The 56,422-nt window shown below is 62.6% G+C and carries 51 protein-coding genes, 1 tRNA gene, 5 pseudogenes and 1 riboswitch (2 of these 58 only partly in view); of the genes and pseudogenes, 43 read left to right on the top strand and 14 right to left on the bottom strand.

Features of this window, described 5'->3' with window-relative positions; translation table 11 throughout:
* The 7 genes from xylB to NLM33_RS40065 all read left to right on the top strand — a co-directional run.
* Window positions 1–1,395 carry the 3' portion of a xylulokinase gene (xylB, locus tag NLM33_RS40035; RefSeq protein WP_254106118.1) on the top strand. It extends 51 nt beyond the left edge of the window, so 1,395 of the gene's 1,446 nt are visible here — the last part of the coding sequence; its start codon lies off the left edge, out of view; it ends in the stop codon at window positions 1,393–1,395.
* A 140-nt stretch (window positions 1,396–1,535) separates the two neighbouring features.
* A complete protein-coding gene (locus tag NLM33_RS40040; RefSeq protein WP_254103931.1) occupies window positions 1,536–3,059 on the top strand; it encodes a sugar ABC transporter ATP-binding protein in 1,524 nt (507 codons plus the stop codon).
* Window positions 3,052–4,092, top strand: coding sequence for a ribose ABC transporter permease (locus NLM33_RS40045; RefSeq protein ID WP_254103932.1), 1,041 nt, complete (start codon window positions 3,052–3,054; stop codon window positions 4,090–4,092). The genes NLM33_RS40040 and NLM33_RS40045 overlap by 8 nt, the downstream gene beginning before the upstream one ends.
* Window positions 4,093–4,190: 98 nt before the next feature.
* Window positions 4,191–5,138 (top strand): ABC transporter substrate-binding protein, encoded by a 948-nt coding sequence (locus NLM33_RS40050; protein WP_254103934.1) that lies wholly within the window; start codon window positions 4,191–4,193, stop codon window positions 5,136–5,138.
* Window positions 5,139–5,256: 118 nt separating this feature from the next.
* Window positions 5,257–6,087 (top strand): SDR family oxidoreductase, encoded by an 831-nt coding sequence (locus tag NLM33_RS40055; RefSeq protein WP_254103936.1) that lies wholly within the window; start codon window positions 5,257–5,259, stop codon window positions 6,085–6,087.
* Between the two features lie 171 nt (window positions 6,088–6,258).
* Window positions 6,259–7,599 (top strand): solute carrier family 23 protein, encoded by a 1,341-nt coding sequence (locus tag NLM33_RS40060; RefSeq protein ID WP_254103938.1) that lies wholly within the window; start codon window positions 6,259–6,261, stop codon window positions 7,597–7,599.
* 410 nt (window positions 7,600–8,009) lie between these two features.
* Complete coding sequence (locus tag NLM33_RS40065; protein ID WP_254103940.1) at window positions 8,010–9,104, top strand: hypothetical protein; 1,095 nt, start codon at window positions 8,010–8,012, stop codon at window positions 9,102–9,104.
* Between the two features lie 6 nt (window positions 9,105–9,110).
* Here the strand turns inward: NLM33_RS40065 and NLM33_RS40070 are convergent, their stop codons facing one another.
* A complete protein-coding gene (locus NLM33_RS40070) occupies window positions 9,111–9,815 on the bottom strand; it encodes a histidine phosphatase family protein (RefSeq protein ID WP_254103942.1) in 705 nt (234 codons plus the stop codon).
* Window positions 9,816–10,270: 455 nt separating this feature from the next.
* Here NLM33_RS40070 and NLM33_RS40075 point away from each other — a divergent pair, with 455 nt between their 5' ends.
* The 4 genes from NLM33_RS40075 to NLM33_RS40090 all read left to right on the top strand — a co-directional run bounded on the left by NLM33_RS40075 (window position 10,271) and on the right by NLM33_RS40090 (window position 14,101).
* The gene (locus NLM33_RS40075; RefSeq protein WP_254103943.1) at window positions 10,271–11,833 is read left to right on the top strand and encodes a 2-isopropylmalate synthase; all 1,563 of its coding nucleotides are present in this window, start codon (window positions 10,271–10,273) and stop codon (window positions 11,831–11,833) included.
* Window positions 11,834–12,037: 204 nt separating this feature from the next.
* Window positions 12,038–13,039, top strand: coding sequence for a TRAP transporter substrate-binding protein (locus tag NLM33_RS40080; RefSeq protein ID WP_254103945.1), 1,002 nt, complete (start codon window positions 12,038–12,040; stop codon window positions 13,037–13,039).
* A 240-nt stretch (window positions 13,040–13,279) separates the two neighbouring features.
* Window positions 13,280–13,861, top strand: a complete 582-nt coding sequence (locus NLM33_RS40085) for a Spy/CpxP family protein refolding chaperone (RefSeq protein ID WP_254103947.1) — start codon at window positions 13,280–13,282, stop codon at window positions 13,859–13,861.
* Between the two features lie 164 nt (window positions 13,862–14,025).
* Window positions 14,026–14,101, top strand: a tRNA-Lys gene (locus NLM33_RS40090).
* A gap of 349 nt (window positions 14,102–14,450) precedes the next feature.
* On the opposite strand, the gene NLM33_RS40095 is transcribed toward NLM33_RS40090, so the two are convergent.
* Window positions 14,451–16,058 (bottom strand): hypothetical protein, encoded by a 1,608-nt coding sequence (locus tag NLM33_RS40095; protein ID WP_254103949.1) that lies wholly within the window; start codon window positions 16,056–16,058, stop codon window positions 14,451–14,453.
* Window positions 16,039–16,293, bottom strand: coding sequence for a hypothetical protein (locus NLM33_RS40100; protein WP_254103950.1), 255 nt, complete (start codon window positions 16,291–16,293; stop codon window positions 16,039–16,041). Before NLM33_RS40100 ends, NLM33_RS40095 begins: the two co-directional genes overlap by 20 nt.
* Window positions 16,294–16,829: 536 nt before the next feature.
* Between NLM33_RS40100 and NLM33_RS40105 the strand changes: the two genes are divergently transcribed.
* Both NLM33_RS40105 and NLM33_RS40110 read left to right on the top strand, forming a co-directional pair.
* Window positions 16,830–17,132, top strand: coding sequence for a hypothetical protein (locus NLM33_RS40105; protein ID WP_254103951.1), 303 nt, complete (start codon window positions 16,830–16,832; stop codon window positions 17,130–17,132).
* Window positions 17,129–17,563 (top strand): PIN domain-containing protein, encoded by a 435-nt coding sequence (locus NLM33_RS40110; protein ID WP_254103952.1) that lies wholly within the window; start codon window positions 17,129–17,131, stop codon window positions 17,561–17,563. The genes NLM33_RS40105 and NLM33_RS40110 overlap by 4 nt, the downstream gene beginning before the upstream one ends.
* A 225-nt stretch (window positions 17,564–17,788) precedes the next feature.
* On the opposite strand, the pseudogene NLM33_RS49940 reads toward NLM33_RS40110, so the two are convergent.
* Window positions 17,789–18,088: pseudogene (locus NLM33_RS49940) on the bottom strand (N-formylglutamate amidohydrolase); the annotation flags it as partial.
* Window positions 18,087–18,485 carry an N-formylglutamate amidohydrolase gene (locus NLM33_RS49945; protein ID WP_371930166.1) on the bottom strand — a complete coding sequence of 133 codons (399 nt, stop codon included), beginning with the start codon at window positions 18,483–18,485 and terminating at the stop codon, window positions 18,087–18,089. The gene NLM33_RS49945 and the pseudogene NLM33_RS49940, both read right to left, overlap by 2 nt.
* A gap of 54 nt (window positions 18,486–18,539) precedes the next feature.
* Window positions 18,540–18,619: riboswitch (ZMP/ZTP riboswitch) on the bottom strand.
* A gap of 413 nt (window positions 18,620–19,032) precedes the next feature.
* On the opposite strand from NLM33_RS49945, the pseudogene NLM33_RS40115 reads away from it, so the two are divergent.
* Together NLM33_RS40115 and NLM33_RS40120 are read left to right on the top strand one after the other, a co-directional pair.
* Window positions 19,033–19,596, top strand: a pseudogene (locus NLM33_RS40115) (DUF932 domain-containing protein); the annotation flags it as partial.
* A 59-nt stretch (window positions 19,597–19,655) separates the two neighbouring features.
* Window positions 19,656–20,549: an ArdC family protein gene (locus NLM33_RS40120; protein WP_254103100.1), complete on the top strand. Its 894-nt coding sequence runs from the start codon at window positions 19,656–19,658 to the stop codon at window positions 20,547–20,549.
* On the opposite strand, the gene NLM33_RS40125 is transcribed toward NLM33_RS40120, so the two are convergent.
* From NLM33_RS40125 to NLM33_RS40145, 5 genes are read right to left on the bottom strand one after another with little or no spacing between them, the layout of a single operon-like run.
* A complete protein-coding gene (locus tag NLM33_RS40125) occupies window positions 20,550–21,008 on the bottom strand; it encodes a TetR family transcriptional regulator (RefSeq protein ID WP_254103101.1) in 459 nt (152 codons plus the stop codon).
* Window positions 20,995–22,122: a hypothetical protein gene (locus NLM33_RS40130; protein ID WP_254103102.1), complete on the bottom strand. Its 1,128-nt coding sequence runs from the start codon at window positions 22,120–22,122 to the stop codon at window positions 20,995–20,997. The genes NLM33_RS40125 and NLM33_RS40130 overlap by 14 nt, the downstream gene beginning before the upstream one ends.
* The gene (locus NLM33_RS40135) at window positions 22,050–22,859 is read right to left on the bottom strand and encodes a hypothetical protein (RefSeq protein ID WP_254103103.1); all 810 of its coding nucleotides are present in this window, start codon (window positions 22,857–22,859) and stop codon (window positions 22,050–22,052) included. The genes NLM33_RS40130 and NLM33_RS40135 overlap by 73 nt, the downstream gene beginning before the upstream one ends.
* Window positions 22,860–22,863: 4 nt before the next feature.
* Window positions 22,864–24,630 (bottom strand): site-specific integrase, encoded by a 1,767-nt coding sequence (locus NLM33_RS40140; RefSeq protein WP_254103104.1) that lies wholly within the window; start codon window positions 24,628–24,630, stop codon window positions 22,864–22,866.
* A complete protein-coding gene (locus NLM33_RS40145) occupies window positions 24,623–25,765 on the bottom strand; it encodes a tyrosine-type recombinase/integrase (protein ID WP_254103105.1) in 1,143 nt (380 codons plus the stop codon). Before NLM33_RS40145 ends, NLM33_RS40140 begins: the two co-directional genes overlap by 8 nt.
* A gap of 177 nt (window positions 25,766–25,942) precedes the next feature.
* Here NLM33_RS40145 and NLM33_RS40150 point away from each other — a divergent pair.
* The 6 genes and pseudogenes from NLM33_RS40150 to NLM33_RS40175 all read left to right on the top strand — a co-directional run.
* Window positions 25,943–26,584, top strand: a pseudogene (locus NLM33_RS40150) (DUF932 domain-containing protein); the annotation flags it as partial.
* 173 nt (window positions 26,585–26,757) lie between these two features.
* Entirely contained in the window at window positions 26,758–28,848 is a 2,091-nt protein-coding gene (locus NLM33_RS40155) for a ParB/RepB/Spo0J family partition protein (protein WP_254103953.1), read from the top strand.
* 58 nt (window positions 28,849–28,906) lie between these two features.
* A complete protein-coding gene (locus NLM33_RS40160; protein WP_371930048.1) occupies window positions 28,907–29,959 on the top strand; it encodes a toprim domain-containing protein in 1,053 nt (350 codons plus the stop codon).
* Window positions 29,960–30,286: 327 nt separating this feature from the next.
* A complete protein-coding gene (locus tag NLM33_RS40165) occupies window positions 30,287–31,216 on the top strand; it encodes a DUF2493 domain-containing protein (RefSeq protein WP_254103954.1) in 930 nt (309 codons plus the stop codon).
* 575 nt (window positions 31,217–31,791) lie between these two features.
* Window positions 31,792–31,959, top strand: a complete 168-nt coding sequence (locus NLM33_RS40170) for a hypothetical protein (RefSeq protein WP_254103955.1) — start codon at window positions 31,792–31,794, stop codon at window positions 31,957–31,959.
* A gap of 142 nt (window positions 31,960–32,101) precedes the next feature.
* Window positions 32,102–32,542 carry a hypothetical protein gene (locus NLM33_RS40175; RefSeq protein ID WP_254103956.1) on the top strand — a complete coding sequence of 147 codons (441 nt, stop codon included), beginning with the start codon at window positions 32,102–32,104 and terminating at the stop codon, window positions 32,540–32,542.
* A gap of 794 nt (window positions 32,543–33,336) precedes the next feature.
* Here the strand turns inward: NLM33_RS40175 and NLM33_RS49410 are convergent.
* Both NLM33_RS49410 and NLM33_RS40185 read right to left on the bottom strand, forming a co-directional pair.
* Complete coding sequence (locus NLM33_RS49410; RefSeq protein ID WP_256570586.1) at window positions 33,337–33,471, bottom strand: hypothetical protein; 135 nt, start codon at window positions 33,469–33,471, stop codon at window positions 33,337–33,339.
* Between the two features lie 74 nt (window positions 33,472–33,545).
* Entirely contained in the window at window positions 33,546–33,830 is a 285-nt protein-coding gene (locus NLM33_RS40185) for a DNA -binding domain-containing protein (RefSeq protein WP_254103957.1), read from the bottom strand.
* Window positions 33,831–34,929: 1,099 nt separating this feature from the next.
* Here NLM33_RS40185 and NLM33_RS40195 point away from each other — a divergent pair.
* Together NLM33_RS40195 and NLM33_RS40200 are read left to right on the top strand one after the other, a co-directional pair.
* Window positions 34,930–35,259, top strand: coding sequence for a DUF736 domain-containing protein (locus NLM33_RS40195; RefSeq protein WP_254103958.1), 330 nt, complete (start codon window positions 34,930–34,932; stop codon window positions 35,257–35,259).
* A gap of 322 nt (window positions 35,260–35,581) precedes the next feature.
* Complete coding sequence (locus NLM33_RS40200; RefSeq protein ID WP_254106120.1) at window positions 35,582–36,313, top strand: bifunctional 2-polyprenyl-6-hydroxyphenol methylase/3-demethylubiquinol 3-O-methyltransferase UbiG; 732 nt, start codon at window positions 35,582–35,584, stop codon at window positions 36,311–36,313.
* Between the two features lie 320 nt (window positions 36,314–36,633).
* On the opposite strand, the pseudogene NLM33_RS40205 reads toward NLM33_RS40200, so the two are convergent.
* Window positions 36,634–36,864 (bottom strand): annotated as a pseudogene (locus tag NLM33_RS40205) (helix-turn-helix domain-containing protein).
* 215 nt (window positions 36,865–37,079) lie between these two features.
* Here NLM33_RS40205 and NLM33_RS40210 point away from each other — a divergent pair.
* The 15 genes from NLM33_RS40210 (at window position 37,080) to NLM33_RS49950 (ending at window position 47,967) form a co-directional block, all read left to right on the top strand.
* Complete coding sequence (locus NLM33_RS40210) at window positions 37,080–37,343, top strand: DNA -binding domain-containing protein (RefSeq protein ID WP_254103959.1); 264 nt, start codon at window positions 37,080–37,082, stop codon at window positions 37,341–37,343.
* Between the two features lie 127 nt (window positions 37,344–37,470).
* Window positions 37,471–37,680, top strand: coding sequence for a transcriptional regulator domain-containing protein (locus tag NLM33_RS40215; protein ID WP_254103960.1), 210 nt, complete (start codon window positions 37,471–37,473; stop codon window positions 37,678–37,680).
* Window positions 37,631–38,287, top strand: a complete 657-nt coding sequence (locus NLM33_RS40220; protein ID WP_371930049.1) for a DUF2285 domain-containing protein — start codon at window positions 37,631–37,633, stop codon at window positions 38,285–38,287. Before NLM33_RS40215 ends, NLM33_RS40220 begins: the two co-directional genes overlap by 50 nt.
* 170 nt (window positions 38,288–38,457) lie before the next feature.
* A complete protein-coding gene (locus tag NLM33_RS40225; protein ID WP_254103962.1) occupies window positions 38,458–38,709 on the top strand; it encodes an AlpA family transcriptional regulator in 252 nt (83 codons plus the stop codon).
* Between the two features lie 14 nt (window positions 38,710–38,723).
* Window positions 38,724–39,815 (top strand): replication initiator protein A, encoded by a 1,092-nt coding sequence (locus NLM33_RS40230; protein WP_254103963.1) that lies wholly within the window; start codon window positions 38,724–38,726, stop codon window positions 39,813–39,815.
* Window positions 39,812–40,450, top strand: coding sequence for a ParA family partition ATPase (gene parA, locus NLM33_RS40235; protein WP_254103964.1), 639 nt, complete (start codon window positions 39,812–39,814; stop codon window positions 40,448–40,450). The genes NLM33_RS40230 and parA overlap by 4 nt, the downstream gene beginning before the upstream one ends.
* Window positions 40,447–40,713 (top strand): hypothetical protein, encoded by a 267-nt coding sequence (locus tag NLM33_RS40240; RefSeq protein WP_254103965.1) that lies wholly within the window; start codon window positions 40,447–40,449, stop codon window positions 40,711–40,713. Before parA ends, NLM33_RS40240 begins: the two co-directional genes overlap by 4 nt.
* On the top strand, window positions 40,700–41,218 hold the full coding sequence (locus NLM33_RS40245) for a DUF2840 domain-containing protein (protein WP_254103966.1): 519 nt from the start codon (window positions 40,700–40,702) through the stop codon (window positions 41,216–41,218). The genes NLM33_RS40240 and NLM33_RS40245 overlap by 14 nt, the downstream gene beginning before the upstream one ends.
* The gene (locus tag NLM33_RS40250; protein ID WP_254103967.1) at window positions 41,215–41,760 is read left to right on the top strand and encodes a S26 family signal peptidase; all 546 of its coding nucleotides are present in this window, start codon (window positions 41,215–41,217) and stop codon (window positions 41,758–41,760) included. The genes NLM33_RS40245 and NLM33_RS40250 overlap by 4 nt, the downstream gene beginning before the upstream one ends.
* A gap of 35 nt (window positions 41,761–41,795) precedes the next feature.
* Window positions 41,796–42,131, top strand: a complete 336-nt coding sequence (locus tag NLM33_RS40255) for a DUF736 domain-containing protein (RefSeq protein ID WP_254103968.1) — start codon at window positions 41,796–41,798, stop codon at window positions 42,129–42,131.
* 4 nt (window positions 42,132–42,135) lie between these two features.
* Window positions 42,136–43,068, top strand: a complete 933-nt coding sequence (locus NLM33_RS40260) for a lytic transglycosylase domain-containing protein (protein WP_254103969.1) — start codon at window positions 42,136–42,138, stop codon at window positions 43,066–43,068.
* A 318-nt stretch (window positions 43,069–43,386) separates the two neighbouring features.
* Window positions 43,387–45,162: a relaxase/mobilization nuclease domain-containing protein gene (locus NLM33_RS40265; protein WP_371930050.1), complete on the top strand. Its 1,776-nt coding sequence runs from the start codon at window positions 43,387–43,389 to the stop codon at window positions 45,160–45,162.
* 44 nt (window positions 45,163–45,206) lie between these two features.
* Window positions 45,207–47,189, top strand: a complete 1,983-nt coding sequence (locus NLM33_RS40270) for a conjugal transfer protein TraG (protein ID WP_254103971.1) — start codon at window positions 45,207–45,209, stop codon at window positions 47,187–47,189.
* 6 nt (window positions 47,190–47,195) lie between these two features.
* The gene (locus NLM33_RS40275) at window positions 47,196–47,633 is read left to right on the top strand and encodes a CopG family transcriptional regulator (RefSeq protein WP_254103972.1); all 438 of its coding nucleotides are present in this window, start codon (window positions 47,196–47,198) and stop codon (window positions 47,631–47,633) included.
* Window positions 47,634–47,763: 130 nt separating this feature from the next.
* Entirely contained in the window at window positions 47,764–47,967 is a 204-nt protein-coding gene (locus tag NLM33_RS49950) for a DUF2274 domain-containing protein (RefSeq protein ID WP_371930167.1), read from the top strand.
* Here NLM33_RS49950 and NLM33_RS40285 read toward each other — a convergent pair.
* Window positions 47,931–48,848, bottom strand: coding sequence for a LysR family transcriptional regulator (locus NLM33_RS40285; RefSeq protein WP_254103973.1), 918 nt, complete (start codon window positions 48,846–48,848; stop codon window positions 47,931–47,933). The two genes, NLM33_RS49950 and NLM33_RS40285, sit on opposite strands and share 37 nt — an antisense overlap.
* A gap of 420 nt (window positions 48,849–49,268) precedes the next feature.
* Here NLM33_RS40285 and NLM33_RS40290 point away from each other — a divergent pair, with 420 nt between their 5' ends.
* From NLM33_RS40290 to putA, 5 genes and pseudogenes are all read left to right on the top strand, one after another.
* Entirely contained in the window at window positions 49,269–50,039 is a 771-nt protein-coding gene (locus tag NLM33_RS40290; protein WP_254103974.1) for an enoyl-CoA hydratase/isomerase family protein, read from the top strand.
* A 6-nt stretch (window positions 50,040–50,045) separates the two neighbouring features.
* Entirely contained in the window at window positions 50,046–51,587 is a 1,542-nt protein-coding gene (locus tag NLM33_RS40295; RefSeq protein WP_254103975.1) for an AMP-binding protein, read from the top strand.
* A gap of 105 nt (window positions 51,588–51,692) precedes the next feature.
* Complete coding sequence (proC, locus tag NLM33_RS40300; protein ID WP_254103976.1) at window positions 51,693–52,526, top strand: pyrroline-5-carboxylate reductase; 834 nt, start codon at window positions 51,693–51,695, stop codon at window positions 52,524–52,526.
* A gap of 178 nt (window positions 52,527–52,704) precedes the next feature.
* Window positions 52,705–54,144 (top strand): Glu/Leu/Phe/Val dehydrogenase, encoded by a 1,440-nt coding sequence (locus NLM33_RS40305; RefSeq protein WP_254103977.1) that lies wholly within the window; start codon window positions 52,705–52,707, stop codon window positions 54,142–54,144.
* Window positions 54,145–54,164: 20 nt separating this feature from the next.
* Window positions 54,165–56,422 (top strand): annotated as a pseudogene (gene putA / locus NLM33_RS40310) (trifunctional transcriptional regulator/proline dehydrogenase/L-glutamate gamma-semialdehyde dehydrogenase) (it continues 1,434 nt past the right edge of the window).

A 56,422-nucleotide genomic window follows, 5' to 3' on the forward strand; every position in this document is an offset into this window, starting at 1 on the left:
GACGACACCCAGCGCGTGATCGCGAGCGCGAGCCGGTCGCTCGCGACGGCCTCGCCGTGCGCCGGCTATTCCGAGCAGGATCCGCGGCAGTGGGTCGAGGCGGTGTTTGCGACGCTGGATGAGCTGAAGGCGGATCATCCGCACGAGCTGGCCGCCGTCGAGGGTATCGGCCTGTCCGGCCAGATGCACGGCGCCACGCTGCTCGACGCGAATCTCAAGCCGCTCCGTCCCTGCATTCTCTGGAATGATGGCCGCTCTGCGGCCGAGTGCCGTCAACTTGAAGAGCGCTGGCCGGCCTTGCGTGCCACGACCGGCAACAAGGCGATGCCCGGCTTCACCGCGCCGAAGCTTTTGTGGATCGCGGCGAACGAGCCCGAGATCTTTGCGGCGACAAGACTCGTGCTGCTGCCGAAGGCCTATTTGCGCCTGATCTTGTCGGGCGAAGCGATCGAGGATGTCTCCGACGCCTCGGGATCGCTATGGCTCGACGTCGCGCGGCGCGACTGGTCGGATGACGGCCTTGCCGCGACCGGCCTGTCGCGCACGCACATGCCGCGGCTAGTCGAAGGCTGTGCGCCGTCGGCGCGGCTGACGCGCGAGCTCAGCGAACGCTGGGGCATGGTGAAACGGCCGATGATCGCGGGTGGCGCCGGCGACAACCCGGCCGGTGCCGTCGGCATCGGCGCGATCCGTCCGGGAACCGCGTTCATCTCGCTCGGGACATCGGGCGCGCTGTTGACGCCAACCGACAGGATTGCCGCGAACCCGGATCGCGTCGTGCACACCTTCGCGCATGCGATCCCTGCAATGTGGATTCAAGCCGGCGCGATCCTCTCGGCCGCGTCCTGCCTCGCCTGGATCGCGCGGCTGCTTGGCGCCCCGGAAGCCGAATTGCTGGCGCCGCTCGGTGCGCGCCCGCAGGCGCCGTCGCCCATAAGCTTCCTGCCTTATCTTGCCGGTGAGCGGACGCCGCATGACGACCCCAATGTGCGCGGCATGCTCGATGGCCTGAGCCATGGCACCGATCGCACCGCGATTGTGCAGGCCGTGCTCGAAGGCGTTGCGTTTGCGCTGGCCGATTGCCGCGATGCGCTCGCGGCCGCCGGCCTTGCCGTCGCGGAGGCCGACGCGATCGGTGGCGGGTCGCGTTCCGCGTTCTGGCTCACTGTGCTGGCAAACGTGCTGAACGTGCCGATCCACCGCTTTGCAGCCGGCGAGACCGGTGCCGCGTTCGGTGCGGCGAGATTGGGGCGCCTTGCTGTCACGGGCGAGGCGATCGCAGCCGTCTGCACGCCGCCGCGGCGCGTCGAGACTTTTGAGCCCGAGCGCGCGCTCGCCGATGCCTATGCCGCGCGGCTTCCCGCATGGCGCAAACTGTACCGGCCGCGCCATTAGCGTCGTGCGTTCCGCATGTGCACCCCATTGATATTGTCGGTTCGGTATTGCCCTGCGCCGCCGCCTTTTGTTTAATGGTCAAACCGCGCTGACAACGAAAGAGACGCGGGTGGGAAACGCATTGTGCGCCGGGAGGCACGATGAACGATCCGATCCTCGAGATGCGCGGGGTCTCCAAATCCTTCTTCGGCATCAAGGCGCTGCGCGCCGTTGACCTTACCGTCTATGCCGGTGAGGTCCACGCCCTGATGGGCGAGAACGGAGCCGGTAAGTCGACCCTGATGAAAATTTTATCGGGTGCCTACCGGCCCGATCCCGGCGGCGAGATCCGCATCGAGGGCAAGCCGGTACGGATCGAAGGGCCACTCGGCGGCCGCGCCGCCGGCATCTCGATCATCTATCAGGAACTGTCCTTGGCCCCCAACTTGAGCGTCGCGGAGAATATTTATCTCGGCCGCGAGGTCTCACGTTCGGGATTGCTCGCGCGCGGCGACATGCGCGTCGGTGTCGGCCCGATCCTGGAGCGGCTGGGCGCCGACTTCACCCCGTCGACGCTCGTGGCACATCTTTCCATGGGCCAGCGCCAGCTGGTCGAGATCGCCCGTGCGCTGCACGCGCGTTCCAAAATCCTGATCATGGATGAGCCGACCACCGCGCTGTCGGCCGGCGAGAGCGAGCGGCTGTTCGCGCTGGTCCGGCAACTGCGCGCCGAAGGGCTTGCCATCATCTATATCTCGCATCGCATGGACGAGGTCTACGCGCTCGGCGATCGCGTCACGGTGCTGCGTGACGGACGCCTGGTCGGCTCGCTCGACAAGTCCGACATCCGCGCCGACAGCATTGTCCGCATGATGGTCGGGCGCGACGTCTCGTCTTTCTACAAGAAGGACCACGATCCCGAGGCTGGAAAGGGGCATCCGGTGCTCACCGCGACCGATATGTCCGACGGGCAGCGCGTCAAGGGCTGCTCGCTGACCGTGCATGCGGGCGAGGTCGTGGGACTGGCCGGCCTGATCGGCGCGGGCCGTACCGAACTTGCACATCTGATCATCGGCGCCGCGCCGAAGGTTTCCGGCCGTGTCGAGCTCGAGGGCCGCCCAATCGACATCCGCGCGCCCGGCGAGGCGCTCGAGGCCGGCATCGCCTATCTCACCGAGGACCGCAAGGCGCTCGGCCTGTTCCTGGACATGTCGTGCCAGGATAACATCAACCTCGCGGTGCTTGGGCGCGACGCGAAGCTCGGCTGGTTCCTCGATCGCGACAAGGCGCGTGAGCGCGCCGACCGGGCTTTCGCGGGCTTAAGCATCCGCGCCGCAAATGCCGGCGTCCCCGCGGGCGGGCTGTCCGGCGGTAACCAGCAGAAGGTGCTGCTCTCGCGGCTGCTTGCAATCGGACCGAAGGTCCTGATCCTCGACGAGCCGACGCGCGGCGTCGACGTCGGGGCCAAGTCCGAAATCTATTCGATCATCGACAACCTCGCAAAGGCTGGCACAGCGATCCTCATCATCTCGTCCGATCTGCCCGAGATTATCGGCATCTGCGACCGCGTCATCGTGATGCGCCTGGGGCACGTCGAAGGCGAGATCAGGCGAACTGCGACACAGCCGCTGACCGAGGAGGATATCATGGCACTTGCCACGGGGATGGAGCACCTCGATGCCTGATCAGGGATCTTCACCAGCAAAGGCGGCCACGGCAAACGGACTTGCCGCTGCCCAGGAGACGAAACGCCAGCGGGTCAGGCTCCTGATCCAGGCGGCCGGCATGCTGCCGGTGCTGCTGCTCCTGTGCGCCGGCTTTCATTACCTGTCGGACGGCCGTTTCTTCACCGGCCAAAATCTCGGCATCGTTCTGCAACAGGCTGCCGTCAATACCGTGCTCGCCGCGGGCATGACCTTCGTCATCCTTACCGGCGGCATCGACCTGTCGGTCGGCTCGATCCTGGCGGCGTCCGCGATGGCCGGGTTGACGCTGTCAAAGCTGCCCGAGCTCGGGGCGCTGTGGCTACCGGCCGCCGTCCTCACCGGCCTCGGCTTCGGTGTCGTCAATGGTGCGCTGATCGCGTTGCTGCGGCTGCCGCCCTTCATCGTTACGCTCGGCTCGCTCACCGCCGTGCGCGGTCTGGCGCGCTTGCTCGGCGCCGACACCACCGTGTTCAACCCTTCGATTCCCTATGCATTCATCGGCAACGGCTCGCTCACTCTCATTCCCGGCGTGATCTCGATTCCGTGGCTGTCTGTGATCGCGCTGCTCGTGATCCTCGTTTCCTGGCTGGTGCTGCGCCGGACCGTGCTCGGCGTGCACATCTACGCGGTCGGCGGCAATGAAAGCGCTGCGCGGCTTGCCGGCATCAAGGTCTGGGCGGTGCTGATCTTCGTCTATGGCGTGTCAGGACTGTTTGCCGGCCTCGGCGGCGCGATGCAGGCGGCGCGACTCTACGCGGCCAACGGATTACAGCTCGGACAAAGCTACGAGCTCGATGCGATCACCGCCGTGATCCTGGGCGGCACATCCTTCGTCGGCGGCATCGGCTCGATCTGGGGAACGCTGGTCGGCGCGCTGATCATCGCCGCGCTGTCGAATGGCCTGATCCTGGTCGGCGTATCCGATATTTGGCAATACGTCATCAAGGGACTGGTGATCATCGGCGCCGTCGCGCTCGATCGTTACCGCCTGCAAGGCTCGGCGCGCACCTGACGATCGGTGCGCGAAGGTACAGCCACTCGCGCTGTGGAACTCCGTTGCGGCAACTGGTCAGCCGCGCGGGACATCAAATCAGACCAGGGAGGAAGCCAATGTTGAAGACGATCTCGCTTACCAGCGCCGCCGTGGCGCTTGCCCTGAGCTCCGCGCCGCTGCAGGCGAAGGAGCTCAAATCCATCGGCGTCTCGCTCGGTTCACTCGGCAACCCGTTCTTCGTCGCGCTGTCGAAGGGCGCCGAGTTCGAGGCCAAGAAAACCAATCCCAATGTGAAAGTCACGACCGTCGGCTTCGAATACGATCTCGGCAAGCAGGTGACCCAGATCGACAACTTCATCGCCGCCGGCGTCGACCTGATCCTCCTGAACCCCGGCGATCCCAAGGCGATCGGCCCGGCGATCAAGAAGGCGCAGGCCGCCGGCATCATCGTCGTCGCGGTCGACACCGCCGCCGAAGGCGCCGATGCCACGGTGACCACGAACAACGTCCAGGCCGGCGAGATCTCCTGCCAGTACATCGTCGACAAGCTCGGCGGTAAGGGCGAGGTGATCATCGAGAACGGCCCGCAGGTCTCGGCGGTGATCGATCGCGTGAACGGCTGCAAGAGCGTGTTCGGCAAGAACCCCGGCATCAAGGTCCTGTCCAGTGACCAGGACGGCAAGGGCTCGCGCGAAGGTGGCCTCACTGTGGCGCAGGGTTACCTGACCCGCTTCTCGAAGATCGATGCCATCTTCGCCATCAACGATCCGCAGGCGATCGGTACTGATCTGGCGGCGCGCCAGCAAAGCCGCTCCGGCATCGTCATCACCGCCGTCGACGGCGCCCCCGACATCGAGGCCGCGCTGAAAGACCCGCAGTCGCCGCAGATCCAGGCCTCGGCCTCGCAGGACCCGTTCTTCATGGCCCGCCGTGCCGTGCAGGTCGGCGTCGGCATCCTCGGTGGGCAGAAGCCCGCCTCGACCGTCGAGCTGCTGCCGTCGAAGCTCGTGACGCGTGACAACGTCGCCGACTACAAGGGCTGGACCTCGGATCGCACGCAGTAACGGTATTGCGTTTGCCGGCGCCGCCCCTTGCGGGCGGCGCTGGAACGCTGCAAGAGGGGAGGCGTTTGTGATCGACGGCCTGTGCCGTTCGACATATCCCCTGTGAGTGACGCCGCCTATGCAGCAATCCGATCGATCGACCTCGTTCGCATCCCGCCTCGTCGGGCAATACGCACTCGTGACCGGCGCGTCCCAAGGGATCGGGCGCGCGATCGCCGTTCGCTTCGCGCAGGAGGGGGCAACCGTCGCCATCAATTACCTTGAGCACCGTGCGGATGCAGAGCAAACGCTGGCACTGGCGCAAGCCGCCTCGCGCGGGCATGGTGATCGGGACCACCTCGTCGTTCAGGCCAATGTCGGCGTCGAGGCTGACATCGCGCGAATGTTCGATTCAATTCTGTCGCGCTGGCCGCGGCTCGATTGCCTGGTCAACAATGCCGGCTTCCAGAAGGAATCGCCGAGCGAGGCGCTCGACATCGAGGCCTATCGCCGCATCATCGACGTCAATCTCAACGGCGCCGTGCTCTGCGCGCAGAAGGCGCTGGCGCATTTCGTCAGCCGCGAGGGCGGCGGCACCATCGTCAATTGCTCGAGCGTGCACCAGATCGTCCCGAAACCCGGCTATCTCGCCTATTCGATCAGCAAGGGCGGCATGGCGAACCTGACGCGCACGCTGGCGCTCGAATTCGCCGGACGCGGCATTCGCGTCAACGCCGTGGGGCCGGGCGCGATCGACACGCCGATCAACGCAGCCTGGACCGGGGATGTGACGAAACGCGAAGGGGTCGAGAGCCACATTCCGCTCGGCCGGGTCGGAACGGCCGAAGAGATCGCCGCGGTGTTCGCCTTTCTTGCCTCGGACGAGTCGAGCTACATCACCGGTCAGACCATCTATGCCTGCGGAGGTATTACGCTGTTCGGTGAATTCCGCGAGAACTGGGCGAGCTGACCTTCTTATGTCATAACACTCCAACTCCTCATCCCGAGGAGCCCGCCGCAGGCGGGCGTCTCGAAGGATGGCCGCGATATCCGGGCCTTCATGGTTCGAGACGGCGCTGACGCGCCTCCTCACCATGAGGGGCAGGACGCAGCGAGACTGACGCGGGACAAGAGAGGGAACATGGCCACGGGCTCCGATGAGCATGCAAGCGGCTACTTTCCGCGCTGGAAGCTGAAGACGTCGGGCGTGATCCTGCCCGAGGAGCGGCTGCCCTGGGGCCAGACCATCATTGCCAGCCTCCAGCATGGCGTCGCGATGTCCGGGGCGACGATCATCGCGCCGCTGCTGATGGGGTTCGACCCAAATCTGGCGCTGTTCTTTTCCGGCGCCGGTACGCTGATCTTCTTTACGGTCGTTGCCGGACGCGTGCCGAGCTATCTCGGCTCCAGCTTCGCCTTCATTGCCGTCGTTATCGCGGCGACCGGCTATTCCGGGAAGGGACCGAATCCGAATATCGATGTCGCGCTCGGCGGCATCGTCGGTGCCGGCGTGCTCTACGGCATCATTGCGCTGATCGTGATGTGGGCCGGCGTCGGCTGGGTCGAACGCCTGATGCCGCCGGTCGTCACGGGCGCGGTGGTCGCCGCGATCGGTCTCAATCTCGCGCCGGTGGCCGTGAAGGCCGTGAGTGCAGGCGCGTTCGACACCTGGGTCGGACTGTTGACTGTTCTGATCATCGGCCTGACCGCGGTGGCGGCTCCGGGATTGTGGCGCCGGCTGCCGATCATCGTCGGCGCCATCGGCGGCTATCTCCTTTATCTCCTGCTCGCCAATGGTTTCGGTCTGGGCAAGCCGATCGATTTCACCCAGCTTTCGGCCGCGCCATGGATCGGCCTGCCAAAATTCACGACGCCGACCTTCCATGCCGACGCGATCTTCCTGATCGCGCCGGTCGCGATCATCCTGGTCGCCGAGAATCTCGGCCACATTAAAGCCATCGGAGCGATGACCGGCCGAAGTCTGGATGGCTATCTCGGCCGCGCATTCCTCGGCGACAGCCTCGCGACGATCGTTTCGGCCTGCGGCGGCGGCACCGGCGTCACCACCTATGCCGAAAACATTGGCGTCATGGCGGCGACGAAGGTCTATTCGACGCTACTATTCGCGGTGACGTCCGTGGTGTCGATCCTGCTCGGCTTTTCGCCGAAATTCGGCGCGCTGATCCTGTCGATCCCGGGTCCCGTGATTGGCGGCCTGTCGATCGTGCTGTTCGGCCTGATCGCGGCGATGGCTGGGCGAATCTGGGTCGAGAACAAGGTCGACTTCTCCGCCCCCCGCAACCTGATCACGGTCGCCGTTGCGCTCACCGCCGGCGCTGGCGATCTCACGCTCAAGTTCGGCGCCTTCACGATGGGCGGTATCGGCACCGCGACCTTCGGCGCGATCGTGCTCTATCAGGTGCTAGCCACGAAGAACGAAGGTAACGGTTCCGTCACGCCGCCGGCAGCTCAAGCGCGATGACGCCGTCGCCGCTGTCTGCGGCCCTGACACTGTCGCGTGCCACCGATTCAATGGCGGGCCATCGCTCGCGGAACAGCGCCGATGCGTCGTGAAAATTCGAAGCGTCAACCCTGACGCAGCAGGCCCGCCGTCGGCCACCATCCGCTATCTGAAAGGAGAAAGTAAAGCCGACGCGCTCTCCATCGCCATCGACCGCCCGCTGTCTTTGCATCAGTGTCCCCTGATGTTGCATTCACCGGCGCACCTTTCGTTTTCGATTTGGAAATTCCTGCGGCGCTATTGTGGCGTTGTTCAAATAGGTTTGCAGTGTTGCAAACATCTGACACTTATCGTGAGGTAGCGCTTCCAAGCCCTGTTCCCGATGACTACGATTGAGGCAGTCGGCCGAATACATGAGCTCGAAGACGGGCATGAGAGCGAGACGTTACATCCTCACAAGCGCGGCGCTTGCGCTCGCAATCGCGCTGACGGCACCGATCGATGTCGGCTCGCCGGCGCGCGCACAGCCGGCCGCGCTCACGGCCGAGCAATCGAAGGCACTCGAGACCTACGATCGCGCCTTGAATGAATTCAAGACGATCCTGAACCAGCGGCGTCGCCAGATCGATGCGCATGAGCCGCTTCCGGACCGCCCCGGCCAGGCCCTCTACCTTGCACGCGTCGATGTCATGAGCTCCTACAAGGATCTTACCGATGCGCTTCCGTCGCGGATCGGGCGGCCCAACAAATACGAGGTTCCGCCGACCTATTTCGACGCCGATATCGAACCGCTGATCGACGAATACCGGGCCCTCTTCGACGTCATGGAGGCGCCGCCCGCGAATGCGCAGGCTTCGCCGACGCCGTTCAAGGACGTCGTCGATCTCGGCACCGCGATCGCGCGCGCCAAGGGACTTGACGCGAAAGGCGCCGATGCGGCCGGCCGCATCAGCCTGGGGCTATTCTTTGCCGAGACCAACGGCAAGCAGAATGTCGGCAACGGCCGCGCCAAGGCCTATATCGGCAGCTTTCAGACAGGGCCGTCGGAGGACCGCAACGGCCGCAAGCAATGGCAATCGATCAAGGCCTCGATCGCCGCCTTCGATCCGCAAATGATCGCGCGCGACGACAAGGAGGAGGCCCGTGCCGCCGGCCTCGACCATCGGCTCAACCACTGGACCGCGGTGCGTGACGGCCTCATGAACGCGCACGCCGATCTCTTCGCGCAGATCCCCGGCATCGCCAGGACGCTGCCGGATCCGATCGACCAGATGAAATTCTTCGAGCTCATCCAGATCATCCCGACCGCGACCCGAGCCGCGCTGAAGTCGGGCAATTTACTTCAGAGCCGAGTCTCCGACCCGACCGTGATGAAATATCTGCGCAACAACAGCATCTTTGCCTATGGTCGCGCCGACAGGGCAAGAACGTCGGCGAGCTTCCGCGAAATCCTCGATGCGATGTGGCTGTTCAATCAGAAGTTCGCGCGGGCGCAGGCGGAGTTCGAACGCGTGCGGACGCGGTGAGGGCATTCACCGCATCGTCTCCGCCAGCTTGCTCCATTCGCCTGCACCGATGCGAACGATCAGCTTCGCTCCGCCGGCGCCATCGGGCTTGAACACCGAAGCCTCGCCCTCGCGCACGTCGAACCAGTCCTTGCCGAAAGCGTCCATGAGGTTCGGCTTGTGCGAGACGATGACGAGATTGCCGCCTGCGGGCGGCGGCGTGGCCGCGAGCTTGCGCAGCGCCTGGGCGCGGCGGTTGTTCTCATCGGGCGACACCACGAGACCGCCCTCGGTAACGTCTACGGATGCCGTGACAGTGCCGAAGCCGAGCAGCGTGCCGGTGTCGACCGCGCGCTGGAACGTGCTCGTGATGACCGCGCTGACGGGAATGCCGAGCCTGTGCATCGCAGCTCCGACCGCCGTGGCCTGCACACGCCCTTCCTCGGTGAGTTGCCGCTGGGCCGCGACGTTTTTCATGTTGAGCGGATCGGTGTCGGCCTGGTTCGCATAGGTCGGACCGTGTCGGAACACGATGACGTGGCCGCCCTGGCGCACCCCCTCCAGCCATTCGGGCTGCGCTGCCGTCACCGGATTGGCGGCGAGACCAACCCACAAGATGAGCCACGCAATACGGATGCCAAGCATGATGCCGCCTCCCATCGGCCGGCGCGGCCCGGCCATGCCGCGCCCCGATGTAGCGCGAGCGCGCGACGCAGGCTTTGCCGTCTTCATGAGCTTTTCGTGACGGGCGCTTTGCGTTTGATGGAGGCGGCGGCGAGGGGAAAGACCGGGTTGGGTCGGCCGATGCGCACCTCAATCAGGTCAGTTACCCTGACCATCTTTTGGCGTTGCAGTTTCAGCCATTTCTCGTCTAGAAACGCCTCAACGAGCCTCCCGGCAACGAACCGTCAACGGTTTTGGCCGAGGATTTTGTGGCTCAAAGGGTCTGGCAATGCTGATTCGCGGCCAAAATGACGGGATTTCGGGGGAGGCGGCTCTGGCCGTCTGCACCGCCGCGTCCCGGCCCGCGATCCTGCCCACCCTCCTTCTTGGCGAGCTCCTTCTTACCTGCCCCTGAGGGCCGGCTGGGCGAACGCGCCTGGGCACTCAGGGGTTGTACGAGATCACCGGACACCTCAAGCGCTCGAGCCAACTGAAGGGCGCACCAGCTTAAAGGAAATTTCGAAATGGCCACCGTGAACAAGTCCGAGAAGGACCGCGTCATCATTTTCGACACCACCCTGCGCGACGGCGAGCAGTGCCCCGGCGCCACCATGACGTTCGAGGAGAAGCTCGAGGTTGCCGAACTGCTCGACGATATGGGCGTCGACGTGATCGAAGCCGGCTTCCCCATCACCTCCGAAGGCGACTTCCAGGCGGTGAGCGAGATCGCGCGCCGCTCCAAGAATGCCGTCATCGCCGGCCTGTCGCGCGCGCATCCGGCCGACATCGACCGTTGCGCCGAAGCGGTGAAATTCGCCAAGCGTGGCCGCGTCCACACCGTGATCGCGACCTCGCCGCTGCATATGCGGGTGAAGTTGAACAAGGCCCCGGAGCAAGTGATCGAGACCTCGGTTGCCATGGTCGCGCGCGCCCGCAATCTGATCGACGACGTCGAATGGTCGGCTGAGGACGGCACCCGCAGCGAGATGGACTTTCTCTGCCGCATCGTCGAGGCCGTCATCAAGGCCGGCGCCACCACGGTGAACATCCCCGACACCGTCGGCTACACTACGCCGGACGAGTACACCCACTTCATGAAGACGCTCATCGAGCGGGTGCCGAATTCAGACAAGGCGGTGTTCTCCGTGCACTGCCATAACGACCTCGGCATGGCCGTTGCGAACTCGCTGGCCGGCATCGTCGGCGGCGCGCGTCAGGTCGAGTGCACCATCAACGGCATCGGCGAGCGTGCGGGCAATGCCGCCCTCGAAGAGATCGTGATGGCGATCAACGTGCGCAACGACAAATTCCCGTACTGGAACAAGATCGACACCACGCAGCTCACCCGCGCCTCGAAGGTGGTGTCGGCGGCGACTTCGTTCCCGGTGCAGTACAACAAGGCGATCGTCGGCCGTAATGCCTTCGCGCATGAGAGCGGCATCCATCAGGACGGCGTGCTGAAGGACGCTTCGACCTACGAGATCATGCGGCCCGAGATGGTCGGCCTGAAGCAGTCGTCGCTGGTGCTCGGCAAACATTCCGGCCGCCATGCCTTCATCCACAAGCTGGAGGAGATGGGCTACAAGCTCGGCCCCAACCAGCTGGAAGATGCGTTCGCGCGGATGAAGGCGCTGGCCGACCGCAAGAAGGACATCTACGACGAGGACATCGAGGCGCTGGTCGACGAGGAAATGGCGGCCTCGCACGATCGCATCAAGCTGACCTCGCTGACCGTGATCGCCGGCACCCATGGCCCGCAGCGCGCGACCATGAAGCTCGACGTCGACGGCCAGACCAGGATCGAGGAAGCCGAGGGCAATGGTCCGGTCGATGCCGTCTTCAACTGCATCAAGGCGCTGGTGCCGCACGAGGCCAAGCTCGAGCTGTACCAGGTTCACGCCGTGACCGAAGGCACGGACGCGCAGGCCGAAGTGTCGGTCCGTCTGTCCCATGACGGCCGTTCGATGACGGCGCGCGCGGCGGATCCGGACACGCTGGTGGCCTCCGCCAAGGCCTATCTCGGCGCGCTCAACAAGATCGTCATGAAGCGCCAGCGCGATACGGTGACGACGGCGGCGGCGAGCTGACAAGCGAAGCTTGTCATTCCGGGTTCGATGCTCCGGGCCGCGCTAGTGCGGTCCCGTCGCATCGCCCCGGAATGACCGTGATAAGAGATAGCAGCCCTGCTAACGGCCAATAGCGGCTGCGGAAGCGAGCCGCTATTGATGCAGCCGGCATAAGGATCGGCCGCCCGCGCGCGGGGCGGCCCAAACAATAACAAGGGAGAGATCATGCGCACTTTCGCGATCGCGGCATCCGTCGCGGCTTTGGTTCTGGGGCTTGCCGGTCCGGCAGCCGCCGACCCGATCGTCATCAAGTTCAGCCACGTCGTCGCAACCGATACGCCGAAGGGCAAGGCGGCCGAGAAGTTCAAGGAGCTCGCCGAGAAGTACACCGGCGGCAAGGTGAAGATCGAGGTCTATCCGAACTCGACGCTCTACAAGGACAAGGAAGAGCTCGAGGCTCTCCAGCTCGGCAGCGTGCAGATGCTGGCGCCGTCGAACTCCAAGTTTGGTCCGCTCGGCATCCGCGAGTTCGAGGTATTCGACCTGCCCTACATCCTTCCCGACCTGAAGACGCTGCGGAAGGTGACGGAGGGACCGCTTGGCGCGAGGCTGCTCAAGCTGCTGGACTCCAAGGGCATCACCGGCCTTGCCTATTGGGACAACGGCTTCAAGCAGATGAGCGCCAACAAGAAACTCATCACGCCGGCCGACTATCAGGGCGTGAAATTCCGCATCCAGTCCTCGCGCGTGCTCCAGGCGCAGTTCAAGGCGCTGGGATCGCTGCCGCAGGTGATGGCGTTCTCCGAGGTCTACCAGGCGCTCCAGACCGGCGTCGTCGACGGGCAGGAGAATACCTGGTCCAACATCTACACCCAGAAAATGCACGAGGTGCAGAAGTACATTACCCAGACCAATCATGGCTACATCGGCTACGTTGTGATCGTGAACAAGAAGTTCTGGGACGACCTGCCCGCCGATGTCCGCGACCAGCTTGCGAAGGCCATGAAGGAAGCGACCGACTTCAACAACGCGCAGTCCCAGAAGGAGAACGACGACGCGCTCGCCGAGATCAAGAAGAGCGGCAAGAACGAGATCATCTCGCTGACGTCGGAGCAGGACGAGGCGATGCGCAAGGCGATGGAGCCGGTCTACAAGGATGCCGCGGGCCGCGTCGGCCAGCCGTTGATCGACGAATTCCAGAAGGAAGCGAAGAGCGCGACGAACTGAGCTCGCGCCGTTGCAATGCGAGAAGGGCTTCCGTGCGCGACGCGGAAGCCCTTCATTCGTTTTGGCGGTCATTGTTGCGAATAATTTCAAACTGCGACAATGGAAGCGGTGTTTGCAAAGCGGTGTTTGGATATATCTTCGGATTACATCTTGGTAAGACTGGCCTCTCTATCGAAGTTGTAAGTTGAACACGGTGCAAATGGCGCCCATCTTCAGGGAACCTTGGAAGAGGAGGTTCGTATGAGGAAGTTCGCCATCGCCGCCATCGCGGTGCTCAGCATCGCCGGCTCCGGCGCTGTCTACGCGCAATATCACCGTTTCTCCGACCACATGCGTCACATGCGCATGAATCCGGAAGATCGCGCCGCCTTGGTCGATGCGCGCATCGCTGCCGTGCATGCCGGGTTGAAGCTGAATGCCGACCAGGAGAAGCTGTGGCCGCCGGTCGAGGCCGCCGTGCGCGATTTCGCCAAGCTGCGCATCGATCGCGCCAATGCGCGGATGAACGCTGGCCCCGGCGATGCCGACAAGCAGGATGATCCGGTCGCCCGCCTGCGCCAGCGCGCTGACGACATGGGTGCCACGTCCACGGCGCTAAAGAAGATCGCCGATGCCGCCGATCCCCTCTACAAAACCCTGGATGAGGGCCAGAAGCGGCGCCTGGCCGTTCTGACCCGCCACCAGGGCCCGTTTGGCGGCGAGGAGGGCTGGCGTCACCGCTTCATGGAGCACCGCATGGACCGCATGATGGACCGCGGCATGGACCGCTTCCATGGCAGCGACCGGGATGGCGGGCCGGACCGGGAGGGCGGCCGCCTGTAAGGCCCCGCAATTCTCCGGGCAACGCGAGCGAAGCCGCTGGAATCCAGCGGCTTTTCTCTTTTTGGGACCCGGCCATGAAGACTTGGAAAACCTCGTCCACATCGCTTGCCTTCCCGGGATCGCTTTGCTAAACGACCGGCCTCGCAAGGCATTAGCCGCCTTTCGGGCGCATAGCTCAGTTGGTAGAGCAGCTGACTCTTAATCAGCGGGTCCCAGGTTCGAGCCCTGGTGCGCCCACCAAACAAAACTTCCTCTTTTTCAATAGGTTACGGGAAGGTCGCCGAGAACAAAACTGGTCTCGTGCGACGTTTTTTCTGGTCGCACGTCGCACGCCATGCGACGAGCCGACGAAGTTCTTGGTGTGTTCTCGAGAGATGGTTCGCATAGCGAAGTATCTTCCGGCCAGGAGATGCTGAAGCTGATGGGCCGACTGCGAAATTACGTTGACAGCGCCAAGTTGGTTAGCGCTCGGCACGGGCGATCGACGGGACGGCATTCGTCATCGTCCGAGACCCAGAATATTACCACGCAAGCACCGCTGCATCGTGCACGCTACAACCAGCCGAAATGAGATTCGGCCGGTCGGCGATCAGCCCTTCATCCCTTCTTTGCGCACCTGCAATTCGAGGCGGTCGATGCCGGTATCGGCCCGATCGGCATTGCGAGCACGGTAATGCTTCACGATGGTCTGCGCGCTTCGGTACGAGTGCCCCGTGATGTCGCAGATCGTCAGGAGGTCGCAGCCGGCGCGATCAAGCAGCATCACGCAGGTATCGCGCAGGTCCTGGTCGTGTTTCTGGTCGAGTTCGCCGGCGCCATTGACGAACATCAGCGACGGGCACGGCTTCAGGCGCCATGCTCCGCCATCGCCATTGCTGTCGCGCGCCGCCTGCGCCTCCAGCCATCCCGCCAACGCTCGCGCGCGTTGATCGATTGCGCGAGCGCGCTGCGCTTTGTTCCCTTCATCGAGAGGGAAGGGCGCGAACAGCCCGTCGACGGTACTGATCAATTCCGTGGTCAGTCGCTCCGCGCGGACGATCGCCCGGCGCACGGTATCGCGTGCGAGAAACCCGAACACGGCTACGGCACGCGCGGTCGACACCCAATGGCGGTAGGTGCTCTCGTCATAAGGCTCACCGGTGTCCTCATTGACAACGAACTCGAGCGGCACCGTCTCAAGTTGAAGCCGTAGCTTAAGCGCCTTTATCCGCGCCCGCGAAACGTTTAGCCGTGTACTAAGTTGAGGCGCCTCCTTGATGTCGACGAGTTCGCCAGTCTTGCTTTGCCGGAACGCATGCCGTCCCGCAGCGTCGCTCTCGTCGCGCATAATCAACCGGTCGGTCTGGCGCTGCCCGGTGAACAGCGCCAGATAGAAGCTGTCGCCGATCGAGGCCCGATCGATCGCATCGGCCGCGGCAACCCACGCGGAAAATTCTCGCATCGCGACCAACACGATGCGGCCGTCCGGATGATCGAACTCCATGCCCTCCCGCGGGTTGGGTCCGAGGCGCCACAGGATGCTTTCTTGGCCCCAAGTAAACGCGGCTGACAGCGTCGCGATCATCGCCAGCGCCATATGATGGCCGCGTACCGACTTCGCATAGTTGTAGAACGCTCGGAACTCGGGTTTACCGATCGACGATGGTGTTGCGGTGGCGATCGCCTCGAGTTCGCGCGTGGGCTCGGCAACGCCCAGAAGTCTGGCAGCACGAATCTCGGCGCGCATTCTCGCAGCAGCTTCGCGCGTCTGCGGCCGATAGAGAATAGCTGAGATGCACTTGCGATAGGACGATTGCGAGGCGGAGGACAATGCCTTGAACTCCTCCGATTTGCTCCAGTCGTCCAGAAGATCCTCAATAGTGGCACGCTTCCGTACAGTAATCTTTTTGGGCAGTTTGCCAGCGCGCCGCGCCGCCTCAATTTCCGAGCTTCGTCTGTCGGAAAAGTCGGAGGCCTCCTGTAGATTGAACCATGCGCCGACCGGGCGGCCCTTTTCATCGTGGGGCGGATGGCGCAGGTCCGTATCGACAAAGCCGAGTGCCCTCGCGTAAGCGCCATGCGACGAGCGCGGACGGCCGTCACGCCACTTCACATAGGGGAATTTCGGATTGGCCATAGAAGCCTCGGCGCCGAAGTAAAGGAAAGGCAGCCATTGGAATCTAGCACCATCTTTAATGTCAAGCGCCATTGTGCCCATAGGCCACTCTCAGGCGCTCGCGATGTTCTTCGTCGCTTGCCGCCGGCGGTGGCGCGAATGCGTCATTAGCGATCGTCTTCGGGCGCATGGGATGATGCCGAGTCAGCCAGGCGTCGAAGCCAGTACGCTCCCATTTGAGCGGTCCGCGTTCGCTGATCGGCGCTGGCAAGCCGTCGCGCTCGTGCCGGCTTTGGCGCGTGCGATAGAACGTGTCCAGTGAGACGCCTATCGCCATCGCAACCTCGGTCGAAGAATAGGGTGGCTCCATCCTCTGGGGACTGTTCGGCAGGCGCATATGCATAAGTCCGCAACGCCGCGTCACTTCTCCCTCCTTTGACAGAAGTCGATAGAACATGGGAGCAGACAAGGACGAAGGTGAAAGCGCACGCACCAGACGTAGGGAATTCGGCTAATTTGGAGTGCCACCGCCGCGTCCTTGCCATTGCGCGGATCGCTCCGCATCCCGACAAAGATGACGAATTGCGGCCCCAAGACAAGGAAAAACATCTCATAATTCAATGCGTTGCATCGTAGCCACGCGCTGATCCGACATGCGAGGCGTAGCAGATCGGGAGATCGCAAAGTCGAGCGCACAAAAAATATTTTCGTGATGACCGTCCGAACCGCCACTTGCGTGATTGCTAAGAGCGCACAGCTCCGCCCTCCTATCATTTCTTCCACCTCTGCCGCTCGCGGGGTCACAAAAGAGTCGCGGCCTTGCCGCGAACCGAAAATTCGGCTATATAACCAGCTATACGATGGAGGCGATCAGTGAGCAAAAGCGCACAGAAAAGGGCGATCGAAAATTACCGATCCCGGCTGACGAAGCGTGGCATTGTGCGGTTCGAACTCCACGCCCTCGAGACCGATCGCGACCTCATCAGAGCGCTTGCGCGCAAGCTGATCGAGGAAGGCCCGGAAGCTGGTAGTCTCCGGCGCACGGTTCAACAGGCCGTTTCTGGCGAACCCTCCAAGCCCGGTGGCATCTTGGACGCATTGCGTCGCTCTCCGCTCGTTGGCGCCGATCTCGACCTGACGCGCCCACGCGAAGAAGGGCGCAAGGTCGACCTGTGACGCGCTATCTTCTCGACACCAACATCATCAGTAACGTCGTCAAGCCGCAGCCGTCAGAGCCGCTACTGGCTTGGATGGCAGCACAGCGAGATGAGGATCTGTTCATCGCATCGCTTACGGTCGCGGAAATCCGGCGCGGCATCCTTGAAAAGCCGCGCGGGAAAAAACGGGACGCTCTCGATGCGTGGTTCTCCGGCCCGGATGGGCCTCAGGCCCTGTTCGCGGGCCGCATTCTGCCATTCGACGAGAAGGCCGGGCTTGTCTGGGCGCGCCTGATGGCGGAGGGCAAAGTCGCCGGACGGCCGCGCAGTGGGCTCGACATGATCATCGCAGCCATTGCGGCGGCTAACGAATGTACTGTCGTAACGGATAACGAGAGGGATTTCACCGGAGCTCAGATTATAAATCCGATGCGCAGACGCGGGTTGTGAGCGGCATCCGGTCCATCAATCTTCGCCTCATTGACGAACTCGTCGACTTTGTCCGCGTCTGAAGACCGAGTGGCGCGCGCTCGCCAGCCCCGGCAAACCAGCCGCGCGCTGCACTGGCCCGCTACATCCCGCACCACAGATCGATAATCTCTTTGAACACATCGCGAAGTCGCGGTTTTAAGTGCTGAAGCTGTATTGGATCGATTCGCGGTCGGATAGGCTCGTCTATGTGACTGCAGTCCAGATACGTTGTGTAGCGTAGCTCGATCTGTAGCGTCTCCGTCGAAGAGTCGCAGTATCCCTAATCAAATAACCGCCCGAGAAGGGCTCGTTGCAGACCGTCCGGAAGCGTTGTCGTTCGAAGGCATTGATGGCGAGATTGGTCGTCTCTTGCCGACACGATACACCCCGTAGGTCACCGACGCAGACATCGTCTTCAATGGGGCCGAAAAAAGAGTGAAGATCAAGAAGCAGAACCCGCTTATGCAAGGTCAGCAGGTGTCCGATGATATTGGACAGCTCTTCATGGTAAGGATGAGTGGTAGTCGACCAATCGTTGACGAAGACTCAGTGTTTCCGGGAGCTCCTGATAGATCGGCGTTCCATCAAACATCGAGTCGAAGATGACAGCTTCGTGGAATGAGCCAAATAACAGTCCTTCCGGATCCCGATTTAGGTCAGTGACGTATCGACTGTGTTTAGCCTCGATAGTCGTAACGCCCAACTCAGGCAGAAAATCGTAGGCCATTGGGAGATACCAATCAGTGTTTCTCAGCCACGCTCGATGAAGTGGCGTAAATGCATTCGCGATCGATGGCGGAACGAACGTGCCGCTGTGCGGCATACTAGCAATGACGGGAACTGATTTTCCCCGCAGGTTGCCCGATTCGATACAGCTCCTGACCGCATGTATTCGCGCCAGCCAATATGTTGGTCATGGGCAGCGTCCCTCACTCTAGAATTAACCGAGCATCCGCTCGGCGGCCCAGGCGAACGGCACGATACCCCGCTCTCCCCGTGGTTTGTCCACGTCAATCGCCAGTTGAGCAAGGGTCGCAGTCTATCACTCAACAGATGCAACGGTGTATCTGCGCGGCACGCATTTTCAGGAAGCCTCGCAAATGTGCTACAGCATCCGCTGCGACACGCTGACCGATTTTTCAGAGTTCGATTCGCGTGACGAATATCGGCAAGATTGAGACTTTGTTTCTCTTGCGATGAACTGAATAGACAGGCCAAGTCGGCGGAAACGGCCGGAAGGGCGGAAATACGCCGATCCTGACATGCTGAATTCCGGCGGTGCGCCTTTGAGGGGAAAGCCTCCCCCTACGCCCGAGCCTATGGTCTCGGCCGCCTCCTCTGCGGGAGAGCCCCGCAACGCCCCATGAGAGTGAGAGGGTGGACGGGCTTCGCCGTGACGAGTTGAGGGCTGGAGGAGAGGCCTCCGGCGCCCGTCATGGAGATGACCCATGACTCAAGGCGAAGTTCTGAGCGCTGGCCGCGACCGAGTCGGCGGCTACAAGGTGGACGTAACCCGCGGCGAGCGCATCGGCCGCGTATCCTCGGAGTGGTTTTCACGGCCGGCGGACGAGCGCTATCTGTCGCTGTCAGACCTCTACGCCGCCATGCACCGACGGACCGAGCGCAGCCGGACCCGAACGGTCGAGAGCGCAGCGATCCGGGTGGAGGCCAGCCGCGACAATGCTGAGCGCCTGGCGCTGATACTGCCCGGCTGCGATGCGCCGATCGCACCGACCCACTGGAGCTTCAGCCAACTCGCGGGCCTTGTCGGAGCGCCAGCGGCCTACCTCCGGCAGCTTCCGGCGCCGCTCGCCGGCATCAACCTGCAGTACGGCTTGACCTCCCATTCCGCCGAGCAAGTGAAGACGCTCGAGATCGAAGATGGTCGCGTTGAGCTTCGCGCTGTTACAGGCCCTGAATACGGGCGTATCTTTGATCATGCACTCGTGGCGGCCGTGCAGCGCATCGCCGGCAATGGCACGGGCGATACGCGGTGGAAGGTGCCGGGCTTAGGTCATGTTGCAACTGTATTCTTGAACGCTGAGACCTCCTGCGCAGGGAGGGCCTGATCATGGCGTTTCGAGATCGGGCCGATGTCTACGGCCGCATCACCGCCGAGATCATCGCGGCAATCGAGCAAGGTGCCGGCGAGTGGTGCGCGCCATGGTTCCACAACGGGACGAGCGCTGCCCGTCCGACCAATGTCGCTTCCGGCAAGCGCTACCGAGGCATAAACACGTTGGCCCTTTGGCACGCAGCCATGGCCGGCGGTTACGCTGATGGCCTATGGGGTACTTATCGGCAGTGGCAGAACGTCGGCGCGCAGGTACGCAAGGGAGAGCGCTCGACGACTGTGGTGTTGTGGAAGCAGATCGCTTCGTTCGAGTCGGCCGACGACGATGACAGTGATGATGGTGGCCACCGCCGGATGTTCGCCCGGGCGTTCTCGGTGTTCAACGTCGCTCAGGTGGACGGATATGCGCAGCCGCAGGCGGACGTCCTGTCGGAGAGCGAGCGCCTAGCGCATGCCGAGGCATTCATCGCCAACCTCGGCATCAAGACCGTCTTCGGCGGTTCGGAGGCTTACTACCTCCCGTCATCGGACACGGTGTTCATGCCGGACTTTGCTTCCTTCCGCGATGCCGCGTCTTTCTATGGGGTCTGGACGCATGAGAACGGACACGCCTCAGGGGCAAAGCACCGGCTTGACCGCGATCTCTCGGGCCGGTTCGGCTCGGCTGCCTATGCTGCCGAGGAATGCTGTGTGGAGATTCTCAGCGGGCTTATCCTTGCCGATCTGGGCATCGCCCACCATCCACGTGCCGATCATGCAGCGTATATTGCCTCGTGGATCGACGTGCTGAAGGATGATTCCCGCGCCATCTTCACGGCAGCCAGCAAGGCGCAGCAAGCGGCCGACTGGATGCACGCGCAGCAGCCAGCACAGCTTGAATCGGCAGCCTGATCAACGGTTGCGGGCGTTCGGCTTCGTGCCATGCAGATGCACTGGAGACCGCAACGCCCGCAGTTCCGCATCAAGTTTCGCGGCCCTTCTCTCGACGCGCGCAGTTGCCAGTTCTGCGTCCTGCGCGCACTTGAGCAACCTCGCGTTCTCGGTTGCTAGCCCGCGAACCTGCTCCCTCAACTCGATTGCGACGGCGCGCCAGTCCGTTTCTGGCGCTTCTTTTGGTGCCGCGGCAGCGTCGACCCGAGACGAAGCTGCTTGAAGCAACTCAGCAATGACATCGCGATGATTGACGTAGATCGCATTGCGTCCAATGCCCGCTTCACGCGCAAGGTTGGCGACGGATAGCTTCGCGTTTCCCTCCCGCGCCAACAACCGCGCCAACGCTGCGCGCAGGCGATGGGCAGTCGCATCCCGGCGCTTCTGCTGGGGCGTGATGCCCGTCTTATCGGCGGGCATCATCGCTCTCCCCATCCAGCCCCCGGAGGATTCGGTCACATTCGAGAATGCGCTCTTGGGCGAGTTTCCGGCTTTCACCGTCGAGGGCAGGATGCTCAAGCAACTGAGTATTGCGTACCTGCCGATCTTTCCACACGGCTCTATGGCGCTCGCTCACGGCGAAGTTGGCGCAGCGAGCGCATACACTCTGTGTTCGCAGGACTTCATTCGGACCATGGTCATCACCCTGACAGGCGGAATGCTCGCGACGATAGAGGCAGTAACCCCAGTCACACACGCCGAGCACCATCCCGCTGTCTTTCAGGATGAAGTCAATATATTCTCCGAGGTCGCCATCACGCGTGCGGCCCCGGAATGGTGACCGCGACGCGATCATGCGCCCGGCATGGCCTGACAGATTTGATGCCGTCAGAAGATCCTCCAGCGCTGCCCGTGTTTCCTTCAGGATCTCGTCGTTGATCAATTCGGCGAGTTCGAAGTCCGTACCCACATAAGCGGAATCGGTCATCACCCGGCTGACGTGCCCAAGATGCTCCTGGAGGGCATGAAGGCCTGTTCTGTCCCGCTTGCCAATGAAGCGTGCGAACGTCTTCCTTCCCTGATGCGCGTTCAGATGCCAAGGTTTTCCTTGATGGAGCGGCAGGTCGAGCATCTTTCGGAAGCTGCTGTTCAATCGAACGCCGAAGGTGCCGCTGTGCGGGATGCGGATCCGCCGTCGCAGCAAGGTCCGATCCCGCGTCAGCATCCACAGATTGCTTGTCTCAAGCTTCTTGCGGATCGGGGCTGACAGCCGCTCCAGTACGTCGACGGCGCGGACCACGGGTTCGGGTGCGATCCAGCGATGGGGCTGGCCACCATCGCCTGTCGCCATCTTGTATATCCGTCCGTGCAGATAGGTGACCTCCTGGCCATCAGGACCGATATGGCGCTCTATGCACCCTGCCTCGAGCCCGAGGATTTCCGAGACGCGGGCGCCAACGAGCCAGGCGATTACGACGAAGCAGGCATCATAGATGCGCTCGATCAAGGCGTGGACGTCCTTCAACTGGACGACCGGTGCGTGCCAGGGACAGTCTTCATTCGACAAGGTGGAGAACGAGAAGTCGTCGAGCATCTGCCGAGCTTGCTGTTCCCCCGCAGACGTCGGCCTGTCGTCAAGCCGGTAGGCATAGGCAACCGCCGCCAATCGCGGAGCGTTATCACATCCTCGGCCGCTGTGCCGATGAGCCGCAATGCACCGCCGATCAGCGCCGTTGCCACCTTGTCCGGTGTATAGGGGAGGCGTCGACCCTCTCGATCGAGACGGGGAAGTCGGGGGCCGCACTCATCCAGGAACCGCCGAAGATCATCGGGAACGCCGTCGACCAGTTTCTCCCGTTGAGCATGGAGGCGCACCAACGTAGACAGATACCCAGCCCGGGTGGCAAGCGACAGCGCTTCGCCCTTCCGCCCCGGTCGTTCCCTCAGCGTGGTTATGAACTGGGCGGCAGCATCAGCATCAAGCTCATTGAAGCGGTGATACCCTTCACTGACCATCCAGCAGACCAGAACGCGCATCTGGTTGAAGATCGAGATCAGGGAGCCAGGTCCAAGCCTTCGCTTGCCCGCCGGCGGGTCTGTTCTGAGCGACCACAGGAAGCATTTGACGGCCTCGCGCAGCACAGTCCATGCAGGGTCGCTGAACCGGCTGCCGTCAGGAAGTTCGAACGTCCAATCGATCGTTCGACTACAGTCGGTCACGCCTGGCCGGGTGAGGTCGAGGCGCCATGTGTCGTCATCCCAGCTCGAGGTCGAGGAGATCGAGCGCGGCAGGACTGAAGCAGTTCGTCGGTTCACTGCAACCTGAACCATCGTTTCACTCCAGCGCCAGCAAGGCGGGCAACGAAGGCATCAGGGCGCGCGCGTCACCATGAAGTTCGGTAGGGAAGTCGGGCAGGATATTCTCGACCAAAAGATCGTGGCTGGGCTTATAGATCACCGCCCACCGTTGCGGGTCGAGGCGCGTGCGCGCCTTCTCCAGTTGCTCTATCGTCAGAAGGATGCGCGCGAGATGCGCGGCATCGAGCGGTACAACCAAGCCGGGGCAAGACAGGCATCCGCCGAAGTGCGGGCAGAGCTTTTCCCCACCAGCCGTTGGATCGGAACAGCGATGGCCAAATGCCTCCGCGGCCGCCGGCGATGCAGGAGTACTTTTTCCGGACGCGCCAGGGGTGCCGAGGATCCAGGACAACATCATCGTTTGCAGTCTGGAGATAGTTTCGTGCTCGAGCGTTCGGCTTTGATCTCCCCTGATATAGCGATCCGTCTGTTCCGGACTGCCATGATTGAGCACGGTCTGCGCTGCCCGCACGTCGCCGCCCGATGCCAGATAGTGCTCGATGGCGACGCTGCCCCGGAACATCCTCGTGTGGAAGCTCGGCAGTGTCACGCGCGGCTGATCGGGATGATCAGCGTTCCACGCATCGATACGCCGGTTTGCACGCTCGACAAAGCGAGCCATGGCGCCTTCAAGGGTCGTGCGCTGGACGACGCTGATGTCCCGACCTGGCCTGCGCATCAGGAACAGCTGATCCCTTTCGCTCGCCGGTGCGCGCGCCGCCAGCGGCGCGGTCATTCTCAGCAGTTTGTCGATGAGGTTGGGCACCGCATAGCGCCGCCGGCGATCGAAGGACCGGCGCTGCGCCCGTTTAACGAGGTGTCCGGCACGGCCCTTCTGCCAGTCGATCATCGTCCGATGTTCGATCAAGGGATGAGGCTCGATGCAATCGCGGTCGATGAGCCGAAGTGCCTCGGCGTTTCCCGCCGTCTGGATCGCAATGGCTATGAAGAAGGGTGCCAGACAGTCGGGCGTCGCATGAAGGTGGCGTTCGAACCTGTCGTGCCCACCATGAAGATGCAACCTGCGACCGAACCAATCCGGCAAGGTACGACGCGATGGCATCACGCCACGACCGATGCGATGGATTTCTCGCAGCATCGCTTCAAGTCCATCAGGAGCGCCAGTTGTTGCCGAGGCTGCTAGGAGTCGCTGCCCTTCCTCGAACAGCGCCCACGCGTCGTCGATTTCTTCATAGCAGGCCCGCAAGATAGCCTTGAGCTGCGAGCCGGACAGCCGGCGACCTTCCTTCGACGCATGCCGTCCGGGGAACGGGTTAAAAGGGAAGGATGGCCGGACCGGCAGCAGATCGGATCGTCGCCTCGCTATCCACTCGGTCAGAAGTTTGACCGGCTGATAGCGATTGTGACGCAGGCCCAGAGCGCAGGGTTTCCCGGTTCGTGAAGGCAAGGCGTCCAGCCACAATATGTATCGGCCAAACAATTCGGTCGTTAAATCGGAAGGAGCCCGAACACTGCCGCCTTCAGCCAGGAAGCGGGCAAAGAACTTGAGTGCGTTCCAGCATTGGTGACGCGTGGCAGGTGACGACGCCGCATGATGCCCACGGAACGCCTCGGCATAGGGAGCAACAAGTTCGGCGGGGAGATTGAGTTGCCCCAGCTCGAACCGCTGCACTGCCGCGCCCCACGGGTCTCGGAACAGTACGATGGACCCGTTTTCGATCGCCACCGTTGGCTGGGCCTCATCCGATAGCCGACGGTCGATGCGACGGCGCTCACTACGCATCGTCGATCACCCGTCCGTAGAGATATTCGATCGCTTCGCCGATCTCCTCTCCATGCAATTCGACGCAGCGCAGATAAATTGCGGTCGTCTCGATCGAGGCATGCCCAAGCAGAACCTGGAGGACCTTGAGTGGATTGATGTCGGGATTGCGTTGCGCTTCTGCTTGCAGCCGCACCAGCATGACCATTGCGAAGGCGTGCCGGAGCCAGTGGACAGAGCCATCCAGCCCCGCTGTGGCAAAGCCGCGTGCGAACGCGGCCGACAGGCGGGCTTTGGTGATTGGCGCGCCACGCTTGTTGAGGAACAGCGTATTCGGCGGCGCGTAGCTTGAATCTCGCCGCCGCAACCGCGCTATGAGCGCCGCGCGATCTTCTCCGATATACCAGTTGGTGCGGTCGACGAGTCTCAGCGGTGGATAGATTGTGCGCCTTCGGCTCCCCTTCGTGACGGTGAGTGGGATCCCCACCAGCGGGTGATCCTCCTTGTGCAGCCTGTCGCTGCGGGGCACCTGATCCACGGTGAGCGCACACAGCTCCATTCGACGCATGCCGCTGGTCACAGCCCATTCCGCAATCATCCGATAGGGCATGTCGAGAGCTGCCAGCAACCGGTGAAGATCGCGGACGCGCAGCGGTCGAGGCAACGTTTCATATTCCGCGATCGTCAGCATATTTCCCGGCGCGGGCTTGCCCGCTGCGTGTGCAAGGAAGCCCTTTGACGCAGTTCTGACCGCCGGTGCGTCCCGATAGCTGAACGGGAGCTCGTCAATCATCTTGCGGCGATGCGCCCAGGCATAGAAGCGGCAGACCGACCGGACCCTGTCATTGATGGTCGATCGGGCAAAAGGCCTTCCTGTATATGGGCTCGGCCCCTCAAGCATCCTGTTCCGGTACGCCAGAATGGTACCTTCATCGACCTTGTCCCAGGACAGATCCGATTGCTCGAGCGTGTCGAACCAGTCGTAAAGATGCTCGCCATAAGTCCGGATCGTCTCCGGCGAGTGCGCCCGTAACTCAGCCTGCTCGATCATGTACGCGAAGGCAGGCTCGATGATCCGCATCTGATTGGACAGGAGAACGGGAAAATTGGGCGGGATTGGTGGATAGCCAGGAGCAGCACGCACGATCATCGCCATATCGCGCCTCCAACGGACTTTGGATTGGCGCCGCGCCGGGAAAACCGCTCCGGGCTTCGGCTACGCCTCCGCCCTGCGCGGCTTTCCCGGCGCAACGCTACCTGGAGATGCTTGATTCGGGCGTCTGCACGACTGTCTGATACAATACTATCAGGACAGTTCGGTGACGCGATCTATCCGGGCGTGCTCGACTGGTCAACCGGGATCTACAATCCCCGTGTCGACATTTCCAAGGACACGACCACCCTCTATGGATCGGACAGGGACGTCTTCCTTTTCCTCGTCGACGACCTCAACCCGATCGAGGCCGGCCGACTGGCCGACGGTTTGCCCGATCTCTATTTCCGCGGCTTCTACTGCTGGAACTCGGAAGTCGGGGCGAAGACGCTCGGCATGGCGAGCTTCTATCTCCGTGCAGTTTGTCAAAATCGTAATTTGTGGGGCGTGGAGGATTTCGAGGAGATCACCATCCGCCACTCCAAGTACGCCGCCTCGCGATTCGCGCACGAGGCGGCTCCGGCGCTAACCCGCTTCGCCAACTCCTCAGCCGTCCCGTTCGTCAACGGCATCAAGGTGGCGCGGGAGCGGATCGTTGCCCGGACCGATGAGGACCGGAGCGACTTCCTGCGCAAGCGCGGCTTCTCCAAAAGTGAGACGGCGAAGATCATCGAGACCGTACTCGCCGAAGAGGGACGCAAGCCCGAGAGCGTCTTCGACTTCGTGCAAGGCATCACAGCGGTCGCGCGGGACAAGACCCATCAGGACGCGCGACTCCATCTGGAGGCGCGCGCGAAGAAGCTGCTCGACCGGGCAGCCTGACTCCCGGAAAGCCGGAGACGCGGAACGGCGTGTCTCCGGCTTCGTGCCTTTCCGTCTTTCCTGATCGTCGGCTTTGCGGCGCCGCCCTTAAGAGGAAGAGGGCGGCGCTGCGTTTTTGACGGGTTGGAGGTCCAGAGAGAGTCTTTGGGCCGCCCGTCGCGGAGTATCACCCCATGGCGACTGCCGTTCAGAAGATCACTCTCTCTCCCTCGCGCGACATTCCCTTCAACAAGCTCGTGCTCAGCCAGTCGAACGTCCGGCGCATCAAAGCCAGCGTCTCGATCGAGGAGCTGGCCGAAGACATCGCCCGCCGCGGCCTGCTCCAAGGCCTCAGCGTGCGAGCCGTGGTTGACGCAGATGGCGCTCCGACCGGCATGTTCGAAATCCCGGCCGGTGGGCGCCGCTATCGCGCGCTTGAGCTGCTCGTGAAGCAGAAGCGCCTCGCCAAGACCGCGGCCGTGCCCTGTGTCATACGCGAAGGTGGGATCGCCGAAGAGGACTCGCTCGCTGAAAACGTCCAACGCGCCCCGCTCCTGCCGATCGACCAATTCCGGGCCTTTCTCGCCCTTCGTGAGAAGGGGCAGTCCGAGGAGGAGATCGCCGCCGCATTCTTCGTTTCGGTCAACGTGGTGAAGCAACGCCTAAAGCTGGCGTCGGTCTCACCAGCGCTACTCGACGTCTACGCCGAGGATGGTTTGACGCTCGACCAGCTCATGGCCTTCACCGTTTCCGGTGACCACGAGCGTCAGGAACAGGTGCTCGAGCGGCTGAAGGCCGCCTACGACAAGCAGCCCCATGTCATCCGCCGAATGCTGACCGAGGGCGCCGTGCGCGCCTCGGATAAGCGGGCGCAGTTCGTCGGCGTGGATGCCTATGTCGCGGCCGGCGGTACGGTGTTGCGCGACCTGTTCCAGGGCGACGATGGTGGCTGGTTGCAGGACGTCGCGCTCATCGAGCGAATGGTGGCCGACAAACTGAAGATGGAGGCCAAAACGATCGCCGCCGAAGACTGGAAATGGATCGAGGTCGCGCCGGACTTCGCCTACGGCCATGTCTTTGGTCTGCGCCAGCTTCGCGGCGAAGCCGTCGCGCTCACGGCCGAGGAGGAGGCGACCCGCGACACGTTCCAGGCGGAGTTCGATCGGCTGTCCGAGGAATACGCCGACGGCAACGAACTGCGCAGCGAGGTCGACGAGCGGCTGTCGGAGCTGGAAGCGGCATTGGAAGGCTTCGAGAACCGTCCCGTCGTGTTCGACCCAGCAGAAATCGCACGCGCTGGCGCGTTCGTCAGCATCGATGCCGACGGCCAGCTTCGTGTCGAGCGCGGCTATGTCCGGCCCGAGCACGAACCGCCGGCGGAGCCAGAGTCCCATCCCGCCGATAGCGGCGAGGCCGAGCGAGTGATGGACGCAACCTACGAAGGCGCCGAGGCCATCGTGGCAGCCGAGCTCGGCGCCGAGCCTGAAGAGGACGAGGACCTTTCGCCCATCTCCGACCGGCTGATGACCGAACTGACCTCGCACCGAACGCTCGGTCTTCGCCACGCGCTGGGCGAGCGGCCGGACGTTGCCTTCGTCGCGGCCTTGCACGCGCTCACGCTCAAGACCTTCTATCGCTACGGCTCGGATAGCTGTCTCGAGCTTGACTTGAAGAGCGTCAGCTTCGGCACGCAGGCGGCGGGGCTGAACGACAGCGCATCGGCCGAGGCCATCCGTGCTCGGCACGAGAGATGGGCGAAGGCCCTTCCGAAGGAGTCGGCGGGGCTCTGGGACGCGCTCCAGGAATGGGACGGTGACAGTCAGGCAGGCCTCTTCGCCCACGTCGTCAGCCTCTCAGTCAATGCCGTGTACGAGCCGTGGAATCGGCGGCCGCGGGCGTTCGCCCATGCGGATCGGATCGCGCAAGCAATCGATCTCGACATGGCTGCAGCAGGGTGGAAACCGACCGTGGACAATTTCCTCGGCCGGCTGACGAAGGCTCGCATCCTGCAGGCGGTGGCGCAGGCGAAGGGCCAGCGCGCCGCCGATCGGATCGCGCATATGAAGAAGGGCGACATGGCGGCCGAGGCGGAGACCCTTCTCGCCGGCACGGACTGGCTGCCCGAACCGCTGCGCACGCCGGGCCAAACCGTTGGAGAGGAGCAGGCATCCGAATCTGCGATCGAGGAAACTCCAGAGAAGCCCAGCGAAAACAAACTGGAAGACGAAGAAGAGCCGGCCACTCACAATAACGAAGCCGGTGAGCAGATCATGGCGGCCGAATGAGCTGCCGAGACAACAAGGCCCGCCGGTGACGGCGGGCCTTTTCCTTTCGGGGACGATCATGGCGAATAGCTCGCACGATCTCGCACAACGCCTTGCTCGGCAGGCTGAGGCCGTGTGCCGCCGCTACCTCTTTGCCGGGCGACGGGAAGGCAGCTATTGGCGCGTGGGGGACGCCCGCAACACGCCTGGCCGCTCGATGTTCGTGCGGCTCAAAGAGTCGGTGAAGGGACCCGCCGGAAAATGGACCGATGGCTGCACGGGCGAACATGGTGATTTGCTCGATGTGATCCGCGAGAGCTGCGGCCTTATCGAGTTCAAGGACGTCGCCGACGAGGCGCGCTCCTTCCTCAGCTTGCCGCATCCCGGGCCTGAGACCGATCGCACTCGATCGCGAAAGCCCGGCGCACCATCCGGATCGCCGGAGGCAGCCCGTCGGCTCTTCGCCATGTCGCAGCCGATCGAACGCACACTCGTAGAAGCGTATCTCCGTAACCGCGGCATTACGGCCTTGCACGGCATCGGAAGCCTGCGCTTTCATCCGCGTTGCTACTATCGACCTGACGACCATAGCCCAACCGAGACTTGGCCAGCGATGATCGCCGCGGTCACCGATCTCTCGGACCGTCTGACCGGCGCGCATCGCACCTGGCTTGATCCGAACGGTTTCAGCGAGGTTAGCCTCGGCAGGGCGCCGATCGACACACCACGGCGGGCGATGGGCAACCTTCTGAGGCACGCAGTCCGGTTTGGGGGGGCCGGCGAGGTGATGGCGGCCGGCGAAGGCATCGAGACGATGCTGTCGCTTCGCTGTGTTCTGCCGGCCATGCCGATGGTCGCAGCCCTCTCGGCGGCGCATCTCTCCGCCATCCTGTTCCCGGACACACTGCGCCGGCTCTACATCGCCCGCGACGATGATCCCGCGGGTGACGGCGCGATGGCAACGTTGATCGACCGGACGCAGGAAGCCGGGATCGAGGCGATCGTGATCTCGCCACGGCTCGGCGACTTCAATGAGGATCTCCGGCTGCTCGGGATCGATGCGCTTCGGGCCGCGAGCCGGGCGCAGATCGCGGCGCAGGATGTTGCCCGCTTCATGGAGCTCGCAGCGTAGCCGGAACAGGGCTGACGGCGGCATGGCCCGTCGTCGCTACGAGGCCGGTCGTCCTGCTTGCCCTCAGCACCGGAGAGGGCCGCACCTACAGCCTTCTAGAGGGCGATCGGGCGGCAAACGAAACGGACCGGCAACCTTGTCGGCCGACTATTTTCCGTCGGCGGCAGGGCCGCCTTTACATCGCGAGGCAAAATAGTCGGCCCCCTTTGGTCCTCCGCTCCGCTTCGGCCCTTCGCTTCGCTGCGGGTGCAAGTCCGTTCCGCCCGCCGCCTTTCGTCGCCATGAAGGCTGCGATAGGCGCGGCCGATCCGACCAGGGAAAGCCGCAATGACCACCGACCACGACGACGATTTCGAGCTGCATAGCAACTCATCGCGGATCGACGGAGTCCTCCAGGAACTCCAACTCTATGGATACCGGCCCTTCCACGACGAGCCCGATCCCCGGCCGCTTCCCGAAGCAAAGATCCTTGTCGGCAGCATCGCCGATATCTTCGACGCCCTTGTCGTCGCGCTGTCGGACACCCGCCTCGAACCCGACCTCGAGGACCTGCTCTGGTCGACGGTGAACGTCTTCCACCGCGCCATCGACCGAATCGAGCGCGAGCTCGACGACAATGAGCTGGCGCAGCAGCGGTCGCAGCGGGAGCAGGACGGCAGCGAGGTCAAATCCGTTGAGCTGGAGCGCCTGACGGCGGAGGGCCAAACGCTGATCGAGCGACGCAACGCCTTCGAGCTGATGCGCGACCAGGCCGCCGACCAATTCGAAGGCCACACCCACTCCGCCTGGCGGCCGCGCAACGGGTCGAAGGTCAACCATCGCAATCTGACCGCAGCGATGATCGATAGCCGCGATTTCCTGGCCGCGAAGAAGCGCGTCGACAACCAGGTGCTCGTGCCGGCGGGACCGAAAGTGGCGCTCACCGGCGGGCTCGACTTCAACGATCATCGGCTGATCTGGGCCAAGCTCGATCAGGTCCACGCTAAGCATCCGAACATGGTGCTGCTGCACGGCGGCAGCCCCAAAGGCGCCGAGCTGATCGCCGCCAAATGGGCCGACAATCGCAGGGTGCCGCAGATCGCCTTCAAACCCGACTGGACGAAGCACAACAAGGCCGCGCCCTTCAAGCGCAACGATGCGATGCTCGACGTGCTGCCGATCGGGGTGATGCACTTCCCCGGCACCGGCATCCAGGACAACCTCGCCGACAAGGCGAAGAAGCTCGGCATCCCCGTGTGGACGTTTGGCGGCGCGTGAGTGCCGCCTTTACTTGAGTCCGTAATGACGTGAAACCGGAAGAGCGGATCGTCGGCTTTCCGCAAAGCCGCCTTTCCGGTTCACCCCTCACAGCAATCCGCGCCGCGTGGGCAGAGTGCGCCAACTCGGTATCGTTCTCGATTAGGCCGTCGAGCAGCACCTTCATGTCGCTCAGATCAGACCGCTCAATAGCCAGCACCGCAATGGCTAACGCCTTCTTCACAGGATGAAGTTCGCGTCCCCTAAACTCCGTCGTGGCGCCCGCCTCAGCCATCATGTCGGCTCGTAAATGCGGCTTAGCCGATCGGTCGGCAAACCGTGAGGATAGCGAGGTTTCGGCCGCAATCGACAGCGGGCTACGACACGCGGCTCCTGCCGGCGGACGCCACTCCGCTTCCATGGCGCTGATCCTTGGTCCGACCATGGGCCTGACGCCATCAACCCGTGAGGGGTCGGCTTACGCTGAAGCGTGCCGCCGCTTCGTCTTCGTCTACGCGGTGATTGCGGCCCCTGGCCGGACACATCGGGCGCCTGTCGCGCGGGGATGGTCCCGCCACAGCACAGGAGTCGCATCCATGTCTCAGTCCCTCGCATTCGCCAATGGCTGGAATCTCGCTCGAACTCTCATGGCCTGCGTCGTCATCTTCCGCGCCGGCACGGGTGGATACGGTGCCATGCCCGCCACCGAATATGACGGCGATCCCGCCGCCATCGCTCACGAATTCGACCCCTTCCAAACATGAAGGGGTGCATAGCTAGGCAACTGCGGAAGGCCAGCGAGATTTACGCTCCCGCTGCCGCCTGTCTACGGCTATACTCTCGCTCGCGCCGTGGTGGTGGTGGAAGGCGCAACCGTCAGACCTTTATCTCACGGAGCCCACCGCCATGATCATCTTCGGACCACTGCTCGTCACCGTCGGCATCGGCTTCTTCTGCTGGCTGCTGTTCATGCTTGCTGTTTTTGCACTGCCTCTCTTCGTCGGCCTGACAATCGGCGCCTGGGCCTTCCACACCGGCGCCGGTGTGCTCGGGGGAATCGCAATGGGCCTCGTGGCGGGCGGTGCAACCTTTGGCGTCGGCCAGCTTGCGCTCGCTCTCGTGCCATGGGTCTGGCTTCGGCTCCTGATCATCCTCATCTATGTCGCGCCCGCAACCGTTGCCGGTTATAGCGCCACGCATGGAATCGCTCAGATGGCGATGTCTTCACCGATCTGGCAGACCATCTTGGCGGTCTTCGGCGCCATTGCCGTCAGCATCACGGCGTTCGTCCGCTTCATTGGAATGGCAATGCCCGGATCAGCCGGACAGGGCTTGGCGAGAGGCTGACATCATCATATCGACGGGGCGGAACTTAACCATGCATCCGGAATGCCCGCGGTCCTCATCATCGAATTTGGAGTGAGCGCAGCCTTGGCGTCGAGGCTCGGCCCATCGTCGCAGACTGGCCGGAGTTCGTGCCGATCGTTGAGGCGGTATCGACCAGACAACGACGTCTCACAGACACGGACGACGACTGCGTGAACGGGGCGTGCAGCCGAAGCTTAGTTCCGGAAGCGAGATGCATGCGCATCCGCGGCGTGCAGGATAATCTGTCGATCCACTCGGCTGGCGCCTTGGCGCGCGCCGAAGCTCGCCGTATCTTGCGGCGCCAGTGAGTTCCGCTACACCCCCAAGCACGTCAGTTGGCTCGACATGGTTGAAATCGAGATCGGAATCTTGCGCGGCTAGTGCCTGGACCGCAGGATCGACGACCCCAACCGCCTCGTCACCAAATTGGCGCATGGCAACGACAGCGCAATGCCGCATGCGCTCGAATCAAATGGATGTCCAAAACGAAAGGCCCGCCCCAAATTGGGCCACGCAGATACCAACGTGTTCAAAGAGTCGCGATCACTGCGGCTAGGTGCTAGGCTGGATCTGCTGACCCCATCGAGACTTCTGGAATATATCCCAGTTGCTGCGCCAGGGCGAACAAAGTCAGGCGGGCGGACTCCAATCTCGCCGTCGCCTCGCTCAGGGCCGCCCACGCTTTGTCCGACCGCGACACCGCTGCCGAGCCAATCTCAAGCAGGCTATCCTTGAGAGACGGCGCTGCCTCGTCTTGCATGGCGCGCCCCAAATCAAAGCAGCGTACTCGTTAGCGTTCGATGCGCGGAAGCGTCCTCTCGTTCCAGGTTTTCCACCTGTGTGAGGGCCTCGCGATAGTGTCGTATCGCTTCGACGACTCGGTTTTCGAGATCGGTATTGTCGCTCATCTGTTTCTCCTCCGCGAGACTTTGAGCGATTTGTTGCCTGCTCCAACACACGCCGAAGCATCATGTAGCCTCGGTCAGTTCAAGCTTGGAATCTCACCTCGCAAGAGGTGTCCGTGGCCGTGCTCGGTCATCCATTTTGCCCGGTTGAAATGGCTTGTGTAGGCACGCCGCGCACGGTGAGGCTCGCGCTCTGGATCGATGTGCAGCACAATTTGTGCAACCTCCTCCCAGTCCGCTCCTTCGGCGTCCGCGTCCAGCAAACGCAGATAGGTGATGAGATGTTCGTGGTCGTACGGCGTTAGCATCGAGTCTGTCGGAGCCAAATCCGCGACATCGGGGTCGAGTGGGGGCTTTTGCATGTGCCTCCTTACAGCTTTCGGTTGAGCTGACTGGACTGCCGAATTTTGGCGATCTAATGTCGTGTCCTGCCATCGAAATACGCCACCGGTGCGGGGTACGCACCGCCGGCTCTTTCAGATTTCCGTAGAGGCCCGCGATGCGGACCGCTCAGGATGTGCGCAAGACGGTAGCCGAACGACGCGCGCGCCGCCAGTATCGCCTCGCTCGGTGGCTGCAATATTTCGGCCGATGACACTTGGGCTGCTCACCGCTGGAGCCCCCGCCATGATCATCTTCGGACACTGCTCGTCACCGTCGGCATCGGCTTCTTCTTGCCGTCTTTGCACTGCCCCCTTTCGTCAGCCTGACAATCGGCACCTGGGCCTTCCACGCCGGCCCCGGCGCTTGGCAGAATCGCAGTGGGCCTCGTGGCGGGCGGTGCAACCTTTGGCGTCGGCCAGCTTGCGCTCGTTCTCGCCCCATGGGCTCGACCCCCGGACCTGCTGGGCAGGGCTTAGCGGGCGGCTGATAGGTGACATCGAGAGGGGGATTGGATCAGGTATCCAGAGCGGTCGCGATCCTCATCGTCGAAGCTGGAAAGGAGCGGCCTACGCGTCGAGGCTCGACCGATCATCGCAGAGAGGCCAGGTTCGTGGCGGTCGTTGTAGCGGTATCAACCAAACGGCGGCGGCTCCAGATACGGCCAGTGACTCTCGTGAACGGGCGTGCTGCCGAGGTCTGGTTGCGGAAGCTGAGATCCGTCCGTTGCCAGGACAGAAAGCCATTCACCATTGAATTCGTTGGCCGGACTCTCTACGGGACTCGCAAGTCGCCACGTTCTCCTTGATGTCAGCTCTGTCAGACCGAGCGCACACAACGGCCTCTTCGATGGATTGATCTGGCCGAAGGCCGGCTGAAGCCTCGACCGCCTATGGCGCAACAGCGGCGTCACAACTTTCTTCCCCTGCCGGCTGCGCCGTCATTCCTCGCGCGAGCCAAGAAAGTTCCTCCTTTGCTGTCGAGCCCCTTCGGGGTGCGCCGTCGATCGCCTTCGGCCTGTCGATCACCATCGAGGCCGCAATGGTGCGGGCTCGGAAACAGAGATCAAGGAGAACGACAATGGCGACCATCGGCACCTTCAAGAAGACCGGTTCGAACGAGGAATTCACTGGCGAAATCGTCACTCTCTCGCTCCAGGCCAGGAACGTCCGGATCGTCCCCGAAACCAACCGCTCGACCGACAACGCACCCAGCCACCGGGTCTATGCCGGCCGAGTTGAGATCGGGGCCGGCTGGTCCAAGCGCTCCATCGAAGGCCGCGACTATCTCAGTCTCAAGCTCGACGATCCGAGCTTCACCGCTCCGATCTTCGCCAACCTCTTCAAGGACGAGGACGGTGAGAGCTTCAGCCTGATCTGGTCCCGTCCCAGCCGTCGCAATGGCGACTGACCCATAATGCCTCGCCCGGCTGGTCCGGGCGGGGCATCGCCATGCTCAAGAGCTGGCCGCGCAGACCTTCCGGCGGTGGCGACGGTGCAGGTGGACGGGAGGAACAGATTCCGATCAGCGGCGGCGAGCCTGTTCCGGTTTTGATTGGCCGTCTTTCATTGGCCTCCAACACGCTATCGACAAGGTCATCCCATATGGGACAGATTCCGACGAGCCGGTCGAGCACCGTGGGATCCCGTTCGATCTGGCCGAGCGCCCGGGCGCGCATAGTGCGACAAGATATTAATGGACGTGCTCGTTCCCATCCTCCAAGATTGAGAACATCACGGCACAGAATATTTACGACAATCTGGACTTCTTCGCCGGTTACAGCCCGCTTCCGAGACAGCTTCGCGGCCTTGACGGTGCGCCCGAATGGCCTTCCATACGTGCGATATTGCCAACGGTTGCCGGCAAGCGCGTCATCGATCTGGGGTGCGGCTTTGGTTGGGTATCGCGCTGGATGCGCAAGCAAGGCGCAACCTCGGTGCTTGGTCTGGACCTCTCGGAAAATACGATCAGCCGAGCAACGGCGGATACCAACGATCCACAAATCGAATACCGGACTGTAGTCTTGGAGAAAGTGGAGTTGCCACCGGCTGCCTTTGACCTCGCCTACAGTGCACTCACTTTCCACTATATCAGCGATTTCAGTCGTCTCGTCCGCATGGTCCATCAGGCGCTCGCGCCTGGCAGGGAACTCGTATTCACTATCGAGCATCCCATCTTCATGGCGGCGGTCCATCCGCACTGGATCGCGGACGAGGACGGGCACAAGACTTGGCCCGTCAATCGCTACGCGATTGAAGGCGAGCGCCAGACCGATTGGTTTGCGAATTACGTGATCAAGCATCACCATACCATCGGTACAACGCTCGACACATTGATCCGCTCAGGCCTCCAGATCTTTGCCGTCGAAGAGTTTGCCCCGTCTGACGAGCAGATCGCACAAACGTCTGAGTTAGCGGAAGGGTTGGAGCGGCCGATGATGCTTCTCGTTTCCGCGCGTCGTTAGCATCCGAGGTCCGTCGTGGGCTCAATCGAGCCGTTCGACACCGCCGGCAACCTGCCAGATGCAGCAATTCGGCGAACGCGACGTGGAAGGTTCACTATTGGAGCATCCATTGCGGCGAGTTTGCAGAAATGCTGCAAGAAGATTCTGAAAAAAATAGTAATTTGCGAAGAAGGCAGCCCGTGAACGAGTCTAAGAATGACAGCGAATCTGTTTTGCGAGCGGCTCGTGCTGGCGATAGTCAATTGCGGTATAGTCGACCATCTAAAACGCTTAGGTGATTCTCAACGCACCAGTTCTACGGCCCAGCACAGATATACCTGTCATCGACCGCGACAAGAATGAACGTCGTTCGTTTAATCAGGTCGGTTGCTTCGACGTCCAACGCCTTCGCGATCCGGCCCAGCACCGTCACGCTGGCCGACACGTCGGCCTTCGATTGCGCCGACGTAACGGACGCTTAGTCCGGCGCGATCGGCCAATTCTTCCTGCGTCATCTCCTTCGCATGACGTATCCGACACAGATTGATCGCCATGACCTCCTTGAGATCCATGACGACAAGGGAACTCAATAGGAACTCTCGTTCCATCCGATTCATGCGATGCCCATGCTGTTCATAGGCGCTGCCCAAGACCTGTTTGCCCTCTCAGGGGAGCACCGTGATGCGGTCTGCGTATCACGCCGCAAAGGCGAGATTATTTCGCCGCTTGCGGATTCTGCGGCAAATTAATCTCTAGCGTTGCCTCGATCTTGAGGAGGACGATCGCAATGAACAAAACGCCATTCCGGGACCAACCGCCACTGACCGATCGTGTGAACGCCTATGACGAGCAACATCTCGCGATCTATGTTCAGCTATTGATGGCCGAGGAAGAGGGCGCCGACTGGCGTGAGGTCGTCCAGGTGATCTTCGGTCTCGACCCTTCCCGAGAACCCGCTCGCGCCAAAACCGTCCATGACAGCCATCTCGCGCGCGCCCGATGGATGACCGAAGCCGGATATCGGCATCTGTTGGAACCGCGGATGCAGTGAGTGGGCTTTCCCGTATCGCAAATTGCGAACTGGCGTGATGCAACTTCTGGGACTAGCTTGACGCGCCGTCTTTCCGGATCGTGGTCTGCCCTCCTTCGGGAGGCCAGAAAAAACGAGAGGAAACACCATGCCCACACAGTATTGGCGCTCGCCGGAGACGATTGAACGCTTGAATCGCCTCGAGCGCCCGGGCTTCGCCCTTGAGTTCCTGCGCCGCAATGCTGACTACCGCCGCGACTTCGCCCGCATCCAGCGCCAGATCGCACGCGACGGCGTTGATCCCGAGAATGCCCGTTCCGGTCTCGCACGTCGTTGGGGGTTGCGATTTCGCCCATGACCCAGCCTCTCCGGTTGGGCTCGAACCGACCCTATGGCTGCCCGAGGTGTCACCGGGAACACTGATCCTGGAGCCGGCACCGTCTGGCTTCGATATCATCCAATCGATCGATCGCAGTGCCTTCGGGCAGCCGCCCGTCGAGCGGACGGATGCCAACGGGCGTGAGCTGGTGATCGCCGACGGATCGGGCGAACTCCATATCCGCCTCCAAGACGAGCAGGCCGCGCGACGTCCCGCTGTGCTTCTGCCGATCGACGGCATGGCCGAGCTGCGGCTCGACGTCGCATTGCACTTGATCCGTCGCCTTGGCGGCCAGCGTATCGGTCTTCTACCGGCGGCCCTGCGGCTGACGTCCTTTCAGAAACGGCGATTGATTCAGCTCCTTCACGCCTTCGACGTTCACGACCTGGGCGGCGGCCCGCGAGACGTGGCAGCGAAGGTGCTCGCCTCCGACCACGCTCAGCGTCGTTCGGTCGAGTGGAAGGATTCGCACGCCCGCCGCAAGGCCAACCGTCTCATCCACGATTCGATCGCCTTGGTCGAGCGAGGCTATCTGAGGCTCCTGCGCGGCCTCTGGCTCGTCGATCCTCCAACCCACCCACCGTGATGACGTTAACCTGCGACGCGCTGCTAAGGCCTCGGTTCGCCTGGTTGCGACCGGGGGGACATGCACCTGCAAAAATTTTCGTCCACCCCCAACGCCTGAACTCTCCGCCACCCTGGCCCTGACATGCCGCGACTTGGCCGCGGCGCTTCAAGGCAAGACGGAGATCACTCATGCTCGACCGGACCGCGCAGCTCACCACACGCTACGTGCGCACCCCTGAGGCCGCGCGCCTCCTCGGCCTCTCGCCGCGCACGCTGGAGAAATACCGCTGCCATGGCAACGGCCCGACCTTCCGCAAGCTCGGTGGCCGCGTTGTCTACGCCATTGGCGATCTCGAGGCCTGGGCGGATCAAGCCGCCTGCAGCTCGACGTCGGATCCACGCTACGTCGAGGCCCGCGCCGCCGGCCAAGCGCATCGCTAAGGCAACGCTCGCCCATGTCGTCGCGCCGCCTCATCACGCCCAGCGAGCGAAGCAAGCTCGACCCGTTCGTTGTCGCCACCGGCGATGCCAGCCCGCGCGATCAGCGCGACCTGATGGAGCGGCCATTCTTCTCGCTCGCCAAGGCCAAACGCACGCGGCCCATCCTTTACCAGGCCGGCGATGTATCCGTAGAAGTCTATGCGGTTCCAGAGCACGGTATGGCGACCATTTGGGATGCCGACGTGCTGATTTGGGCGGCGAGCCAGATTGTCGAAGCTGAGAACCTCGGTCTGAAGACCTCGCGATTCCTGCGCTTCACGCCCTACCAGCTTCTGATCGCAGTCGGCCGACAGACGGGGGCGCGGGATTACAAGCTCTTGAAGGGAGCACTGGCACGCCTGCAGGCGACCGTCATTCGCACCAGCATCCGGCACGGCGAGCATTGGCGGCGCCACCAATTCTCCTGGATCAACGAGTGGGAGGAATGTGCGAGGCGCGACGGCCGCATTGAAGGCATGGAATTTGTCCTTCCCGACTGGTTCTATCGCGGCGTCATCGATCGCTCCCTCGTTCTTACGATCGATCCGGCGTACTTCCGGCTGACCGGCGGGATTGAACGCTGGCTCTACCGCGTCGCTCGCAAGCATGCCGGTCGCCAGCCGAGAGGATGGCTGTTCGAGGTCGCACACCTCCACAAGAAGTCCGGCAGCCTGGTGCGAGTCTCCGACTTCGCGCTGCAGATCCGGCTGATTGCCGCACACCAGCCACTCCCCGGCTACAGCTTGCACATCGAACGCGAGGGCCGCCGGGAGTTGCTGCGCATTCTGCCGGCAAAGTTGTCCACCGCCCCTGTGGACGGCGCTGTGGAAGCGTTCGGGACTTCGCACGCAAACGATATCGGGACTTCGTACGCAACCCCATCGGGACTTCGCACGCACGCATTAGAATCTAACTTAGAGTCTAACCTAGAATCTAACTGTCGTAGTGGGCGAGCGCGCCTTGCGGATAACGCTGGCTCGAGCGCCGAGTCGTCGTCAACCAAGCACCCAAGTCGTCGTCGACAATCTCTGCCGCTTCTCGGCCGCACGGCGGGAGACAAGCGATGATTGTCGCTCTGCTAAATCAGAAGGGCGGTGTCGGCAGGACGACGCTCGCCCTCCATCTCGCCGGTAAATGGGCGTTGCGCGGGAAGCGTGTGATCCTGATCGACGCAGACCCGCAGGGCTCGGCCTTGGATTGGTCGCAGCAGCGGGCGCAGGAGAACGTCTCACGGTTGTTCGGCGTCGTTGGCCTCACGCGCGGCTCGCTCCATCGCGAGGCGCGGGAGATCGCGCGCACTGCCGATCATGTCGTCATTGACGGACCGCCGCGCGTCGCAGGATTGACACGTTCGGCGCTGCTGGCGGCCGACCTCGTGCTGATCCCCGTGCAACCGTCGCCGCTCGACGGCTGGGCGTCGGCTGAGATGCTGTCTCTGCTGCGTGAAGCCCGAATCCATCGTCCGCAACTCGCCGCTCGTTTCGTGCTCAACTGTTGCGGCGCGCGCTCGCTCATCGCCCGCGAGACGTCTGAGGCGCTCGCCGATCAAGATCCGCCGATGCTCGCCAGCACCATCGGTCAGCGCGCCGTCTTCGCTGACGCAGCGCGGTCAGGCCGGCTCGTCTTCGAGCTCGCCGAGCAGAGTGCAGCCGCCCGCGAGATCGCCGCGCTCGCCGCCGAAGTCGCAAGGTTCAGGCCATGAGCGAGCGTTCGACCAAGCGCAGCTTCGCGTCGCGACCTGGCGATCCCGAGCACTGGATCAAGGCCGGCGAGGCCTCGCCGCGCCGCATGGATGACGCAGCGGCGTTCACCGCGCGGCTGACAATCGACGTCACGCCGGCGCAGCGCGGCCGTATCAAGGTCGCAGCGTTCGATCGCGGCGTCACCGTCGCGGACATGCTGCGCGAATTGCTGGCCCGAGAATTCCCCACCGGCACCGGAGAGAGCCGCCATGAACGACAATGATGCCTTGCCGCCACGTACCGTATCGCCCTCGCATCGGCGCGGCGTTGCGCTCACTCATGTCGAGCTGACCTGGATCGAGAAGAGGATCGAGCACTGGCTGCGCTTCGGCCGTCGCACTGAAGAGAAGATCCTCGACCGCCGCCGCAGCATTTCAAGTTTTGCTCCCGGCAGTATCTTCGGCTTCGTCCGCTGGGCGTCGAACGACTATGGCACCGTGGTGTCGCGCATGGACATCGTGCGCACCGTGGAGGGCGGCCAGCGCTATCAGACGCTGCCCTTCGTGCGGCCCGGCGGCGAGATCCTGCTGCGCGTCGATAGCTGGCCGAAGGTCGAGCGTGTGTTGCAGGCGGTCGATGCGATCGAGGCGCTCGCCATCGATCCAGCCGACGCCGCGCCCGAATATTGGCGGCATCTCCACAACCGCCTCGCCGCCGGACACGCGCCGCGCGCCTACACGCGCGAGCAGCATGTCGCCTGGCTCAAGCGCCGGAGCGTCACGCCATGACCCGCTTTGGCACCATCGTGATGACGTGCATGGCGGTGTGCGCCGCCAGCGGCTTGGCGTTGTTTCGTCCGGCGCCGCGGCTGATTTGGAACGCAACCGCAAGCACTCCGATAGGACTCTACGCGCTGCATCCGGTAGGACGGCTGCGCGGCTTGGAACTGGTTGTGGTGCGTCCACCAGAGCCGATTGCGAGCTTCCTCGCCGATGGCGGCTTTCTTCCGAAAGGTGTGCCGCTGCTGAAACATGTGCTCGCGTTGCCCGGGCAGACGGTATGCCGGTCCGGCGATGCCATCACTGTCGATGCTGTCGATGTCGGCGCCGCGCACGACCGCGATTATCTCGGCCGTTTGCTGCCCCGTTGGGGCGGTTGCATCACGCTTCAACCGGGCGAGTTTTTCCTCATGAACCCGACCGTCCCGGACAGCGTGGACGGCCGTTATTTCGGCTCGCTCCCTGCCACCTCGATCGTCGCGCGCGCGGTCCCGCTTTGGACCGACGAGGCCGGCGACGGCCGCTTCGTCTGGCGCGCCGCCACCGATTGACCCGCTTCCCAACCCGCCAACCAAGGAGGTTTCCCATGGCGCAAATCGGTCAGTTCACCCGCGAGAAGTCCGGCTTCAATGGACGCATTAAAACGCTTTTCTTCGAGCGGAGTCTCACCCTCGTTCCGGCCGAATTGTCAGATGCCGAGAACGCGCCCGACTACCGCATTCGCCTCGGCGATGACGAAGGCCCAGAGATCGGCGCGGGCTGGAAGCGCACCGGCGAAAAGGCCGGCGACTATGTTTCGCTCGTCATCGACGATCCCACGCTGCCGCGGCCGATCCGCGCCAATCTCTTCCAGTCGAGCGATGACAAATCGGCGTGGACGCTGAACTGGAATCGTCAGCCTCAGCGTGCCGAACGGGTCTGATCGCATGCAGGATCCCGTCACGCGTGCCGCCGACAAGGCGCATCAAGGCTCCATCTCTTTGTTCGCGGAAAAGCCGGCTCATCCCTTCGTCCCGCTCAAACGTCAGTCGGCCGTCGCGCACAGCGGCGGTCGAGGGCGGCCGCAGGCCGGCGCACTGCGCGCCCCCTTGACGGACGCGAGCGTGACGCTTTCTTCGCGTGATGGCCCAGACAGGGCAGGTCCCGCTGCAGCCATTCTGCTGCTCGGCGGCCTGCTGGCTGTCGGCGCACCAACGCCGGCTGCGTGCGCACAGGTAGCACCAACGCAACGCCAACCGGCGAGCGATCACTACGCCACGCTCGTGGCGGAAGCCGCGCGGCGCTTTGGCATTCCGGAATCTTGGATTCGCGCCGTCATGCGGATCGAGAGCCACGGCGACCGGAGCGCGGTGTCACCCAAAGGCGCGCTGGGTCTGATGCAACTCATGCCCAGGACCTGGGCAGACATGCGCGCTCGCTATGGTCTTGGACCCGATCCCTTCGATCCGCATGACAACATCCTCGCCGGCGCCGCCTTCCTTCGCCAGCTGCACGACCGCTACGGCTCGCCTGGCTTTCTCGCGGCCTACAATGCAGGTCCCCGCCGCTACGAGGATTTTCGCGACAGACATCGTCCGCTGCCCGCGGAGACCGTTGCCTATGTCGCTGCAATCGTCCCTTTTGTCGACGCGGAGAGGCTGCCCGGGCCTCTCCTCGTCGCGGCCTCTTCTCGTTCATCCTGGAAGCGGGCGCCGCTCTTTTTCGACCGCGCTGACGGGCCGTGGTCTGCCGCGCGAGCTACGCCCGATCGGCCGGCGCACGACATGCCGGCTGCCGTTCCCGTGCACGATCTCTCGGCCATTGCGCCGCAGTCGCAAGGCCTGTTTGTCGCGCTCCAGGCAACGGGACGATCGCAATGACTGCACCGCGTCATCAGTATGAAAACCCAGATCGATGCACGTCGGCGAGCAGCCACGCAACAGACATCTGGTCATTGGTCGCGCGATGGCCGCTTGTCGCGGCCAGCAGTTGCGAATTCGCGCTCAGGCGGGTCTCAGCGCATTACTGCGAGAACGAACGAGCAGGGGAGGGGGACGAGGAGGCAACGACCGAACGAGGGCGAGATAAAAGGCCGCAATGTGCGGCTCGGTCGGTCGGTTGTTGCTGCTTTCCTTTTTTGCTGATCCGGCAATGTGTGCCATCGGCACGCAATGTGCGCGCCGCCATTAACTCATTGCATGGATTCTGCATTTCGCACATTGCCGAGGCTGACCGTGGCTGAGGAGAAGGAATTTCAGCCTCGGCCCGGCCGCATCCGCTCGTCGCGGAGTCAACGAGCAAAACCCTTCATCGCTCAGGCGCTCGCCGCCGCTCAGCGCGCTGGCGGCGGAATTTCGCGAACTGGCCGCCTCGTCAACCATCGTCATTCCCGCTTCGGCCGCGGCCGGGTCGCCAGTGAACGGGCAAACCGGTTGCTTACCGGCCGTTCGCGTCTGGTGACGATCAAGACCCGCGTCGTCCGTCATAAGGCGCGTTCGGCGCCGCTCGCCGCGCACCTCGGCTATCTCCGGCGCGAGGGCGTCACCCGGGACGGGGAGAAGGCCCATCTGTTCGGCCCGGAGCGAGAGGATGCCGATCCCAAGGCCTTTGCCGAGCGCTGTCAGAATGATCGGCATCATTTCCGCTTCATCGTCTCGCCGGAGGACGCGGCCGATCTGGCTGACCTCAAGGGTTTCGCCCGCGAGTTGGTCAGGCAAATGGAGGTGGATCTCGGTACCAAGCTCGACTGGGTGGCCGTCGATCACTGGAATACTCAGCACCCGCACGTCCACATCCTCGTGCGCGGCGTCGCCGAGGATGGCCAAGACCTCGTGATGTCCCGCGGCTACATCAAGGAAGGAATGCGCGCCCGCGCGCAGGACCTGGTCACACAGGAGCTTGGACTGCGCTCCGATCTCGACATTCGCCGCTCGCTCGAGCACCAGGTCGGAGCCGAACGCTGGACGCAGCTCGATCGCCAGCTCGTCCGCGACGCAGGACGGCACGGCGTCATCGACCTTGCGCCCGATCCGGCGCAGCAGCTCGATCAATTCCATGCGTTGAAGGTCGGCCGGTTGCGGCGTTTGGAGAGCCTTGGCCTCGCCCATCAAGTCGGGCCCGGCCAATGGATGGTGGATGAGGCCGCAGAGACGACGTTGCGCGAGCTCGGCGAGCGCGGTGACATCATCAAGCGCATCCACCGCAGTCTCACCGAACGCGGCATCGAGCGGGGGACCGCAAGCTACGTGCTGGCAGGCGAAAGCCTCGACGTCCCCGTCATCGGACGCCTCGTCGATCGCGGTCTCGACGACGAACTCAAGGGAAGCGCCTATGCCGTGATCGACGGCGTCGACGGCCGCACCCACCACATCAGGCTCCCCGATCTCGAGGCCGCCGGCGACAGTGCAGCAGGATCGATCGTCGAACTCCGCAAATTCGACGACGCGCGCGGGCAGCGTCGCGTGACGCTCGCCGTTCGCTCGGATCTGTCGATCGAAGCGCAGGTGACGGCAAGCGGTGCGACGTGGCTCGACCGGCAGGCGGTCGCGCGCGATCCGGCGGCACTTGGCCAGGCCGGCTTCGGCGCCGAGGTTCGGCAAGCCATGGAACGGCGCGCCGAGCAGCTCGTCGAGCAGGGTCTTGCCGAGCGCCAGGCGCGTGGAGTGGTGTTCGCGAAGAACCTGATCGGCACGCTGCGTCGCCGGGAGTTAGAGGCTCTTGGCGAGCGGCTCGCGGCGGAGACTGGCCAGCCATTCAATCCGTCCGCCGCTGGCGAATATGTCGCTGGCACCTATCGACAGCGCTTCGCGCTCGCCTCCGGCCGCTTCGCGATGATCGACGATGGTCTCGGCTTCCAGCTCGTGCCCTGGACGCCCTCACTCGAAAAGCAGCTCGGCCGACGTGTCTCCGGCGTCGCCCGCGCCGACGGTGGCGTCGACTGGGGCTTTGGGCGCAGCCGGGGGCTCGGCCTGTGACCAATGCCCCCGATCACCGGCGACTTCAAGAAAGGGCGGCTGCGATGTCCGCGACTAAGATTCTCTGGGGACAAGTCATCACTGTGTTGGCGATCGTCCTGCTGACGTTCTGGACTGCGACGGAATGGACGGCCTGGCGGCTCGGCTTCCAGCCTCAACTCGGGCAACCGTGGTTCGAGTTGTTCCATTTTCCGTTCTACCTTCCGCCCGCCTTCTTATGGTGGTGGTATGCGTACGATGCCTATGCGCCGGACGTCTTCATCGAGGGCGCCTATATCGCGGCATCCGGCGGAATCATCGCGGCGACTGTTGCGATCGGTATGTCGGTCTGGCGCGCCCGTGAAGCAAAGAATGCCGAGACCTATGGCTCAGCGCGGTGGGCAGAGGCAAAGGAGATCGCACAGGCCGGCCTGCTCGGGCCCGACGGCGTGGTTCTCGGCCGGTTCGAGCGCGGCTATCTCCGCCATGATGGACCGGAGCATGTCCTGTGCTTCGCTCCGACCCGGAGCGGCAAGGGCGTCGGGCTCGTCATTCCGTCGCTGCTGACCTGGCCGGGATCTGTGATCGTCCATGACATCAAGGGCGAGAACTGGCAGCTGACGGCCGGGTTCCGGGCCCAGCATGGCCGCGTCCTTCTGTTCGATCCGACCAACGCGAGGTCGTCAGCCTATAACCCGTTGCTGGAAGTCCGGCACGGCGAGTGGGAGGTGCGCGACGTCCAGAACATCGCCGACATCCTGGTCGATCCCGAGGGCAGCCTCGAGAAGCGGAACCATTGGGAGAAGACCAGCCACGCACTTCTGGTCGGCGCGATCCTCCACGTCCTTTACGCTGAGGAGGACAAGACGCTCGCCGGCGTCGCGGCCTTCCTGTCCGATCCCAAGCGGCCGATCGAATCGACGCTCGCCGCGATGATGCGGACGGCGCATCTGGGCGAAGCCGGAGTCCATCCCGTCGTCGCCTCCGCCGCACGCGAACTACTGAATAAGTCCGGCAACGAACGCTCCGGTGTCCTCAGCACCGCCATGTCGTTCCTGGGCCTGTACCGAGATCCCGTTGTCGCGGAGGTGACGCGGCGCTGTGACTGGCGGATCACCGATATCGTCGGCGCAGACCGCGCGACCACCCTTTACCTCGTGGTGCCGCCATCGGACATCAACCGCACCAAGCCGCTGATCCGGCTGATCCTCAACCAGATCGGCCGCCGCTTGACCGAAGATCTTCATGCCAAGGCTGGGCGGCGCCGGCTCCTCCTGATGCTCGACGAATTCCCGGCGCTCGGCCGGCTCGACTTCTTTGAGTCCGCGCTCGCCTTCATGGCCGGCTACGCCATCAAGAGCTTCCTGATCGCCCAGTCGCTGAACCAGATCGAGAAGGCCTACGGGCCAAACAACTCGATCCTCGACAACTGTCACGTCCGGGTCAGCTTCGCGACCAATGACGAACGGACGGCGAAGCGGGTGTCTGATGCGTTGGGGATGGCAACTGAGATGAAGGCGATGAAGAACTATGCCGGCAGCCGGCTGGCACCTTGGCTCGGACATCTCATGGTATCACGGTCGGAGACCGCCCGGCCGCTGTTGACGCCTGGCGAGATGATGCAGCTTCCGCCCTCGGACGAGATCGTCATGATGTCCGGCCTGCATCCGATCCGCGCGAGGAAGGCGCGCTATTACGAGGACACTCGTTTCCAGGAGCGCATCCTGGCACCGCCGGCGCTGACCAAGCCCAACGACACACGGCCGGACGATTGGAGCTTACGGCCACTCCCGCCGCGCCCAGCGGCTCCGCCGGCCTCGGCCGACGACCAGACCGACGTGGAGGATCCGAAGACCGCCGACCGTCGGCGGCACCCGGAACTGGGGCGTGACGCCGTAGAGAAGAAGGAACCGCTCGACAACGAGTTCGCGTCTGACCTTGCCGACGAGTTCGACGAAGATGCCCCGCGGATCAGGCGCATGACCGACATGATGCAGGGTGTCGCGCGCCAGGCATCACTCGATCCCGGCGACGATCTCGGATTGTGAGGCTGCATGACCGCACCGAAGAAGAAAGCCCAGATGTCGGTCTACCTCGATCAGGAGGTCATGAAGACGCTCTCGGCCTATGCCGCCCGGCGCGAGCAGCCGATGTCGCTCATCGCCGAAGCCGCGATCGCGTCCTTCCTGTCGCCGGACGCCGATGAGCGGCGGGAGGCCGCTATCATCAAGCGGCTCGATCAAGTCGATCGTCGCATCGCACGGCTCGAGCGTGACATGGGAATCTCCGTCGAGACATTGGCGTTGTTCGTCCGGTTCTGGCTCACGACGACACCGCCGCTGCCTGAACCCGCTGCAAAGGCGGCGCGGGCGCAGGCAGGAGTTCGCTACGACAACTTCGTCGCGGCACTTGGGCGACGGCTGAATCAAGGGCCGAAGCTGCGGCAGGAGATCCCGGAGGATATTCAGGAGAGCGAGCCGACGCGAGGGTAGCCGCTTGATAGTCCGATGATCGCCTACCCGCGTGGACGAATATCCCGCCGCGGTGGTGGTTCAAGATCGTGCATCGCGATGCAATTCCTGTACGAGCACGCAATCAATGTCCCCAACGCACACGGTCACGATGTTAGTTGGCGAGAATGCGAGGACGGGGACGCCGGAGACGGTTGTCCGGGCTCGAGGACGACAAGGTCGACAACCATTGGGCGCGTCTGCGAAACTGATCGCGCCGATGATCGAGCGCTTCATGGCAACCGACCGCGCCTTTGCGAAGGCCTGGCGAAATGCTGCTCAGTGCGTACCTGGCGCAGCCGAAAGGTCCGGATAACGCTCGCGAAGCAGGTCGAGAAACGGACGCAGCGATGGATTGCCGTTGGCCTGCCGCCAGTAAGCGCGAAAGCTCAGTCGCGTCGGCCCCTCGGCATTATGCACCTCGCGGAAGGTGACACCCGGATAAGTCGCGCCGGTCGCACCTTCCAAGGCCAGCAGGATGCCCCAGCCGGCGCCGACCAGGGTGAGAAGCCGGTCGAGCGCTACGTCATGGCGGAGCACCGGACAAGGATCCGAAGCTCCCATTTTGCTGACGAGCAGCTTGTGAAATTCCGGTCCCGGGCCGTGTTGTGACAACAATAGCGTTTCCTGCCGCAGTTCGCCCCAATGAACCACGTTGCGGGCTGTCAGCGGATGGTGTTCGGGAAGGGCGACGACGACGCGTTCGTTCCAGACCAACAATGTCTTGTCGGTCCACCTCGGGTTGGGCTCGGCCACGAAGGCGATATCAATGGCGGAATTGACGAGATCGGAAATCAGTTGGTCTCTCGTTCCGTCGACCAGATGTGGATCGACATCTGGGAAGCGGTGCCGGTGGTCGAGCAGGGTGGCTCGGAGATTGCCGGCCGAAAGAGAAGCATGGATGCCGATGATCAATCGGCCGCTCTCGCCACGCGAGTGGGTCTTGAGGCGCGCCGTTATGGCTTCCGTTTCACCCACGATGCGCCGGGCGGCATCGAGGAATTCCAGACCTTGGATGGTTGGTCGCGTGCCGCCGTTGGTGCGCTCGAAGAGCGTGCTGCCGACCTTGTATTCGAGATTGCGCAGGCAGCGACTAAGAGTCGACTGCTTGACCCTGAGCGTCTCTGCCGCTTGGCGGAGGCTTCGGTGCTGGGACGCGGCGATTGCCCAGCGTAAATCTCGAAATTCCACAGGCACGATTGAAACTCTACAGCGAATTACAACGACAGGATCATCGCTACATTCAGAGGTACCCGCCGCCTGCGCGCTCGCACTGACGGACTACGATGACAGCTCGTCTCAAATGCTTTCGTAGTCCGCGTGGCGGCACGGATGGCTGCGTTTAGCTTCGAAAATAGTTGTCTCCTCTTCGACAGATCAGTTCGGCTGTTCGTGCATTGAATTCGGAGGCTGTGAAGCGCCCGCTGCCAGTCGAAATGACCGGCGACCACTCCGTGGCTAGTCGATCACGTGTGACATCGAAAGATCAATATACGATATTGATATATAATACGAAAGCAGAATGGCAAACCGCGGAAAAGAATTGGTTGACTTGATTGCAACCTTGCGTCACAATATCCGATATTGTATATTGCATTCCAATACGGAGGCGGAGCCGTGGATCGCTACATTCTCGTCGACAGACAAGATGAGGTTGGTGTCATCACCCTGAACCGACCGGAAATCCTCAATGCCTGGCACGCTCCAATGCGCAGCCAACTCGTTGATGCCTTGCTGGAGTTCGAGAGCGACAAGGCAATTGGCGCGATTGTTCTGACTGGAGCGGGTGACCGAGCATTCTGCGCCGGGCAGGATTTCAACGAAGCGAAGACGTTCGACGGCGACAGCGGATCCAAGTGGATTGAGGAGTGGGACCGCCTGTACGGTGTTATTCGCTCGCTTCCCAAGCCGCTCATCGCTGCCTTGAACGGTGTTGCCGCCGGCTCCGCATTTCAAGTTGCGCTCCTCTGCGACTTCCGGATTGGCCACGCGGGTGTCCGGATGGGGCAGCCCGAGATCAATTCTGGGATCGCGAGCGTCACGGGACCTTGGATTATGCGGGAAATCTTGGGGGTGGCTCGCACCACAGATCTGACGCTGACCGGCCGAATGATGGATGCGGCGGAGTGTCACTCGATCGGAATCATCAACAAGATCGTTCCAGCGGAGACTGTGCTTGAAGCTTCTCTCTCCCTTGCGCGCGAGCTCGCAGCAAAGCCGCGTCTCGCGATGCGCTTGGACAAGCAGTGGCTTAGTGAGATGACCGAAGTCAGGTTTCGCGAGTGCATCGACGCCGCGGTGAGGATTCATCGAGAGGCTTACGCGTCGGGCGAAACATCTCGAATGATGGAGAGCTTCCTGGCCGAACGCGCAGCCAGGAAGGCGTGACATTCCATGGTCGACTCCCTCAAAGGCTTTGTTGCAGACTTCGTCAAAAAAGCTGACCAGAAACCGGACCGAATCTTTGCTCAGTTTAACGGCGAGGCGATCACTTTCGGCACGTTGAAGAAGCAGTCAGCGACATTTGCAGCCGAGCTACGTCTCAGGGGTCTGCAGCCCGGTGATCGTGTCGCGGTGATGATGCGGAATTCGCACCTATCCCTCGCTGTGCTTTTCGGGATCGCCCGCGCAGGCGCCGTCTGGGTTCCGGTTAATGCTCAGCAGAAAGGCGAGGGGCTCCGCTACATCCTCGACCACAGCAAGCCGAGACTGGTCGTCTGCGATCGGGAGTTTCTTCCGACCATTGTAGATTGCCGCGCCGGGATTCCATCTAATGCGGTGATCACGATTGGCGAGCCGCGTGATGAATGTTCACTCGAGACCCTTCTGCGGAAGGAGTTAGATTTCGCTGACGCTCGGATCGAGGCCGATGATCTATTCGCAATCATGTATACGTCCGGCACCACCGGACGACCGAAGGGCGTTCTCGTCACGCATGGTATGTTGCGGCTTGCCGGGGAGGCCGCTCGCATCCTGACCGCGATGAAGCCAGGAGATGTATTTTTCGTCTGGGAGCCGTTCTTCCACATCGGTGGAGCTCAATTGATCACTTTGCCGATCATTGAAGATGTCACATTGGCGATGGTCGATCGCTTCAGCGCGAGCACGTTCTGGAGTCAGGTGCGAAGCGCTTGCGCGACGCACATTCACTATCTGGGCGGCATTTTGCAAATTCTGCTCAAGCAGCCGGAAAACGATCTCGACCGTCAACATTCCGTCCGTATCGCTTGGGGCGGCGGCTGCCCCAAAGATGTTTGGCCGAAATTCAGGGACCGCTTCGGCGTGGAAATCCGAGAATGCTACGGCATGACCGAAGCCTCGAGCATTACCACCTGCAATACCGAAGGCGTCATCGGTTCAGTTGGAAAGCCGATGCCCTGGTACACGGTCGATATCGTAGACGAAAGCGGCATTCCCGTTAGCCGTGGCAGCAGGGGTGAGATTGTTGTTCGCTCCTCATTGGAAGGGGCTCTTTTCAAAGGGTATCTGGACAATCAAGAAGCAACCGACAAGGCTCTTGTGAACGGTGCCCTGCACACCGGCGATTCCGGCATTCTAGATGCTGAAGGAAATCTCTGGTTCCATGGACGCATGACCGACAGCGTCCGGTGCAAGGGCGAGAACGTGTCAGCTTGGGAGGTTGAGCACGTCGCGGCCGCTTATCCAGCCGTGGAGGATTGCGCCATCATTGGCGTTGCCGCGGACGTCGGCGAACAGGATATCAAGCTCTTTGTGAAGGCCAAGAAAGGAAAGTCGATCGACCCGGAGCAACTATCTCGCTGGCTCTCCGAACGTCTCGCATCCTATCAGAACCCTCGCTACATCCAGGTCGTCGACGAATTCGAGCGTACGCCAAGTCAAAGAATCATGAAGCATGTGCTTCCGAGGGGTTTGGAGGCTTGCTGGGATCGGCTGGCTGCACGACAGCCAGCTTGAACATGAACGCGGCGAGCTCCACGCGGCAGTTCGCGGAATGAGCTGAAAAGGAACTCCTGCGACGCTGGGGTTTAAAATGAGGGCGACTGTGAAGGGAAAAGCCGTATGGCTGGCCTCGCATCATCGACAATAGCCGATCGTTTGATACTGGTCGGTTGCGGTAATATGGGTTACGCCCTGCTAAGGAGTTGGTTAGCGTCAAAATCCGTTGATCCGAAGCATGTACATGTGGTTGAGCCGATTGCCGGACTTCGCGAGCGGGCGGCGCAATTGGGGATCACGGTGCATGAGGGGCCGGAGACCCTGCCGGACCGGGCCGATCTCGTCGTCCTCGCGCTAAAGCCGCAGGTCTTGGCTACAGAGAGTCCAGTCTATCGTCGTTTCTCCGAACAGGCTGTTTTTGTCAGCATTGCTGCGGGGGTAACCATTGCCAAACTGGTTGCCATGCTGGGAGGGGCTCGCGTGATCCGAGCCCTCCCTAACACGCCCACCGCAATCGGCAAGGGGTCGACCGTTATCTTTTCCGGCGACCATGTTCCGAGACCAAAGCTAGACGAGGTGATCTCGTTGTTTGCCGCTGGCGGTTCGGTACACCAAGTGGACAATGAGCTTTTTCTGGACGCTGCAACCGCCATCAGCGGTTCCGGACCAGCCTATATTTTCTATCTTATGGAGTGCCTTAGCACTGCTGCTCACGAACTGGGACTCCCGCAAGACCTCGCCAGAAAGCTCGCTAAGGAGACGGTTTACGGCGCGGGCGCCCTGGCGATGCAAACCGAAGACGACCCAGCCGAACTCCGCCGACAGGTGACAAGCGCCAAGGGCACGACAGAAGCGGGACTCTCGCTCCTGACGGCCGAGGACGAGCTCATGTCCCTTATCCGGCGCACAACGAAAGCAGCCTTCGATAGATCAAAAGCGCTTTCCGCGAGTGCGTGACCAGAGAGTGACGATTGATAGGCGAGGCAAGCCAACGCGAGCACCGCACGATCAGCCTCCCCGGCAACTTGGCTGTCGTCGGAATACTCCGACGACAGCCGCTTTCTTTCCGAGCAGCAGGTGTTCGGTTCGAAATCTGCCAGAGGCTACGAGAGAGCGCCGGCAAGGGAGACGAGCAATGAATACCGCGGTACGAGTTCAATCGCCGATAACAGGCGATGCTTCCTTCTTGGATAGTGTCGAAGCATACATGGATCGAGCGCTTGCTCAACTTTCGCTGCCCGAAGGGCTGGCCGAGCGCATTAGGGCCTGTAACTCCACCTACACCGTGAGATTTGGCGTCAGACTACGGGGCAGAATGTACAGCTTTACGGGGTGGCGCTCCGTTCACAGTGAGCATGTCGAACCCGCGAAGGGCGGTATTCGCTACGACATTAACTCCAACGAACAGGAGGTCGAAGCACTGGCTGCTCTCATGAGCCTGAAATGTGGGCTCGTCGACATTCCGTTCGGTGGGTCAAAGGGTGCTCTCAAGATCAACCCGAAAGAGTGGGAGATCCACGAGCTTGAACGGATCACCCGCAGGTTCACACAGGAGTTGGCAAAGCGCGATCTCATTTCGCCCGGACGCAATGTTCCCGCTCTGGACATGGGCACGGGCGAGCGAGAGATGGCGTGGATGGCTGACGAATACAAGCGCACCGGCCCATCCGACATCGTCAATGCAAACGCTTGCGTCACAGGCAAGCCTTTGTCTCGTGGTGGGATTGAAGGCCGGACTGAAGCCACGGGACGCGGCGTTCAGGATGCCATCCACTGTTTCCTGCGCGATCTCCATCAGAATGGGATCGAAGGCCGCCGTGATCTGCCGAAGATGACTGTCGCGGTCCAGGGCTTTGGGAACGTGGGCTACCACGCGGCCAAGTTCCTCAGCGAAGAAGATGGAGCCAAGGTCGTCTGTATTACCGAGCACCACGGCTACCTATGGAATGACAATGGTCTGGACGTTGCGGCGGTAAAGCGTCATCAGCTCGCGACCGGCACCATTCTGGGGTTCGAAGGCGCAGAGAGCCATCTCCAGAGCGCGCAGGGTCTGGAAGTGGAGTGCGATATCTTGATCCCGGCGGCGATGGAGAACGCTATCACGCCCGAGAATGCCAGCCGGATTCGCGCCAAGTTGATCGCCGAGGGAGCCAACGGACCGATTGCGTTTGCGGCGGAGGAGATCCTTCTCGCCAAGGGGATCACCATCCTTCCCGATCTCTTCGTGAACGCCGGAGGCGTCATCGTCTCGTACTTCGAATGGGTGAAGAACCTGACACACATCCCGTTCGGACTGATGGAGCGCCGCCGCCGTGAACGGAGAAATCTCCACATCACCCAAGCGCTTGAAACGATGACGGGCCAAGGCTTCCCCGAGCATCTTCGAGACGAGTTTTTGGAAGGCGGTAGCGAGATCGATCTGGTTCGTTCAGGTCTCGATGATGTTATGCGCAGCGCTTACGAGAACATGTCTCGCACGCTGAGGTCCCATCCCGAGATCAAAGATCTGCGCACTGCGGCTTACCATATTGCACTGGGCCGCATTGCCGAAGCCTACAAGGCGATCGGCATTTGACATATTCAAGGGATCGATTCGTGCAGACCTCAAGGCAGAAAAACAGCGACGCAGAACCAGGGCAAGTATTCGCCGAGTGCGCTCCACCTGTCCGTCCTCAGTCGCCCCTCCGCAAAGCGATAACCGCGGCCTACCGCCGGCCTGAACCGGAGTGTCTGCCACCGCTGGTGGAATCTGCCAGGCTGACTCCGAACCTAAAGGCCGCGGTGGAAAAAGTAGCGCGCCGGCTGATCGACGCGCTCCGCGCCAAGCACAAGGGCAGCGGCGTTGAAGGTCTGGTGCACGAATACTCGCTCTCCAGCCAGGAAGGCGTGGCGCTGATGTGCCTTGCTGAGGCGCTGCTGCGCATTCCTGACGTCGAGACTCGGGATGCGCTGATCCGCGACAAGATTGCCGAAGGCGACTGGCGCTCGCACCTGGGCGGAAGCAAGTCCCTCTTCGTCAATGCGGCGACCTGGGGCCTCGTCGTGACCGGCAAGCTCACCTCTACGGTCAACGACCGTAACCTGGCGGCTGCACTGACGCGCCTGATCGCACGCGCCGGTGAACCCGTGATCCGTCGCGGCGTCGACATGGCAATGCGCATGATGGGCGAGCAGTTCGTCACTGGCGAGACGATCGAGGAAGCCTTGAGGCGGTCTCGTCCGCTTGAAGATCGCGATATTCCTATGACATGCTCGGCGAGGCAGCAACGACTGCGGCCGACGCAGAGCGGTACTACCGCGACTACGAAGCGGCGATCCATGCCATTGGCAGAGCATAGGCCGGCAGGGGCATCTACGAAGGTCCTGGCATCTCCATCAAGCTATCGGCGCTGCACCCGCGCTATTCTCGCGCCCAGTCCCGCCGCGTTATGAATGAACTGCTGCCGCGCGTAAAGCAGTTGGCGCTCCTGGCGAAGCGATACGATATCGGGCTCAACATCGATGCGGAGGAAGCGGATCGTCTCGAACTGTCGCTCGATCTGCTGGAGGACCTGTGTCTCGACAAGGACCTCAGCGGTTGGAATGGCCTTGGCTTCGTGGTCCAGGCCTATGGCAAGCGCTGTCCCTTCGTACTCGACTACGTCATCGACCTCGCTCGCCGAGCCGGCCGCCGCATAATGGTGCGGCTGGTGAAAGGCGCGTACTGGGATGCCGAGATCAAGCGCGCCCAGCTCGACGGTCTGGAGGGCTTTCCAGTCTATACCCGCAAAGTGCATACCGACGTGGCCTACATCGCCTGCGCACGGACGCTGCTCGAGGCTGAGGATGCCGTCTTCCCTCAGTTCGCGACCCATAACGCTCAATCGTTGGCGACCATCTATCAACTGGCCGGCCCGGATTTCCAGGTCGGAAGGTACGAGTTCCAGTGCCTGCATGGCATGGGAGAGCCGCTGTATGAGGAGGTGGTCGGTAAGGGTAACCTCGATCGACCCTGCCGGATCTACGCTCCGGTCGGCACGCATGAAACACTGCTCGCTTATCTTGTGCGCCGCCTGCTTGAGAACGGAGCCAATTCGTCGTTTGTGAATCGCATCTCCGATCCTGTCGTTTCGGTGGACGACCTCGTGGCCGATCCGGTTGATATCGTGGAAGCGATGCCGGTCATGGGCATGCCGCATGACCAGATTTCCTTGCCCCTCGCGCTCTACGGCAAGGATCGCACAAATTCGGACGGCATTGATCTGTCCAACGAAGCCACGCTTGCGGATCTGTCTGGGAAGCTCGTGAACACCGTTGCGATGCGATGGCATGCCGTGCCCGAGCTGGTCGACGGATCGGCCGCTGGCGCGACGCGACCGGTCACCAACCCGGCGGATCAAACCGACATTGTCGGTTCCGTGACTGAGCTCGATGCGAGCGACGCATCTCGCGTCGTCGACATGGCTGCCAAGGCCGCGACGGCATGGGCGGCGGTGCCGCCGACGCAGCGCGCCGCTTGCCTCGAACGGGCTGCGGATCTGATGCAAGGTCGCATTGAAACCCTCATGGCCATCGTCATGCGCGAGGCCGGCAAGTCCGCCGCGAACGCCGTCGGCGAAGTCCGTGAAGCGATTGATTTTCTGCGCTACTACGCCGCTCAGGCGCGGCGGACGCTTGGCCCGTCGCATGTTCCGCTCGGCACCATCGTCTGTATCAGCCCGTGGAATTTCCCGCTGGCGATCTTTATCGGCCAGGTGGCGGCAGCGCTGGTCGCGGGCAACGCGGTCGTTGCCAAGCCTGCGGAAGAGACCCCGGTCATTGCTCATGAAGGCGTGAAGATCCTTTACGAGGCCGGCATTCCGCGTGGTGCACTC

Source organism: Bradyrhizobium sp. CCGUVB1N3, assembly GCF_024199925.1.
Classification (GTDB): Bacteria; Pseudomonadota; Alphaproteobacteria; order Rhizobiales; family Xanthobacteraceae; genus Bradyrhizobium.

Bases quoted from the DNA above. Each gene is read 5' to 3' on its own strand.
- NLM33_RS40040 (WP_254103931.1), top strand. From the start codon at position 1,536: ATGAACGATCCGATCCTCGAGATGCGCGGGGTCTCCAAATCCTTCTTC.
- NLM33_RS40045 (WP_254103932.1), top strand. From the start codon at position 3,052: ATGCCTGATCAGGGATCTTCACCAGCAAAGGCGGCCACGGCAAACGGA.
- NLM33_RS40050 (WP_254103934.1), top strand. From the start codon at position 4,191: ATGTTGAAGACGATCTCGCTTACCAGCGCCGCCGTGGCGCTTGCCCTG.
- NLM33_RS40055 (WP_254103936.1), top strand. From the start codon at position 5,257: ATGCAGCAATCCGATCGATCGACCTCGTTCGCATCCCGCCTCGTCGGG.
- NLM33_RS40060 (WP_254103938.1), top strand. From the start codon at position 6,259: ATGGCCACGGGCTCCGATGAGCATGCAAGCGGCTACTTTCCGCGCTGG.
- NLM33_RS40065 (WP_254103940.1), top strand. From the start codon at position 8,010: ATGAGAGCGAGACGTTACATCCTCACAAGCGCGGCGCTTGCGCTCGCA.
- NLM33_RS40070 (WP_254103942.1), bottom strand. From the start codon at position 9,815: ATGAAGACGGCAAAGCCTGCGTCGCGCGCTCGCGCTACATCGGGGCGC.
- NLM33_RS40075 (WP_254103943.1), top strand. From the start codon at position 10,271: ATGGCCACCGTGAACAAGTCCGAGAAGGACCGCGTCATCATTTTCGAC.
- NLM33_RS40080 (WP_254103945.1), top strand. From the start codon at position 12,038: ATGCGCACTTTCGCGATCGCGGCATCCGTCGCGGCTTTGGTTCTGGGG.
- NLM33_RS40085 (WP_254103947.1), top strand. From the start codon at position 13,280: ATGAGGAAGTTCGCCATCGCCGCCATCGCGGTGCTCAGCATCGCCGGC.
- NLM33_RS40095 (WP_254103949.1), bottom strand. From the start codon at position 16,058: ATGGGCACAATGGCGCTTGACATTAAAGATGGTGCTAGATTCCAATGG.
- NLM33_RS40100 (WP_254103950.1), bottom strand. From the start codon at position 16,293: ATGGCGATAGGCGTCTCACTGGACACGTTCTATCGCACGCGCCAAAGC.
- NLM33_RS40120 (WP_254103100.1), top strand. From the start codon at position 19,656: ATGGCGTTTCGAGATCGGGCCGATGTCTACGGCCGCATCACCGCCGAG.
- NLM33_RS40125 (WP_254103101.1), bottom strand. From the start codon at position 21,008: ATGCCCGCCGATAAGACGGGCATCACGCCCCAGCAGAAGCGCCGGGAT.
- NLM33_RS40130 (WP_254103102.1), bottom strand. From the start codon at position 22,122: ATGCTCGACGACTTCTCGTTCTCCACCTTGTCGAATGAAGACTGTCCC.
- NLM33_RS40135 (WP_254103103.1), bottom strand. From the start codon at position 22,859: ATGGTTCAGGTTGCAGTGAACCGACGAACTGCTTCAGTCCTGCCGCGC.
- NLM33_RS40140 (WP_254103104.1), bottom strand. From the start codon at position 24,630: ATGCGTAGTGAGCGCCGTCGCATCGACCGTCGGCTATCGGATGAGGCC.
- NLM33_RS40145 (WP_254103105.1), bottom strand. From the start codon at position 25,765: ATGGCGATGATCGTGCGTGCTGCTCCTGGCTATCCACCAATCCCGCCC.
- NLM33_RS40155 (WP_254103953.1), top strand. From the start codon at position 26,758: ATGGCGACTGCCGTTCAGAAGATCACTCTCTCTCCCTCGCGCGACATT.
- NLM33_RS40160 (WP_371930048.1), top strand. From the start codon at position 28,907: ATGGCGAATAGCTCGCACGATCTCGCACAACGCCTTGCTCGGCAGGCT.
- NLM33_RS40165 (WP_254103954.1), top strand. From the start codon at position 30,287: ATGACCACCGACCACGACGACGATTTCGAGCTGCATAGCAACTCATCG.
- NLM33_RS40170 (WP_254103955.1), top strand. From the start codon at position 31,792: ATGTCTCAGTCCCTCGCATTCGCCAATGGCTGGAATCTCGCTCGAACT.
- NLM33_RS40175 (WP_254103956.1), top strand. From the start codon at position 32,102: ATGATCATCTTCGGACCACTGCTCGTCACCGTCGGCATCGGCTTCTTC.
- NLM33_RS49410 (WP_256570586.1), bottom strand. From the start codon at position 33,471: ATGAGCGACAATACCGATCTCGAAAACCGAGTCGTCGAAGCGATACGA.
- NLM33_RS40185 (WP_254103957.1), bottom strand. From the start codon at position 33,830: ATGCAAAAGCCCCCACTCGACCCCGATGTCGCGGATTTGGCTCCGACA.
- NLM33_RS40195 (WP_254103958.1), top strand. From the start codon at position 34,930: ATGGCGACCATCGGCACCTTCAAGAAGACCGGTTCGAACGAGGAATTC.
- NLM33_RS40210 (WP_254103959.1), top strand. From the start codon at position 37,080: ATGAACAAAACGCCATTCCGGGACCAACCGCCACTGACCGATCGTGTG.
- NLM33_RS40215 (WP_254103960.1), top strand. From the start codon at position 37,471: ATGCCCACACAGTATTGGCGCTCGCCGGAGACGATTGAACGCTTGAAT.
- NLM33_RS40220 (WP_371930049.1), top strand. From the start codon at position 37,631: ATGCCCGTTCCGGTCTCGCACGTCGTTGGGGGTTGCGATTTCGCCCAT.
- NLM33_RS40225 (WP_254103962.1), top strand. From the start codon at position 38,458: ATGCTCGACCGGACCGCGCAGCTCACCACACGCTACGTGCGCACCCCT.
- NLM33_RS40230 (WP_254103963.1), top strand. From the start codon at position 38,724: ATGTCGTCGCGCCGCCTCATCACGCCCAGCGAGCGAAGCAAGCTCGAC.
- parA (WP_254103964.1), top strand. From the start codon at position 39,812: ATGATTGTCGCTCTGCTAAATCAGAAGGGCGGTGTCGGCAGGACGACG.
- NLM33_RS40240 (WP_254103965.1), top strand. From the start codon at position 40,447: ATGAGCGAGCGTTCGACCAAGCGCAGCTTCGCGTCGCGACCTGGCGAT.
- NLM33_RS40245 (WP_254103966.1), top strand. From the start codon at position 40,700: ATGAACGACAATGATGCCTTGCCGCCACGTACCGTATCGCCCTCGCAT.
- NLM33_RS40250 (WP_254103967.1), top strand. From the start codon at position 41,215: ATGACCCGCTTTGGCACCATCGTGATGACGTGCATGGCGGTGTGCGCC.
- NLM33_RS40255 (WP_254103968.1), top strand. From the start codon at position 41,796: ATGGCGCAAATCGGTCAGTTCACCCGCGAGAAGTCCGGCTTCAATGGA.
- NLM33_RS40260 (WP_254103969.1), top strand. From the start codon at position 42,136: ATGCAGGATCCCGTCACGCGTGCCGCCGACAAGGCGCATCAAGGCTCC.
- NLM33_RS40265 (WP_371930050.1), top strand. From the start codon at position 43,387: ATGGATTCTGCATTTCGCACATTGCCGAGGCTGACCGTGGCTGAGGAG.
- NLM33_RS40270 (WP_254103971.1), top strand. From the start codon at position 45,207: ATGTCCGCGACTAAGATTCTCTGGGGACAAGTCATCACTGTGTTGGCG.
- NLM33_RS40275 (WP_254103972.1), top strand. From the start codon at position 47,196: ATGACCGCACCGAAGAAGAAAGCCCAGATGTCGGTCTACCTCGATCAG.
- NLM33_RS49950 (WP_371930167.1), top strand. From the start codon at position 47,764: ATGTTAGTTGGCGAGAATGCGAGGACGGGGACGCCGGAGACGGTTGTC.
- NLM33_RS40295 (WP_254103975.1), top strand. From the start codon at position 50,046: ATGGTCGACTCCCTCAAAGGCTTTGTTGCAGACTTCGTCAAAAAAGCT.
- proC (WP_254103976.1), top strand. From the start codon at position 51,693: ATGGCTGGCCTCGCATCATCGACAATAGCCGATCGTTTGATACTGGTC.
- NLM33_RS40305 (WP_254103977.1), top strand. From the start codon at position 52,705: ATGAATACCGCGGTACGAGTTCAATCGCCGATAACAGGCGATGCTTCC.